The sequence below is a fragment of the Bacillus sp. 11C genome (assembly GCF_055486375.1).
Window position 1 is genome coordinate 430,569 of sequence record NZ_JBUPVZ010000001.1, and the last position, 57,671, is coordinate 488,239.

The window sequence follows — 57,671 nt, forward strand, 5'->3', positions numbered from 1 at the left end:
TTCTTTGATTCTGCTTACGATATCATCTTAGAGAAGAGGTTGAATACGATGAAGGTTTTGCTGAAAAACGAAGGCGGACTGACAAAGGAAGTAAAAGTCGGATTTAGCTGGACGACTTTCTTCTTCGGGTTTTTCCCTGCGTTATTCCGCGGTGATTTAAAATGGGCTGCGATCATGTTTATTATTTCTGTCGTTCTTGGCTCATTTACGTTAGGAATTGGCGGCTGGGTCAGCGGCATTGTTTTCTCATTTATTTATAATAAGCTTTACATAAAAGAACTGATCGAAAAGGGATACCGTCCAGCAAACGAAGAATCCCAAGCGATTTTAGAAAGAAACCAAATCGTTACACCTGCAGCATAAGAATGAAAACCTTACCCCATTAGGTGTAAGGTTTTTTCATGACATTTCCCCTTCGGCACATGAAATGCAGGTGCAGAAACGGCCTGTTTTCCGATAAATATGAAGAGCACCGCCCCTATGATCAGCACTTTTTGCTTTTGATTTTATCGGAGAGAAATCCAAACAGGCTCGCATCAGGGATAGACGCCCAAGGGACAAGAGAAGCATTTGTAGACTATACTTACACATTTTTTCTTTTCCCAATTTGTAAAATAACTTTTTTAACTTTTCACATTTGAAAATCACATGATCATTTCATTATGCTGTTGTAAACCACGTAAATAGATAAGCTGTTGTCCCTTCATATTCAAATACCAGAAACAAATTCCATTCATCAAAGATGACGACATGTCTGCTTTCATTTGTAAATAGCCGTTCATCAATTTGAATCCCGTTATTTTCATAGGCAAGAATTCGCTGTAAAACAGATGCTCTGTCAAATTCTGAAAAGACCCCATACTCTATTACCGGTTCCAGTATTTTGGTGATTACAGCCTCTCTGTTTTTCTCTACCGCTGCTCTTTTCCATTCCCAGCCTTCTTCCGCATACTCTTCCCTCTCCATCAATAAACTAAAGACCTCTTCAACTGATCTCTCCTCTGGTCGTTCAGCTGTTAAGTAAAAAACGAATGATTCTGATTCAGGCTGGCGAAATTCCTGAATACTGATATGTGGTAAAAAAGCCAATTGGCTGCTGCACACTTTCTCAAGCTTTTGTTTTTTCAACACGGTAAAACCTCCTTTTATTCATATCCTTGCGTGAAAAAGGTTTTGGCGCTTACAATGATGTTGAAAGGAATGATTACATTGGCAAATACTCAATTCCCTCTTATCACACAAAACCTTTCCCTCGATCTCGTGAATACTGAAATCATAAGCTATGATAAACGGCACGATCTCATCCAGTCAGAAAAAGATCTGATGGCATGGTTAGAAATAATGGGAGAAACCGCTCCTTTTCTCCATTCTTTTACATTACAGCAAGTCCAAGAACATGATTCTCTCGTGCTACAACGAATTCATCAATTTCGCGCTGAGCTGAGAAAACACTTTGAGCGTATCGCCGAGGGCAGTGAACCCTCTCAAGCTTTCATCTCTTTCCTGCAAGATCAAATTGCCGCCGCTCCCTTTTCTTATCAAATCATAGATGACACACTGGCCCGCATACCGAATGGAACACTCGATCAATCCATTTTATCGCTTATCGCTTACGACGCGTTATGGCTGATTCATACAAAAGAAATCCAACAGCTGAAAAGGTGCGCAAACGAAAAGTGCATTTTGCTCTTTCTTGATAAAACAGGAAGGCGAAAATGGTGCTCCATGAAGATATGCGGCAACAGACAAAAGGTCTCGCGCCATCAGAAAAAAATCAACAATGAGTAAAAAACCGTTCCCAAGTGAACGGTTTTTTATTGCCACCATACACTAACCATTAAAAATTAAATTGACAGGTTAGTTTATAACTATTATTCTATACCTACTGGAGGGATTCATTTGGAAAACAACTTCTTTTTGAAAATGAAAGGAAAAGGGAAAACACCTTTACAGGTAAATAGCAAAGATGCTGTTACAGGGCTTATAGGAGGATTTATCACCATATTGGCACTTGCTTCATTGACCGCTTATACTTCAAGCTTATGGTTAATGGCACCTTTTGGAGCAAGCTGTGTGCTCGTATTCAGCGCTTGGAATGCTCCATTATCACAGCCGAGAAATGTGATTGGCGGCCATTTCATTTCTGCACTTACAGGGATTGTTGTCTTTGAGGTGTTCGGGGCCCATCCATGGACCTTTGCATTAGGCACAGGACTTGCCATTTGCTTGATGATGCTGACTAAAACCACTCATCCTCCTGCCGGCGCAGATCCGATTGTCGTCATTCAAGGGGCGTATGCTTGGAGCTATTTAGTATTTCCCGTACTTATTGGATCTGTCATCATCGTGATCATCGCTCTCGTTATCAATAACTTGCGCAAAAATCGCCAATATCCCGCATTTTGGCTTTAATGTTCAAAACAAATGTTTCAAATCAGATAGGGAAAGGGTACTCCTTTATTAACTTTGTTAAACATATATGAGGTGCTCATTGGTTCAACAACTGAGGGGGAACATTTGTGAAAAAAGACATAAGGAAATATATGATCTACTTTTTCGGCGCTTTAGGGGGGCTGCTTTACGGTTACGATACGGGCGTCATCTCTGGAGCGTTACTGTTTATCAACAACGATATTCCTCTAACAACATTAACAGAGGGATTGGTCGTCAGTATGCTGCTTCTTGGCGCGATTTTCGGATCAGCCTTAAGCGGCACATGCTCAGATCGCTGGGGCAGGAGAAAAGTTGTATTTGTCCTCTCCATCATTTTCATTATTGGTGCGCTCGCTTGCGCATTCTCGCAAACAGTCGGCATGCTGATTGCGTCTCGGGTCATTCTCGGGTTGGCCGTAGGCGGTTCAACGGCACTGGTGCCTGTATATCTTTCGGAAATGGCGCCGACAAAAATCCGCGGAACACTGGGCACGATGAACAACTTAATGGTGGTTACCGGTATTTTATTAGCGTATATCGTCAACTATCTGTTCACGCCATTTGAAGCGTGGCGCTGGATGGTGGGGCTGGCTGCGGTGCCTGCGGTGCTTTTATTAATCGGGATCGCATTTATGCCTGAATCACCAAGATGGCTCGTGAAACGAGGGCGTGAAGATGAAGCGAAAAACATTATGAAAATCACTCATGACCAAGAAGATATTGAACAGGAACTTGCAGATATGAAAGTAGCGGAAGCAGGGAAAAAAGAAACAACACTCGGCTTGCTGAAAGCCAAATGGATTCGCCCTATGCTTCTCATTGGCGTCGGCCTTGCCGTTTTTCAGCAGGCTGTCGGCATTAACACGGTGATCTACTACGCGCCAACCATTTTCACGAAGGCCGGTCTCGGCACATCGGCATCAGTACTCGGCACAATGGGGATCGGCGTCCTCAACGTCATCATGTGCATCACCGCCATGATCTTAATTGACCGTGTCGGCCGCAAAAAGCTCCTGATCTGGGGAAGTGTCGGCATTACACTGAGCCTGGCAGCACTAGCAGCTGTGCTTCTGACACTGGGGCTCTCTACATCAACAGCATGGCTGACCGTCGTTTTTCTCGGTGTCTATATCGTGTTTTACCAAGCAACATGGGGGCCGGTTGTATGGGTTCTGATGCCTGAGCTCTTCCCATCCAAAGTACGCGGAGCCGCAACAGGCTTTACAACATTGGTCCTATCAGCGACCAACCTGATCGTGTCGCTCGTCTTTCCGCTGATGCTCAGCGCGATGGGCATCGCATGGGTCTTTACCATTTTTTCAGGGATCTGTCTGCTATCGCTTTTCTTCGCCCTCTACGTGGTTCCTGAAACCAAAGGGAAAAGCTTGGAAGACATTGAAGCAAGCCTGAAACAACGGTTTAAAAAGAAGAACAGCAGCCAGAGCCAAGTGCTGAATGAGCGTACATTATAAAAAAGGAATCGTCTCACAGGACGATTCCTTTCTCTGTTACACCATAACCTTGCAAATATTGTTCGTAAATTCCACAGGGTCCTGAATCGGCAGGCCTTCGATGAGAAGCGCCTGATTGTACAGGAGATTTGTGTACAGGCTCAGCTTCTCTTTATCTTGTTCAAATGCGTCCTGCAGTGTTTGGAATACCTCATGATTCGGGTTGATTTCCAGCACTTTTTCCGCCTGTACATTTTGGCTGTCCGGCATCGCGTTTAAGATTTTTTCCATCTCAATCGTGACTTCGCCGTCAGCAGCAAGGCAGACCGGATGTGATTTGAGTCGTTTTGAGATTTTGACGTTTTTTACTTTATCTGACAAAATGTTTTTCATTTCCTCAAACAGATCTTTGTACTTGCTTTCCTCTTCCTCTGACTGCTTTTGATCCTCATCCGTGTCTATGCCAAGATCCCCGCTTGATACGGATTTAAATTCTTTTTCCTGATAAGATGTCAGCATTTTAATCGCAAACTCATCGATGTCCTCTGTGAAGTAGAGAATTTCATAGCCTTTGTCCGCTACCATTTCCGTTTGCGGCAGTTTCTCAATGCGATCGTAAGAATCACCTGTCGCGTAATAAATGTATTTCTGCTCCTCAGGCATTCTCGATACGTACTCGTCTAAGCTGACCAGTTTTTTCTCTTTCGAAGAGTAGAATAATAAAAGATCCTTCAATTGATCCTTATTCGCGCCAAAATCATTGTACACGCCAAATTTCAGCTGTCTGCCGAATGAGTTGTAGAACGTCTCGTACTTCTCACGGTCTTTTTTGAGCAGGCTTTGCAGCTCGCTTTTGATTTTTTTGCTGATGTTTTTCGCAATCAGCTTCAGCTGACGGTCATGCTGCAGCATTTCCCTGGAAATGTTCAGTGACAGATCCTCAGAATCGACCATCCCCTTCACGAAGCTGAAGTGGTCCGGAAGCAGGTCCGCGCATTTGTTCATGATCAGAACGCCATTGGAATACAGCTCCAAGCCTTTCTCATATTCCTTGGAATAATAGTCAAACGGCATGTTTTCAGGAATAAATAGAATCGCGTTGTAGCGAACGGCGCCATCCACACTGATATGAACATGTGTGAGCGGTTTATCAAATCCGTAATGCTTTTCAGCATAGAACTTTTCATAGTCCTCATCTGTCAGCTCGCTTTTGTTTTTTCTCCAGATCGGCACCATGCTGTTGACTGTCTGCTCTTCCTGCACCTCTTCGAATTCATTTTCGCTGTCTTCCTTCGGCTTATTAATGGTTGTATCCATTTTGATCGGGTAGCGAATGAAGTCGGAGTACTTTTTGATGATCGCTTTTAAACGATATTCCTCTAAAAACTCGTCATAGCTGTCATCTTCTGTGTTCTCTTTGATTGTCAGAATAATGTCTGTACCGACAGCATCCTTTTCACACGGCTCAATCGTATAGCCATCTGCGCCCGCAGACTCCCATTTATACGCCTCTTCGCTGCCGAGCGCCTTACTGATGACCGTCACGACATCGGCAACCATAAACGCCGCGTAAAATCCGACACCGAATTGGCCGATGATGTCATGGCCGTCTTTCTGCTCGTTTTCCTTTTTAAACGCAAGGGAACCGCTTTTTGCAATTGTTCCGAGATGCTGCTCAAGCTCATCCTTTGTCATCCCGATTCCCGTATCAGAGATCGTTAACGTTCTCGTGCTTTTGTCAGCTGTGACCTTTATGTAGTAACTGTCTTTATCAAACGTAAGCGCATCGTCTGTCAGCGCTTTGTAGTAAATTTTGTCAATCGCATCACTCGAATTGGAGATTAACTCACGCAGAAAAATTTCTTTTTGGGTATAAATGGAGTTAATCATCATATCCAGCAGGCGTTTGGACTCTGCTTTAAATTCTTTTTTAGCCATTCTAGATCGCTCCTTTTTGATTTGTTGTTATGTTATGTAAACACTTTTCAGCATCTATTTATCACATACGGTGACAATTGTCAACTAGATTGATAGATGCATATATATGTAAATTTAACATTAGTTGGGTTCGTTTTCACTATTTTTTCTACATCATCTAATAAAAAAAGAGGGTTAAACATCTCACCCTCTCTTTTTTTCCGCATCATTCCAGCGGCCAAACTCCCGCTTCATCCATATATGCACCGGATAGAAAAACAAACCGAACGGTATCAGAAACAATAGATTATGCCATGAAGCATTCAGAAACGCGCTTGCTGTCACCGGAAACGTAATCTCCTGCAAGATAAAAGAGATGACAGTCAGCACAACAAACGCCGATGGAATCGTGATAAAGCAATAAAACTTGAGTTCCTTCTTATGCTGTATCTTCAAACACACAAACCTCCCAACAATTTCCCAATCCATCTTAACATATGTTGGCAGTTCTTTTCCTGCATGTTTATCACTGCATAGAGCGGGAAGACAAATAGAAAAAGGAGGTCTCGTCATGGGAAGACTTGAAAACAAAACCGCAGTGATCACAGGTGCCGCGACAGGCATTGGACAAGCGACGGCAGAGGTTTTTGCCAATGAAGGCGCGCGTGTGATAATTGGAGACATCAATACAGATCAAATGAAAGAAACAGTTGAAGCAATCAGACAAAACGGAGGACAGGCGGATGCCATACACCTTGATGTGTCGAATGAAAATAGTGTGAAAGCATTTGCTGATCAAATGAAGGAGACGTGCGGAACGATAGATATTCTGTTTAATAACGCCGGCGTTGATCAGGAGGGCGGAAAGGTGCACGAATATCCCGTTGACCTGTTTGACCGCATTATCGCCGTAGACCTGCGCGGCACGTTTCTTTGCAGCAAATACTTGATTCCGCTCATGCTCGAAAACGGAGGCTCCATCATCAACACCTCCTCCATGTCAGGCCGGGCCGCGGACCTCGACCGCTCCGGCTACAACGCCGCAAAAGGCGGAATCACCAACCTGACAAGAGCGATGGCGATAGATTACGCAAGAGACGGCATCCGCGTCAATTCCATCTCACCGGGAACGATCGAAACGCCGCTGATTGACAAATTAGCAGGCACCAAAGAACAGGAACTGGGCGAAAAATTTCGCAAAGCCAACAAATGGGTCACGCCGCTCGGACGCCTCGGCCAGCCGAAGGAAATGGCGACGGTGGCGCTGTTCCTCGCTTCAGACGACAGCTCATACGTCACAGGAGAAGACATCACCGCAGACGGCGGCATCATGGCGTACACATGGCCTGGGAAGATGCTGATTGATGAGAAGTGGAAGGAAGAAACGAAATAAGAGAGGGGATGTCCCTCTCTTTTTTATATGTTTACTTTAATAATCTTAGACACTTCTTATTTAATATAGGTAAATAAAATTGTACAGATAATCAGGAAAAAACATAGTGAGTTTATGTAAGATTAACTACTTTATAATAATTGAGCAACCTGAAAAATCCAAACTAAACTTAACCCTAAATATTTATTAAAGATGAAATCTCGAGAACTTCCCGGAGGGTATTTAAGTCTATAAAAATAGACGAAAGCAGTTATATAAGATCATAAAATCGAAATAAAATGTTGATTTTTGTATATATTTTCTATATAATCTTTTTTGCGACGTCGATATATTTTTTAAAGGGAGGTTTTTAAAAATGTCTGCCATGAAAGATCTAAATACAAACTTTATTGCTTTACATGAAAAAGAACTGATGAATATTGATGGAGGTAAGTACTCGGCTAAAGGTTATGCTAAAACGTTATTAACAGGTACTGCCTTCTCGGCCGGATCAGGTGCTGTAATTGCTGGCCCTGCAGGTGCATTTGTAGGCGCTCATTTTGGAGCAATCGGAAGCTCAGTAAAATATTTGATTACTGGGGATTGATAAAGTATACATATTAACATAATATAGGAGGGTATATCGTTGCAAAACTTAAATTGTTTAGAACTAAATGAACAAGAATTACTACAAATAGACGGTGGGGGCTGGAAAACAGTAGCACGTGATGCAGTAGGTGGTGCTGTAGGAGGTGCTATTACAGGAGCAGGTAAAGGACTTATTCGCGGCATGGTAGGTGCTCCTGTATCCGGAGGTTCTAGTATAGTTGGCGGTATGATTGTTGGGGGGGCCATTGGTGCAGGCTATGGCGTCTACAAATCAATTCGTCATTAATTAAAATGTAGTAAATTATCTCTCTTCTTCGAAGAGGGATAATTTGATTTAAGTAATAATGAGATGGGTGAATACTTTGAAGAAAATGACTAAAAAAGATTTCAAACTAAATTTACTTGGATGGGGATTGCCATTCTTTTTCATTTTTTGTGGTATGAATTATAAAGAATTTTATTTCTACTTTAGAAACTATGATTACCTAGGGGCATGTATGGACTTGTCAGTAATAGCAATTTTGTGTTTTATAGGAACATATTTTTATACACTTCTTGAGGCAAAACTAAATCAACGAAAAAGCAAATGAACTTTTACATACGATAATATAATTTTTCATTAAAAAAATTTTACTTTAGGTTTAATTATTGGAGAAAAAAATGCTATTTAAAAAGTACCATTGTGTAAAACAACTTGATGAAAAAGATTGTGGAGCAGCCTGTTTAGCTACAATTTTAAGACATTATGGATCCAGAATGTCTTTGTCAAAAATTCGTGACATTGCTGGCACAAATCAAGAGGGAACAAGTGCCTTAGGTATAGTTAGAGCTGCAGAAAAATTGGGATTTTCTGCGAAAGGGGTCAGGGGAGACCATACAGTTTTAGATCAACCCTTTGGGCTACCTGCTATTGCTCATGTCATTCTTGATGATAATTTAATGCATTACGTTGTTATTCATAAGATCAAAAAAAACAAAATTATTATAGCGGATCCTGGAAGAGGATTAGTAAGGTATACAAAAGAAGAGTTTTTAAACATATGGACTGGGGTATTACTGTTAATGCTCCCTGCAGAAAATTATAAGGAATATAATGAGCGCAGTACAGTAAAGCAAGATATTTTTCGTTTGATAGCACATCAAAAGTCACTTATACTCCATACAATTTTAACTTCATTAATTATAACAATCCTCGGTATTACGGGGGCTTTTTATTTTCAGTACATAATTGACGATATTTTGCCAAACAATTCAGGAGGAACTTTACACATTGTTTCTATAGGAATGCTGATAATGTTTTTGTTTAAAGTGATTTTAACTGCATTCAGGCAATATCTCATGATTATTTTAGGACAAAAATTGAGTATATCAATTATGTTTGGGTACTTTAAACATGTAGTAAAACTCCCTATGAAATTTTTCAATACCAGAAAAGTAGGGGAAATTATTTCGCGATTCAATGATGCTACGAAAGTAATTGATGCAATTGCAAGTATTTCTATTTCTGTATTTCTTGATACATTCATGCTTTTATTAGCTGGAGTATTTTTATTTTTACAAAATACGACTCTATTCTTTGTTGTTTTAGCAATAGTCCCTGTATATATATTTGTGGTTCTTTCATTTGTAAAGCCATATCATAGGATAAATGATGAAGAAATGGAGAATAATGCACAACTAACTTCAACAATTGTTGATTATCTAGAGGGCATGGAAACAATTAAAGCACATAATGCCGAATATAAAGTAGCTACTGATACAGAAAAAAAATTAGTAAAATATTTACGATCAGCATATAAACATGGGGTTCTTGATAACTTCCAAAATTCTATAAAAGTTTTTATTGATTTAACAAGCGGCATTGTTATCCTTTGGATAGGATCAATTCAAGTGATGAGAGGCAACCTTTCAATCGGACAACTTATTGCTTATAATGCATTACTAGTTTACTTTTTTGATCCTTTGCAAAGTTTACTTAGTTTACAATCTAAACTCCAATCAGCTACTGTTGCTTCAAAAAGACTAGAAGAAGTTCTAGAGATAGAGCCAGAACTAACAAGCACAGAGAATGACAGAACTAAAATAACTAACACTGAATTAATAAAAGGGCCTGTTCAATTCAATAAAGTCAGTTTTCAATACGATTTAAAAAGAAAAATATTAAACGAGGTTACTTTAAATATAAAATCTGGAGAAAAGGTTGCTTTTGTAGGAGAAAGTGGATCAGGAAAATCTACTTTAGCCAAACTTTTAATGAATTTTTATAAGGTAGAAAATGGGGATATTTTAATTAACGAAAATAACCTAAAAGATATAAGTATAACTGCTTTAAGGGAAACAATTAGTTATATACCACAAGAACCTTATTTTTTCAATGGAACAATTATTGAGAATTTATTATTAGGATCTTCAAAGTCTTATACTTTTGAAGAAGTAATAACAATTTGTAAATTAACAATGATTCATGACTTTATCAATGATTTACCTTTCCGCTACGAGACAGTCATTGAAGAAAACGGATCGAATTTGTCTGGAGGCCAAAAACAAAGACTTGCAATTGCACGGGCATTACTAAGAAAACCTTCAATTTTAATAATGGATGAATCGACAAGTAACTTAGACTCGTTATCAGAATTAGAAATTTCTAAAGTTATTAACAACCTCTCTAAAGATATCACTGCTATAATAATTGCTCACAGATTAAGTATAGTAAAAAACTGTGACAAAATTTTTGTTATTGAAAACGGAGAAGTCTTAGAACAAGGCAGTCATGAGGAGTTAATACACTTAAAAGGTAAATATTTTAATCTGTGGGATAATCAAACGTCATCTGAAAAGTTGGTGACTCATTAGTCATGAAATATAACTTTTTTAATTTAGAAGAATTACAAGAAAGCAGAGAACTGTATGAATTTCAACCAAAACCAATTGGTCTTATCTTTGTCTATTTACTCATAGCCTTATTAATAGCAGTTATTATTTTTAGTTTTTACGGAAAAAAAGAAGTGATTCTAAAAACAACTGCCGACATTCAATATACTAAGCCTAACAGCAACGTAACAAACGAAGTAGCCGGTAAAGTAAAAACTGTTGCTTTTAAACAAGTTGACAAGGTAAAAAAGGGAGATACGCTGCTCACCCTAGACAATAGTGAAATCCAAGCGCAGAAAAAGGCCGCTAAAGCTACTATCAAAGATTTAAAAGAACAAGTTGAGTTAAACAAAACTCTTAAAAAGAGTATTGAAAAGGACAAAAACTTATTCAGCGAGGATGATCATTGGGGTTATCAAGATCAATATCTCTCTTATAAAAAACAAATTAATTTGTTAGAGTCATCAGAAGAAAATGCAAAAACTCAACAGAAAAAACTTGAGAAGCAGAAAAAAAACGTTAAAAGTAGTCTAGATAAGACAAAAAACAAGTTTAAATTAAAGATTCAAAGAATTTCTGACCTGCAAGACTCAATTAAAAACAATAAGCCCTTTGCCAAACAGGACGATAAGTATAGTTCTTACTATAATAGTTATCGAACCAATAAACAAAATGTAGAGCAGCAGCTAGATGATTTAGACAAGATGAAAGATGAACTGGATAAAAACACTTTTTCACAGCAGAAAGAAAATCTGAGCGGACAGCTTGATAGTTTAAAACAAGATATGTTAGTCAAACTAAGTGAAGAAAAAGACGAATTAAATCAATCCCTTGATGAGATTAATAGTTCAATTGAAAGTGATGATTTTGACAGTGATTCCACTAACTCAGAGCAAACAAATTATGAGCTTTCTATTGAACAGCTCAAAACAAACTTGCTAAATCAGACATCTCAAAAGCAAATAGATCTTCAGACCACTCTTAAATCAAAAGAGGATGATCTAAAGATGATAGATTTACAATTAGAAAAATATAAAATAACAGCAACAAGTGATGGCTATGTTAATGTATTAACAAATATATCTCCAGGAGACAATTTACAAACAGGCACTGCTATTTTGACTATTATCCCTGATAAAGAGAAGCTTAAAGCTAATATTTACATCCCGAGTCATGAGATCACAAATATTAATGAAAAAGATGAAGTTAGATTCCATATTGAAAATACGAATCAAACCATTAAAGGTGTCATTACAAATATAAGTCCGGACAGTATCAGTGATCAAAAAGGGCAAAAATTTTATATTGCTGAAAGCACCATAGCAAACAACGAAATTGTTAAAGATAACGGAGTAAAAATACACTTAAAAAACGGAATGCAGACTAATGTCTCAATTATCGTTGATTCAAAAAGGTATATTGATTATTTTTTAGATGTATTGCACTTACGTTAATTTCATGTAGAGAAATGTTCATATATGTCTCAAAAGCGGAAGAGAATCTGCTTTGAGGCATTTTATTTTTTATAAGAAAAGTATAGGACGTATAGAATCATGTATCAACACAAACTATTATTTTTACTCTTTTCATTTTCTTCAATCGTTCGCCTGCTCTTCAATACGATTTTAGTCCCAACTGGAAGCTGGAAGTCTTGGACGGTAAATATTACTTTTATTCTTTTGGCTCTTCTATTTCTCAATCTCACTTTAAAAGAAAGAAAATCAAAAGACCAAGTATCTTAATAACACAAAGCCCGGGTCAAGTCTCCGGGCCACTTCAAAGCAAGACAACCTTATACTTCTTCACATCCAAAAACTGCAAAAACTCCCTCGCCAGCACTTCCGGCGCATGCGTCTTCCCTTCATCCAGCCGATACAAAATCAGCCCGATAATCATCGCGGATACATAATAGGCATAAAGCTTTTTCTCCGCATGAATCTCAGTCTGCTGATGCAGATAAAATGATTCCAGCGCTTTAAACATATCAGGTATCACATGAGGAACACCCCATTCCCGATTGAGAAAATGCACAATGGGCATGTTTGATAAAGCAGAAAGCAGACTGGCGAGCGTCTCCTCCGCATCCTCTAAAGAAAGCTCATTCGGACTTGGGGCAATCGTCAGGTGATCTATGATCTCCGCACATGATTGCTGAATCATGGTTTGCAGCAATTCCTCTTTACTGGCATAGTGATCATAAAAGGTTGCGCGGCGGATATTGCTTTTACGGGTAATATCCGAAATCGTAATGGCCGCGTAGTCTTGTTTCTCCGCCAATACGTCCAACAAAGCCTTCTGCAGCGCCTCTCTCGTTCGAACCACACGCCTGTCGATTTGCTTGTCCTCCTGCCGCTCCCCTGACGCAGCCTGTCCAAACAGCCAATAAAACCTCTTTTGAGAAACTAGCTCCCATACCTTTTGGCTGATGGCTTCCGGAGAAGCCGAGGCATCCTCATTCAGCCAATACAGGATAATCGCGTACGTGTACAAAGCCCGGTAATGTCCGTAGATTTCCCGTTCGATCGGCGTCAAGTTCACATGGATTGGAGCCAGCAGGACATCCTGCTGAAACACATCCTTAAAAAAACGATGAACATTTTCTCTGTTCATCATCGTACCAAAAAAGGATCGATGCTCGTGAACAAAGGACAGAGTCGGATGCACCGTTTGCCGTTTTTTGTTCAAATGGAGGGTATCCATATGCCTGAAGGCCTCATAGAGCGCTTTGCCCAGCCCCTCCTTCATGTCTTCAATCACATCCTCAATAATTGAAAACTTGTCTTCATAATAAAGGTAGAGCGTCCCGCGGCTCACTTTGGCATTCTCAGCAATTTCTTTCATAGTGATATGTTGAATATCCCTTTCTTCCAATAAGGCCAGCAGCGCCTGTTTCACTTGAGCTTCAGCAGATTCCGGCACAAAAGACACCCCCAATCATTAGACAGATGTTCGATATATGTACGGTAACGTATAGATGGTTCACCGTTGTCTTTCTTACAGAAAAGGTACCACTTTATAATAGGTCTGAGAAAAGAAGAAAGCAAATGAGGGGGATTTTACAATGGAACAGCAAGTAAAAGACGACATTCAGCGTGTCTTTCAGCTTCAGAAAAAACAGCAAAAAGCACTGCGCGCTTCAACAGCGGAACAGCGCATAGAGAAGCTTCAGCGCTTTTTAGATTCCGTCATTGCCCATGAAGAAGAAATCATCGAAGCGATTCGCAAAGACGTCCGCAAACCATATCACGAGGTCAAAAGAGCGGAAATCGAAGGAACGAAAAAAGCGATCAGAGATAATATGAACAACCTGGAACAATGGATGGCGCCTAAAGAAGTCGGTTCATCTTTAAGCCCTGACGCAAACGGAATTCTTATGTACGAGCCTAAAGGCGTAACGCTCATCCTCGGTCCGTGGAACTATCCGTTTATGCTGACGATGGCGCCGCTTGCCGCTTCTCTCGCAGCCGGAAACAGCGCGATTGTGAAGCTGTCTGATTTTACGATGAACACAAGCAACATTGCCGCAAAAGTGATTCGAGACGCTTTTAACGAAAAAGAAGTCGCGATTTTTGAAGGAGAGGTTGAGGTGGCAACCGAGCTTCTAGATCAGCCGTTTGACCACATTTTCTTCACTGGAAGCACAAATGTCGGAAAAATCGTCATGACAGCAGCGGCCAAACACTTGGCATCTGTCACACTTGAGCTTGGCGGCAAGAGCCCAACGATCATTGACAGTGAATACGATCTCACGGACGCAGCGAAAAAGATCGCCGTTGGGAAATTCGTAAACGCCGGCCAAACCTGCATCGCACCTGATTATCTGTTCATTAAAAAAGACGTTCAGGACAGGTTCGCGGGGATTTTACAAACAATCGTCAACGCAGGATTTATGGAGGATGATTACAACCCAGACCGCAGCAAATTTACGCAGATCGTCAATGACCGCAACTTCAACCGCGTCAAAGACCTGTTCGACGACGCCATCGAAAAAGGGGCGGAAGTCGTATTCGGAGGCGTGTTTGATGCCAGCGACCGCACGATCTCGCCAACCGTTTTGAAAAACGTCACACCCGACATGAAAATCATGCAGGAGGAAATCTTCGCACCGATCCTGCCGATGATGAACTATGAAGACATCGACGAGGTCATCGATTACGTAAATGATCGTGATAAACCGCTTGCGCTTTATGTATTCAGCCACAACCAAGACCTGATTGACAACGTCCTTCAGCATACGACATCAGGTAATGCAGCCATCAATGATGTTGTCGTCCATTTCAGTGACGTCAACCTGCCATTCGGCGGTGTCAACACAAGCGGAATCGGCTCCTATCATGGCGTATATGGATTTAAAGAGTTTTCTCACGAAAAAGGTGTATTGATTCAAGCCTCTAAATAATCTAGTGAAGAGAATCTGCATTATCCTGCCGATTCTCTTTTTTATCACCCTATTAACCTAAGTACAAAAAGGAAAATAGAAGAAATAAATAGTAACAAAATACTGTTTTTGATACGAGACCAAATTCCTCTAGTATATCTCATTGAAACCGCACAGCCTCTCACGTATAATATCCCAGAAAACTTCAAAGGAGAGAATTTTATACATGGAAAAACCAGCTGGATTTTGGATTCGGGCAGTTGCCTCTATTATTGATGATTTGATTATCTATTTTTTTGCTTTTATTATGATTTTCATTAACACCTTCATTGTCCTGCCTCTCATTGATGCAGGAAGCCCTTATATGACAGAAGGAGAATATAAATTTTATGTGCTGGTATTCGGAACAATCCCTGTTATAGCCATCATCTATATCTTCGGCATTCTTTATTATAGCTTGCTGACTTCTTCAAAAATGCAAGCAACACTGGGCAAAAAACTCATGGGCATCATCGTTGTCAATCAGTATGGCGAGCGGCTTTCTTTTTGGCACAGCTTTGGCCGTTTCTTCGCTTACATACCATCAGGCATTTTGTATATCGGTTACATTATGGCGGCTTTCCCCTCTAAACTGGCATTACACGATTATATTTGCGGGACAAAGGTTATCTATAAAAGTAAAAATCTCGATTGATTGCTCCCAACACAGGCTGCCGAGTTACCCTCGCCAGCCTGAATGTCTAATTTGTGACCGCTACGGCATATTCACTCTACTCGTTTAGACAACGATGCAATGTTGTTCGCGGCGATTTTTTTAGATCCTGAATGAAAAGCAGCCACAAACCAAATGATGTTGACAGCAGCCGCGGCGAGACAAACGACAATCACAAAGACCACCTCAGAAAGCAGCTGGTCACTGAACAAACCAAACATCAAGATAAAACCGGCCGAAGAGAAATGAATCAGCAGCCCAAAACCGCAAAGCACCGCCATTACATGCCTCATCGCATCAACTCCAAGCATGTAAATGACAAAAGGAATGAAATACATCACAAGGATCATACCGATAGCTGACCACATGCCGACTGAGTTAAATTGATTGGCCGCCCCTCCCGTTCCAGCCAGCGGCGAAAGTGAAGCAGCGGCAATCACGGCACAAAAAAGAAACGCAGAAATGATTGTTGCGATCGCCACCCTGTTTTTTCTAGACATCAAACCCCTCCCTGAAATGAAAATATTTACATATATCATTATAATGTAATCTAAATGAGAAATTCATTATATTTTAAAGAAAATGACAGAATGCAGAATCGCTTAAATGTAGTAGATTTATATAGTAAAAACACAGTGATAAAAGACTCATTTTTCAGGCATGTCAGGATTTTATCACCATATCATATTGCGCATATTATTTTTTCAAAGTATACTATTCCAGATTCATTCAAAGGAGAGAGAAAAAGACATGGAAAAACCAGCAGGATTTTGGATTCGTTTTTTAGCTTATTTTATTGATGGCATTATTGTATCTGTTCCTAGTTATATTATTCTATTTATTATCAATAGTGTGTTTATAGCTGGATCTGTGGCAACAGACCCTTACATGACAGAAGAGGAGTATCTCGTGAAATACATGACGTTCGCATTTTTGCCTACCATGCTGATCATGCTCGTCATCTGTGTGTTATATTACGGTCTGCTCACAGCTTCTAAAATGCAGGGCACACTCGGCAAAAAAATTCTTGGCCTGAAAGTGGTCAATGAACAAGGCGATCGGGTTTCTATCGGACAGGCAATCGGCCGTTACTTTGCATACATCTTATCTGGAATTATCTTTTATATTGGCTTTATCATGATCGGCTTCGGAGAGAAAAAAGGTCTGCATGACATCATTTGCAAAACACGTGTCGTGTATAAATAATAGAAGAAAGTCTAGACACCAATAGGCGTCTAGACTTTTGTTTTCTTTACCATAGGCTGCCACGCCAGATACGTAGCGCTCCTCCACAGCCACTCAAACGGCCCCATCCGGAATACCCGAAGCCAAAGGTGGCTGAAGACCATCTGAACGGCACAAACAGCAATCGTAATGAGCACGCCGGCAGCAGGATACACTTTCCCGTACAGCCCCAAGCCGTAATGATAGAATATCCACGTACACACGAAAGACTGCATCAGATAATTGGTAAACGCCATCCGTCCAACAGCGGAGAATGATTGCAGCACTGTTTTCACTCTTGTTTTATGATAAAGATAAACAACCGTTGTAACATAAAAAAACATGAGGAAAGGCGCGCCAACCAGCAAAAATACTTGCCGATCCGTTACACGGTACAGCACTTGGGCGCTGATGCCGATGACAAGCCCAGCCATCCACACTCTTTTCAAGCCTTTGCGATGCTTTCCGGGTTCATGCAAATATCGTGACTTCGCCGCCGCAGCCCCCAGCAAAAACATGCTGAAATAAGGAATGGATGCAAAGAAGAAGCTGATCGGGTTATACGTAAGCATGCCATTCGAAGACATGTAAACAAGACGATCATGGACCCGCTGTTCCGCAATCTCCTTCAAACTGCCGCTTCCGTACGCATGGAGCGCTTGCTGTGCCTGCTGAGTTACTGCTTGAGTCCATTCCTGTCCGTTTGCTTGATAAAAGCTTGTCAAAATGAACGGTATGGTAAACAAAAGATACAAAGAGACCGCCCATATCAACAGTGTTTTCGGCTTTGCTTTTCGAAATAAGAGCAGAACAAAACCGAGCATGGCGTATTCCGTTAAAATGTCCCCGTCCCAAATCAAAAAGGCGTGAATGGTTCCAATCAAGAGAAGCGCCGCTAACCTTCTCGCATAGAGCGGAACAAACCGTTTCCCTTTGCTTACTGCCCTCTCCATCATAACAACCATGCCGAATCCAAATAAAAAGGAAAACAATAAAATACATTTTGTTTGAATGAAAAATGTCAGTATTTCTGTTACTACAAAATCAGCTTCAGACCATTTTTCTGTAAAAAAGTTCTCTTTTCCAAGCATAGACAAATACATATCCGGATAACTGAAATGGGCCAGATTGACAAATAAGATGCCGAAAATCGCCATTCCCCTTAGCACATCAAGCACGCCGATCCGTTCATTTGCCAAAGTCGGCTGTAATGAAGCCATATCTATCACGCTCCTTTTTTCTGTACCTTAAGGGTATGAAAAAAAGGAACGCAGAAACATCGATTTAGGTGTCAAACAGGCATGGAAACCTTACAATCTTGTCATTTTTATGGTTTCATGACCTTTAAATCTAATGCTTCGATATTTTGCAAAACGCGGTCAAAGCGCAGCGCCTGAGGCTCACTTGGAAAGATGTGGCCTTCATACGGCTCACCTAACGTCCGGAAAAACGGTTCAAATAAGCCTGGAACCAATACGCCCACCATCTTTGTATAATGGGAATCCAGACGATAGGAATGAACGGTATTCGCAGGAACATGCAGAAAATCTCCAGGGTTCAGCTGAATTTCCTGTCCATTTGCCCACATCGTCATCTGCCCTTCTAGGCAATAAAATGTTTCTGTATGATGTTCATGGTAGTGATCAACGATCGGATCGCCTTTAGGGCCATCCGATGATACGACGATAAACTGGCCGTCTGTATTTTTTTGTGCGGCCACAATGCGGTGAAGCTGATCTCCCGTCAACAAGCGGTCGCCTTCACCAGACTCAAGCACGTATGGAACAGCTCCATCGGGAAGCTCTGTAAGTTCCGCTAACTTTGCCGCACCGGAAGGCTTTTCTTCATCAAGAAATGTAATGTCCGCCACAGTCGCCGCTTCTGCAAATCGCTCGTTTGACACCTCTTCGCTTGCGTACGGCGGATGTTCAGCGTAATCATATGGATTCCCAATAACGGAATACATGTGCGCTACATTTCCCTTCATCGTGTAAGACACCAGTCGCGTTCTGTGGCTCTGCATCCGGTAGCTGTGCGGTGTTCCGGCCGGAATGTTCGCATAATCGCCTGATATTAATAAATAATGTTCTCCATCAAGCGTCAGCTCAAGCTTTCCGTCCAAAACGAGAATCCCTTCATGTGTATCCTTGTGGACGTGAAGCGGAAAGGCATCTCCTTTTCCCCCGGAAAGCAGCACGATCTCAAACAGATCGCCTGTACTCTTCCCATTCGCCATCACCGTGGCGACTTGTCTTCCGAACAAATAGCGCTCACCTTCTCCGCTGCGGAGCAAATAAGGCATTTTTTCTTTAGGCAATGAATGTTCACATAATGTTTTCATATATCGTTTCCTCCAATTTAGACCAGTCTATATATTAAAATATACATCACTAGACCGTTCTATACAATTTTAGGAGAAAGGATAACAAAATGCTACCCTTTTTTTCTCACCAGCACTGGAATTTGTTCGGCAATGAGAAGAAGAGGCGTTTTGACTTTATTCGTTAACGAAAGCATGATGCCGCCCTCGATCATCGAATTGATTAGCATTCCAAGCTGATTCGCTTCTTCTTCTGCAAATCCGTTTTCCATTAGTTTTCTGGCAAAAACCGCTTCCCAGCTTTTAAACACCTTCATGCAAACCGTCCGCAGCGGTTCACTGATTAACGCTGTCTCACTCGCCAGCAAACCGACTGGAAGGCCTTGAATGCTTTCTGTATTGTCAAACTGGCTGGCTGTTTTTTTGATAAATCGCTGAATCGCTTCTATTGGATCAGAGAATTCATCCATGCTTTGCTGTATCAGATGTTCAATCAGTTTTCCTGTATATGTAACCGCTTCAACTGCTAATTCTTCTTTGCCGTTCGGGAAAAAGTGATAAAGCGATCCCTTAGGAGCACCGCTTTCTTTCACAATCTGGTTCAAACCCGTCGCGTGATATCCTTGAAGCTGGAACAGACGTGACGCCGTGTGAAGAATTTTTTCACGTGAATCTCCTCTGCTAGTCATTAAAACATTCCCTCCTAGGTATGGTAGAGCGACTTATATAATATAAAAAAGAACCCTGTGATTGTCAAAAAGGGGTAAGGACCTCCCGGATGGGGTAAATGTAGAAAAACAGCGTCTAGGAGGGATCTCAATGACAAACGATGATTCACTCACGAATATGGAAAAGCTTGAACAACAGAACCCGGGCACGAAAAAGAAGCTCAGATTGAAACAACTCAAGGATCAAGTGATCGTGATTACCGGCGCCTCAAGCGGAATCGGACTTGTCACTGCGCGAATGGCAGCTGAAAAAGGCGCGAAGGTTGTGGCAGGAGCGCGAAATGAAGAGGCTTTGAAGGATCTTACTGAAGAATTAAAGGAAAAAGGGCATGACGCGATATGGGTGAAGGCGGATGTCAGCAAAGAAGAAGACATCAACCGCATCGCAGAAACCGCGATCAGCACATTCGGCCGCTTTGACACAAACTTCTGGGGACCTGTCTACGGAACAAGAGCGGCCGTCAAACACTACACCAGCAGAGGCGTGCCGGGCGCACTCATCAATGTAGGAAGCCTGTTCGGCGACAGGGGAACGGTCATTCAATCCGCATATGCGTCAGCCAAATTTGCGCTTCACGGATGGACGGAAAGCATCCGAATGGAGCTCGAAAAAGAACAGGCACCCGTCTCGGTTACGCTCATCCATCCAGGCAGAATTGACACGCCCTACAACGAGCATGCTCACAGCTACCTCGACAAACAGCCGGCTCATTACCGCTCGATGATCTACCCGCCGGAAGCGGTCGCCGAAGCCATCCTGTTTGCCGCCGAACACCCGAAGCGCGACATGTACATCGGCTCACAGGCAAAAACCATCGCCATGCTGGGCGCTCTTTTCCCCCGGCTGACCGACAAACTGATGGAAAAAATCATGTACCACAGCCAGCATGCCGAAAGACCGTCCAAACCACGTGAAGAAAGCGCGCTTTATCATGCCGACTACGGCATGCATGACAGGGGGACAAATAAAGAATGGCTGCGGTCCAGAAGCTATTACACGAAAGCTACGAAGCGCCCGATTGTATCTGCGGCTGTTGTTGCCGGACTGGTGACTTGGGGAATGGCGAAGAGGAGGAAGTAAACCGATCACTAAAATAAACAGGCAAAACGCCTGTTTATTTTCACTCTCCTATATCTCTTAAATACTGTTCACGCTCTTTTTTATCGGGGTAAGCGGTTTTGATGTATTCTTCTTTTTCTTTCTTGCTGTATTGGCTCCAGTCTGTAAAACGGTCTCCCACTTCTTGAGAATATCCTTTTGAGTCTACTTCATTCGATTTATAATATAAAGAGGCATCAAATGAGAACTTTTCCGGCTCATTATTGATGTAACCAGTAACTTCAATCATTCCCATTGGACTTATTGTAACCTTCTGATCAAACTTAATATCTTTTATAAAGTGGTGTATGTCTTCTTTCTTTAGTTCTTCTTTTATTTTTGGTTTCATTTTTTCGACATATGCTTCAGCTTTTTCTTGGTCACTTTTTTCTTTATTAGTTATGTACTTTTTACCTTTAGAAGTGTCTGACGTTTTTTTGATTTCATAAATGAAACCAACCATTACGATTAACAAGACGCTAACAAAAGCTAATAGTTTAAATGGCGCTTGTTTTTTCATAGATTATTTTATTTCCCCTATGTCTTTTAAATATTGTTCTCGTTCTTCTTTCGATAAACTATTTAAAAAGTCTTCTTTGACCTCTTTATCAAAATCATCCCAGTTTTCAAATCGGTCCGCTAAGTCTTTATCATAACCTATGGAATCTACTTTATCAGTTCCATATCTCAAAGAGACATCGAATGAGAACTTTTCCGGGTTGTTGTTTACGTACCCTGATAGTTCGATCATTCCCATTGGACTGATTGAGACATCCTTATCGAATGTTATATCATTAACAAAATGATGGATATCATCTTTTTTCAATTTTTCCTTTATTTTCGGTTTCATTTTTTCAGCGTATTCTTCTGCCTTTTGTTGTTCATTTTGTTCATTTTTTTCATTTGTGTTCACGCTATGATCCCCTCCAGATTTATCTGATGATTGATTATGATTAAAGTAAACAATTCCTATTAAAAAAACTATAATCATACCAACAAAAAGTGTTTTTTTGGAAAACGACATGGTTTTTCACCCTTTTTTATTTTATTATACTAGATATGTAAAGATTAGGAGTGTTGTGATTGTCTAAATACAGTTCAAAAAAATTAACCGCTGAAGATTTCAACCTTATTTCAAATAATGCTTATAAAATAGAAAAATACCATGTTGGAGAGACTATTGAAGTTAGTAATGGAGAAAGATTATACGTTATCGATTATAAAAAAACAGAAAAGGGCCTTAACGCCCTCACACTTGTTACTAGAGAGGATTATCGTAATTCCCTTGAAGGCAAACACCCTGAAAAAATCCAAAACGCCATCATCGCCTACCGCGGATCAGAACCCATCGGCTCCGGCCAATTACAAGACACAATAAAGCCATATCGTGAAGAGCGGGAACAGCTTATTAAAGAATTAGAGAAAAAGGGAATCAACATTCCTAAAGATGAAGATGGTTCTTTCTATGACTACGCACAAGGGGTTCCTGAATATTCAAATGAGATTTTACAGGATTGGCTCCATATGGATACCAGTTATTTGGTTGGCAAAAAACCATTTGATGACGGGACGGAGAACCAAGCCATTCAGGCAGATCAATATGCAAAAAAAATACATAAAGACTTTAAAAATGCTGACATTCAAGTCACCGGTCACTCTTTAGGCGGTTCTAATGCATGCTATGCAGTCGTAATGAATGACTTTATCAAACGCGGCGTTACTTTCGAAAATCCTAACATATATGAAAACCTGCCTGAGGATGTCAAAGCCCGAGCGTTAAAAGGGGATTTCCGCAGCCGTTTAACAGAATATATTAATTTAAATGATGGATTATCTTTGTTGAATCGGGATGCTGCTGAAATAGGTAATGTGAAAGTGATGTATGACGAGGCTTTGCCGAACGGTGTACAAAATAATCGCCTTCCTGATGCAGTAAAGATGTTGGGCCTTGCATTTAAACGTTACAACAATCAATCTCTTGATGTATCACTATTTGTCGAAGCCTTGATGGGAAGTCACAATCTGGACCGATATCACTTCAATTCAGATGGCTCTGTCCAAACTGTTGATGATGTGTTAAAAAACAATCCTGACTTTGCATTAACGATGCTTAAGCAAATGAAATCAACCAATGTGAAAGCCAATACAGGTGTTTCAATCCTCATTAAGTCGCATGTATTGATGAATACAAGCACGCAGTTAAAACATATCGCTGAATCGGAATGGTCTAGGATTATTCGCCAGATTGAAAGAATTGATGACAAAGTAAAGGATTCTATTGAGGATGTCAGGAACATGCATGCACGAATGGTTGGTTTTGGCGCATATGATGAATTAGCCATTTCTGATGTCGATGATCTGATCAATAAACTTAAAATGAACAAACCGCATCACCTTTTTTACTCAAAAGAAAAATATGATCAGGCAGTAGATGCCGCGCTTCATTTACAGCACTTGCTTCAGATGGTTGCAGATGACCTTGGACATATGGGGCACGCTTACCATGATGCAGATCTGGCCGCAGCAAGCCGGATGGGGATTTCATAAGGGAGAGAAAGAGACATGGATTTTATGAATAAAAAACCTACAGATGCAGACCGTTTTAGGCAAAGAGTGACAAGCCAGCATTCAACCACTTCACTTTTTTCAAATGCCCATCTTGATACTTCTGAAATGACACCAGAACAATTGGCGGCGTACAAAGCGAAGAAAAGACAAGAACAAAAATTGGCACTGATGAATTCAATCAAAAAACAACTAAGCTATGCTTTTCAGGAAGACCGCAAAAACCTGTCTTCAATCCTTGATCACATCACAGATAACGAGCAGGCAGTTAAGACAAAGCGGGACATTCTCGACCATCATATGTCAGGAAAAGCGATTGACAGTGTCACGGATAAAATGAAGGATCATCTATCTTTTGATAACGTTCATTCTCATGTATCGAGTGTAGTCAATTCCATTGGCTTATAGAATAAAAAACCAAAAGCCGGCAAATTGCCTGCTTTTTTGCTTTTCCGCAGATTGGCAAAGGATTGTTTTACATATGATATGATTACCAATGACAAAATGAGGGTAATTTTTTAGTTACACAATTCATAAAAGGAGGTTCTAATGGAACACTTAGATTTGCATCATATTTTCGAACTAGGTTTTTTGTTGGTCATGATTGCAGCCGGTATTACCGCGATTGCCAAGAAGTGCAGACAGCCTTATCCGATCGCACTCGTGATTGTCGGCACGATCATTGGACTTGTACATATTCCGCTCTTCGAACCGCTGAAAGATTTTATCACTGAGGGCGAAGTCTTTAACTTCGTCATCATTACGCTGTTCTTGCCGGCTTTATTAGGAGAAGCGGCGCTGAAGCTGCCCTTTTCCCATTTGCGAGAAAATAAGCGTCCCGTTCTGGCGCTGGCCTTCGGCGGCACGCTCATCTCGTTTCTGATCGTCGGCTTTTCTTCCATGTGGCTGATGCATTTAGCCATTCCGGCGGCGTTTGTGTTTGCCGCGCTGATGAGTGCGACAGACCCAGTCAGTGTGCTGTCCATTTTCAAAAGCGTCGGTGCGCCGAAAAAGCTTTCGATTGTCGTTGAAGGAGAAAGCCTGTTCAATGACGGGCTGGCGGTAGTGCTGTTCAACATTTCCGCCTTTTACTTAGTGACTTATTTAGATCTCGGCATCCAAGGCGCCGGTTTAGGCTTGTGGGAGTTTGTCAAAGTCATTTCCCTCGGCCTCATTATCGGAGGCGCTCTAGGATTTGTCTTTTCCCAGCTCACAAAGTATTTTGATGATTACCCTTTAGAAATTATTTTTAGTATCATTCTGTTTTACAGTTCATTTCTATTGGCAGAAATGGCAGGTGCCTCCGGCGTAATCGCTGTCGTAGTCGCCGCGCTTATTTTCGGCAATTACGGCGCCAAAATCGGCATGAGCCCGACGACCAAGCTGAATATCAATAACTTTTGGGACGTCGCCGCCTTGCTCGCAAACTCCCTTGTCTTTTTAATGGTCGGACTTGAGATCACGAGAATTGACCTGACTGACAAATGGGGGTTGGCGATTATGGCCATTGTCATTGTGCTCATCGCCCGAAGTGCCGCCGTCTATATCAGTCTGGCCTTTATCAAGAAATTCCCGGCTACATGGAAGCATACCATCAATTGGGGCGGGCTGAAGGGCTCTCTGTCCATTGCACTCGTGCTGAGCCTGCCAAGAGACTTCCCGGGGCGTGAAGACATTCTGATTTTCGCCTTCAGTGTCGTTTTGTTCTCTCTTGTTGTTCAGGGGCTCACCATTAAGCCGCTTCTGGAACGGTTAGGCGTGAATCAAAAGGAAGAGGGCAATCAGGAATATGAAGAATTGCTTGCAAAAGGACACCGGCTAGAAACCGCTATTCAAGAAGTCCAGCAAGTCAAACACAATTTGCTGATACACGAAGCTGTCTCCAGTGAACTGACAGACCAGTACAAAGAAGAAGTCAGCCAGCTGCATCAACAAACAAACCAATTATTTGAAACATACCCGGAACTCAAAAACAAACAGCAAACCATCTTGAAAAAACATTCGTTATACGCCCAGTACCAAGCGATCGAGAACTTATCAAAGGAAGATATCATCTCAAACGAAGTGGCTGAGAAAGAGCAAGCGCGGATCATTGATGAAATCGTTTCTTTGGAAAACGATCATTAACACAAAAAAGCAGACTGTCATCAGTCTGCTTTTTCTTTTATGATTTAAAAAAATCAACCAGCGGCTGAAAATCCTTGGATAAATCAACTTCATTCGGTTCTGCTTGAAGCAGGCGGTCAATCATGCGCTCCAGCTCTTTTCTATCATGTTGATCTGTGTATTCAATGAAGTTTAAGCTTTCGAGCCAATCCCGGTACGAATGTTTAGCTTTGCCGTAACTGTTTCCAAAGACAAGGCAAGGTGTTTTGGTGATAATCGAGAAAATCATCGCGTGAAGCCGGTCGGTGATCACCAATTTACTGGAACCGATGCGGTCAAGCATCTCCATAAAATGTTTTTCACGATCGGCGTAATCAATGGTGTCTACCGTGTCCAGCACCGTATCGGTACGTTCCGTATAGGTTGTTTTTCTGCCCACTTTCTCATCTGTGAAATAAAATCTTCGTCGGTCACTTTCTCCTTATCCGCTCTTAAAATAAAGAGAACGCCGTCCCGCTCAAGCTCTTTCGGCACAATATCCAAGGAGAGCACCATATCCGGTGTAAAAATCACATTGGAATTGAAGGTCTCTTTCACAACATCCAGCGTCTGTGTCTCACGAGCGGCAATCGTTAAGTTAGAATTTTGATGGTACGCGTCCTGTGTTTTTTTCTTTTCTTTATTTCCATCCTCTGTGTCTTCAAAATAAACGGATTGCGGCAGAGAAATCGATTTATAGTCCTTAAACGCCAAGAAAACCTTCCTTCTATCTTCCTCAATATCGAGATAAAGGTTTCCTAAATTTCCTCCGCCGGTAAAGCAGACAATATCGTCTTCACGAATAATTTCCTTCACCAGTTCAATGCCCTCATCCGTCGCATAATCCATAATTTCAATATATTCATAATACGGAAAATGATTTTTGATAAATTTCTCTTCCGCATACGCAATCGCTTGGTCTCCAATGTTTGTGTAACTCGGGGAACCAAACAAAAATACTTTTCGTTTATCATTTAACAGGGCATCTGGCTCGACATTTGGCGCAATGCCTTTTACGAGTTTTTTGCCTTTGATTTCTTGTAGTGTCATGTCGTCGTCCTCCTTCTAGGATGAATGCCTTATTGTGTGGTTAACTGTCTCTACCCCAAAAGGAGGATGGCTATGCATCGGCATGTGCGCCGGCTATATGAGAAAGATCGTTTTCGCTAATTTGATGGATGCGGCAATATCCCGAGCCGTTCTTTCCATGTATTCTGCGGCATGTTCAAACGCGTCTTCAAGAGGCACGGCGCCGGGAACGATGCTAAAAAGCGCATCAATTCCATGTTGATAGACGGCATCACTGTCTCGTGATACTGATCCCGCTATGCCAATGACGGGCACATCGTATGATTTAGCCGCTTTGGCCACGCCGATCGGTGTTTTCCCATAAATCGTTTGGCTGTCAATCCGCCCCTCCCCGGTGATCACAAGATCCGCATCCTGAACTTCATCTTCAAAATCAACCGCTTCAAGCACAATATCAATGCCTCTTTTCAAATCAGCATGAAGAAAAGCCAGCAGACTCCACCCGAGACCGCCCGCTGCGCCGGCGCCCTTTATTTCCCTGCAGGCTGTTCCGAGCGCTTTTTCTGCCACATCCGCGAAATGGGTTAGGTTCTGGTCCAGCACTTCCACCATGTCGTCTGTCGCGCCTTTTTGCGGCCCGAAGACAGCCGAAGCTCCTTTTGGCCCGATTAACGGATTGTCCACGTCGCAGGCGACCTCCAGTTTGACATTCTCCAATCTGGAATCAAGCTCGCTTATATCTATTGATGCGAGCTGAGATAACGAGCCTCCTCCGAACCCGATCTCACGGCCTGATTCATCAAGAAGCCTTCCGCCCAATGCTTGAATCATCCCGGCTCCTCCGTCATTCGTTGCGCTTCCGCCGATCCCGATAATCAAATGCTCTGCGCCCGTGTCAAGAGCCGCTGCCATTAATTCTCCCGTCCCCCTTGTTGTCGTGACGAGCGGATTGCGCCTTTCAACAGGCACGAGATGAAGACCTGAAGCGGCAGCCATTTCAATCACTGCTGTTTTCCCATCTCCCATCATGCCAAAAAACGCTCCCACCGGTTCTCCCAGCGGCCCCGTGACAACCTGTTCTTTGATCCATCCGTTTGTGGCATCAACCAGAGACTGAACGGTGCCCTCACCGCCATCCGCCATCGGCAGTTTTCTGTAATCAGCATTCGGAAAAACCGATTTGAAACCTCTTTCTATCGCGTCAGCGGCCTCCAAAGCTGATAAGCTTTCCTTAAAAGAATCAGGTGCAATGATGATTTTCATCCAAATCGCCTCTTTCAAAACATGATTCACTTACACGATCTATCTCCAATGTATCATATCGGGTTTGGAAATACATACCATAAGTTATGGTAAAATTTTAATAAAAATTAGAAATGAAAGTGTTTGCATAAATGAAACATTCACGTTATCATACTTGTATACAAGTATACTCCTTGAGTGAGGAAGGTGAGTGTATGCTAGACTCCAAAGACCTGTTGTATCCCGCAAAATGGCTCTCAAAAGCATCAACTGGTGTTCGTGTCGCATACGAGCTGAGGATGCGGATCATTTCAGGCATGGTTGAAAGCGGTACCATTTTGTCAGAAAATACGATCGCCGCCGAGTTTTCAGTAAGCCGTTCGCCGGTTCGCGAAGCGTTAAAAATACTCGCATCCGAAAAAATCATCCGCTTAGAACGAATGGGAGCGGTCGCAATTGGGTTAACTGAGAAGGAAATCACGGAAATTTATGATGTGCGTTTACTATTAGAAACATTTGTCTTTGAACGGCTTGTCAAAATCGACATTGAGCCCTTAGTCAAGGACCTCAGCAAAATACTTGAAATGATGAAAGTCTCCATCAAATACGAGGACGTAGATGAATTTTCATTTCAAGACGTGCTGTTTCATGAAACGATTATCCGTGCGATCGACCATTCATACATTCAGATGATCTGGAACAATCTAAAACCCGTTATGGAAAGCTTTATTCTTTTATCAATGCGGGCACGATTAAAAGAAAAACACGAGGATTTCACAAGGATTTTAGATAACCATGAGCTTTATATTCAGGCCATTAAAGCAAAAGACAGGGCACTGATGATTCAGTCTCTTCACCAAAATTTTGATGATGTGCAAGAAAAGGTAGAAGACCTGTGGCTCTCACAACAAATGCTGGCAAAAGGAGCTGAACACAATAATGACTAGTTATATGTTAGGAATCGATATCGGCACGACAAGCACAAAAGCTGTGTTGTTCAGTAAAAACGGAGACGTGGTACAGAAAGAAAGCATCGGCTACCCGCTCTATACACCGGACATCTCAACGGCTGAACAAGACCCTGAAGCGATTTTTCAGGCCGTCATCCAAACTACCGCGAGAATCACAAAACAGCATCCAGAAAAACAGATCTCATTCATTTCATTCAGCAGCGCCATGCACAGTGTCATCGCAATTGATGAAAATGACCAGCCGCTGACGCCATGCATCACGTGGGCCGACAACCGGAGCGAAGGCTGGGCGCATAAGATCAAAGATGAATTGAACGGGCATGAGGTGTACAAGCGGACAGGAACACCGATCCATCCGATGTCGCCGTTAAGCAAAATAGCCTGGATCACGAATGAACGAAAAGAAATCGCTTCCAAGGCGAAAAAATATATCGGCATCAAAGAGTACATTTTTAGACAGCTGTTCAATGAGTATGTAATCGATTACTCCATGGCATCAGCGACAGGCATGATGAACCTGAAAAGTTTGGATTGGGATGAAGAAGCACTGCGCATCGCAGGCATCACGCCGGATCACTTATCAAAACTTGTGCCAACGACTGAAATCTTTCAGCATTGCAGCCCGGAATTAGCGATACAGATGGGAATCGATCCGGAAACACCTTTTGTCATCGGCGCCAGCGACGGCGTGCTGTCCAATCTCGGCGTCAACGCCGTTAAAAAGGGCGAAATTGCCGTCACCATCGGGACAAGCGGTGCTATCCGAACAATTATTGACCAGCCGCAAACTGATGAAAAGGGCCGGATTTTCTGCTACGCCTTGACGGACAAGCACTGGGTCATCGGCGGACCGGTAAACAATGGGGGCATCGTGCTTCGCTGGATCAGAGACGAATTTGCCTCTTCCGAAATCGAGACAGCGACACGGCTGGGGATTGATCCATATGACGTGCTGACGAAGATCGCCCAACGCGTCAGACCCGGTTCCGACGGTTTGCTGTTCCACCCGTATCTCGCCGGAGAACGCGCTCCGCTGTGGAATCCAGATGTACGCGGCTCATTTTTCGGCCTGACCATGTCGCATAGGAAAGAGCATATGATACGGGCTGCATTAGAGGGTGTCATTTACAACCTGTACACGGTGTTCCTGGCGTTAACCGAATGCATGGATAGCCCGGTAACCCGCATCCAGGCGACTGGGGGATTTGCAAGGTCGGAGGTTTGGCGCCAAATGATGGCGGATATCTTCGAATCACAGGTTGTCGTTCCGGAAAGCTACGAAAGCTCATGTCTCGGCGCCTGCATTTTAGGCCTGTATGCAACAGGAAAGATTGATTCATTCGACGCCGTGTCCGACATGGTCGGCAGCACGCACAGACACACGCCGATCGAAGATTCAGCCAAAGAATATAGAAAATTAATGCCGATTTTCATTAATCTCTCAAGATCGTTAGAGAATCAATATACACAAATTGCAGATTATCAGAGAGGCTTAATCACACACAACTAGTACATGACACGAAGGGGAGGGCACTACCATGCCATTAATCATCGTTGCAATTGGGATCTTAGCTTTACTGCTTTTGATTATGGGCTTAAAATTAAACACATTTATTTCCTTGCTGATCGTATCGTTCGGCGTGGCATTGGCACTCGGGATGCCGTTCGATAAAGTTGTCAGCTCTATTGAACAAGGAATAGGGGGAACTCTTGGCCACATCGCACTCATCTTCGGGCTCGGTGCGATGCTGGGCAAGCTGATCGCGGATTCTGGAGGCGCACAGCGCATCGCGATGACGCTCGTCAACAAATTCGGCGAGAAAAACATTCAATGGGCCGTTGTCATTGCCTCATTCATTATTGGTATTGCTTTATTTTTTGAAGTAGGATTGGTTCTATTAATTCCGATTGTATTTGCGATTTCAAGAGAATTGAAGATTTCTATTTTATATCTCGGAATTCCGATGGTCGCGGCGCTGTCCGTCACGCACGGTTTCCTGCCGCCGCACCCGGGGCCTACGGCGATTGCCGGTGAGTACGGCGCAAACATTGGGGAAGTGCTGTTGTACGGCTTTATGGTTGCTGTTCCGACAGTGCTCATCGCAGGGCCTTTGTTTACAAAGATCGCGAAAAAAATCGTGCCTGCATCATTCGCGAAAAGCGGCAATATCGCATCACTCGGCACGCAAAAAACGTTCAAGCTTGAGGAGACACCCGGCTTCGGAATCAGCGTCTTTACTGCAATGCTTCCGATTATCATCATGTCGATCGCGACCATTATCGACCTGCTTCAAGAAACAATCGGATTTGCGGATAACGGAGTTTTAGCTTTTATCCGATTGATTGGAAACGCATCGACTGCTATGATTATTTCGTTATTGGTCGCGGTCTACACAATGGGCATCGCACGCAACATTCCGATCAAAACCGTAATGGACTCTTGTTCAGCAGCCATTTCACAAATCGGCATGATGCTATTGATCATCGGGGGAGGCGGCGCCTTCAAACAAGTGCTGATCAACGGCGGTGTCGGCGATTACGTGGCGGACTTATTCAAAGGTACAGCATTATCGCCAATCGTCTTGGCATGGCTCATCGCGGCGATCCTGCGCATTTCTCTAGGATCAGCCACTGTTGCCGCGCTAAGTACAACCGGACTTGTCATTCCGTTGCTGGGACAATCTGATGTCAACCTGGCATTAGTCGTGCTTGCAACAGGCGCCGGAAGTGTCATCGCTTCCCACGTCAATGACGCCGGCTTCTGGATGTTCAAGGAGTACTTCGGATTAAGCATGAAAGAAACATTTGCCACATGGACATTGCTGGAGACGATTATTTCCGTTGCTGGACTTGGATTCATATTATTGTTAAGTTTAGTTGTATGAAATTAAGAAGGAGCTGTAACACATGTTCAATACGATTGGTGTCATAGGCTTAGGCGTAATGGGAAGCAATATCGCCTTAAACATGGCAAACAAAGGTGAAAACGTCGCCGTCTATAATTACACCAGAGACTTAACGGACCAGCTTGTCCAAAAGCTGGATGGACAATCTCTCAGCCCGTACTACGAGCTCAAAGATTTTGTTCAATCGTTAGAGAAACCAAGAAAAATCTTTCTGATGGTCACAGCGGGAAAACCCGTAGATTCCGTCATCCAATCATTAATGCCTTTGCTTGAAGAAGGCGACGTCATCATGGACGGGGGCAACTCCCACTATGAAGATACAGAAAGAAGATATGACGAGCTGAAGGAAAAAGGCATCGGCTATCTGGGAGTCGGCATTTCCGGCGGCGAAGTCGGCGCGCTGACAGGGCCTTCCATCATGCCGGGCGGAGATCGCGACGTCTATGACAAAGCCGCTCCTATCCTGACGAAAATCGCAGCTCAAGTTGGAGAAGATCCGTGCTGTGTCTACATCGGCCCAAAAGGGGCAGGGCACTTTACAAAAATGGTGCACAATGGCATTGAATATGCTGACATGCAGCTGATTGCAGAAGCGTATACGTTTCTAAGAGAAACACTGCGCCTGCCGCTCGATGAAATCGCATCTATTTTTGAAACATGGAACCAAGGTGAGCTGAAAAGCTATTTAATAGAGATTACAGCTGAGATTTTACGCAAAAAAGACGAACAAACAGGACAGCCTCTGATTGATGTCATCCTTGATAAAACCGGCCAAAAAGGCACCGGAAAATGGACGAGCATGCAGGCGATTGATAACGGCATCCCGTCCACCATCATCACAGAGTCCTTGTTCGCCCGCTACTTGTCTTCCTTGAAAGAAGAACGGGTGGCAGCTCAAGACGTGTTAGCAGGTCCGGAAGCTGAAGAAAAACACTTCGATAAAGACACTTGGGTTGAATACGTCAGACAGGCTCTTTACATGGGGAAAGTATGCGCCTACGCACAAGGCTTTGCCCAATACAAAATGTCGTCTGAGCTTTACGGCTGGAACCTGCCGCTCAAAGACATCGCTTTGATATTCCGTGGCGGCTGCATCATCCGCGCAGATTTCCTAAACGTGATCAGCGACGCATTCAGCGAGCGGCCTAACCTATCAAACCTGCTGATCGCGCCTTATTTCTCAGATAAGCTCCAAGGCTATCAAACAGGTCTGCGAAAAGTTGTTTGCGAGGGCATCGGCACTGGCGTCTCGTTCCCATGCTTAACAACCGCGCTCTCTTATTACGACGGCTACCGCACAGGGCGTTCCAATGCGAACCTCTTGCAGGCGCAGCGCGATTATTTCGGCGCCCATACGTACGAACGGACAGATATGGACGGCGTTTTTCATACGAATTGGTCTGAATAACAGCCATCAAAAAACACGGTCAGTTTCAACTGAACCGTGTTTATTTATCTTATTTCTTCTTTCCTCTAAAAAAGAGAAACAGCAATAAAAGAATCACCCAAACAACAGGAGACATAAGTAATGTTTTAAATATCATAAACAGTGATACAATAATAGCGAGAAACAGCCCCCAAGAAAATAATGTAAAAGTTGACATGCTTGTTGCTCCGTTCTATTTTTACTTTCTATATCGGTTTATTGTATGAGAACTGAAGGTATATGTTCAAATCGTATCTTTCTGCCCCTTGCCCATGGTCTCATAAAATGTTCAAATGCCTAGAACGGACTGACACATGCTGATTCACATTAGTCCCAGAAAACCCTGTCTAATTGAGAAACAGCCCATATTTACATTTTCATCTACTTGAAAAGAAATGCCAATACTCTTCCTGTCATACCTTAAACAGGACGAAAAAAAGTAAGTGAATAATGGGTTTTGGCTTGACAAAAAATATATATTAATTAATAATCGATATATAATTAGAATTATTATTGAAAGCGATTCTGCTTTCAAATACATTTAGGAGGAAGATATTATGTCTTTAATTGGAAAAGAAGTACAACCATTCGAAGCGAAAGCATTTAAAAACGGTGAATTCATCGATGTAACAAACGAAGATTTGAAAGGTCAATGGAGCGTATTCTGCTTCTACCCAGCAGATTTCTCTTTCGTATGCCCGACTGAGCTTGAAGATCTTCAAGAGCAATACGCTGCACTTAAAGAATTAGGTGTTGAAGTATACTCTATCTCTACAGATACTCACTTCGTACACAAAGGCTGGCACGACAGCTCTGAAAAAATCGGCAAAATCACTTACGCAATGATCGGTGACCCATCTCAAACGATCTCTCGCAACTTCGATGTTCTTGACGAAGAATCTGGTCTTGCTGACCGCGGAACATTCATCATCGATCCAGATGGCGTCATCCAAACTGTAGAAATCAATGCAGGCGGTATCGGCCGTGACGCAAGCAACCTGATCAGCAAAGTAAAAGCAGCACAATACGTTCGTCAAAACCCAGGTGAAGTTTGCCCGGCTAAATGGGAAGAAGGCGGCGAAACTCTTACACCTAGCCTTGACCTAGTAGGTAAAATCTAAGGAGTGCATTCCATTGGTACTTGATGCAAATATCAAAGCACAATTAAATCAATACATGCAGCTTATTGAGAATGACATTGTTCTCAAAGTGAGCGCAGGTGAAGATGACATTTCTAAGGACATGCTGGCTCTCGTTGATGAGCTGGCTTCCATGTCATCTAAAATCACAGTTGAAAAAGCTGAATTAAACAGAACGCCAAGCTTCAGTGTCAATCGTGTTGGAGAAGATACTGGCGTTACATTCGCCGGTATCCCTCTGGGCCACGAATTTACATCATTGGTTTTGGCGCTGCTCCAAGTAAGCGGCAGACCGCCTAAGGTAGACCAAAAAGTCATTGATCAGGTGAAGAAGATCAGCGGTGAATACCACTTTGAATCTTATATCAGCCTGACATGCCACAACTGTCCTGACGTTGTACAAGCCTTAAACATGATGAGCGTGCTCAACCCGAACATTACGCACACGATGATCGACGGTGCAGCATACAAAGCAGAAGTTGAAAGCAAAAACATCATGGCAGTGCCGACCGTTTACCTGAATGGCGAATCCTTCGGAAGCGGCCGTATGACGCTTGAAGAGATTCTTGCGAAAATGGGCAGCGGCGCAGACGCATCCGAGTTTGCTGACAAAGAGCCGTTTGACGTTCTTGTTGTCGGAGGCGGACCAGCTGGGGCAAGTGCAGCGATCTACACTGCGCGTAAAGGCATCCGCACCGGTGTCGTTGCTGAGCGCTTCGGCGGACAGGTTCTCGACACAATGAGCATCGAAAACTTCATCAGCGTCAAAGCGACGGAAGGACCGAAGCTTGCGGCAAGCCTTGAAGAGCACGTGAAGGAATATGATATTGATGTCATGAACCTTCAGCGCGCAAAACGCCTTGATAAGAAAGACCTGTTCGAACTTGAACTCGAAAACGGCGCTGTCCTGAAAAGCAAAACAGTGATCCTATCAACAGGTGCCCGCTGGCGCAATGTCAACGTACCTGGTGAACAAGAGTTCAAAAACAAAGGTGTCGCATACTGCCCGCACTGTGATGGGCCATTGTTTGAAGGCAAAGACGTAGCGGTCATCGGCGGCGGAAACTCTGGAATCGAGGCTGCAATCGATCTCGCGGGCATCGTCAAACACGTCACTGTGCTTGAGTTTGCGCCGGAACTGAAAGCTGACGAAGTCCTGCAAAAACGTCTCTACAGCCTGCCTAACGTCACTGTCGTGAAAAACGCACAAACGAAAGAAATCACAGGCGATAAAAGCGTAAACGGCATCACATACGTGGATCGTGAAACAGGCGAAGAAAAACACGTTGAACTCCAAGGTGTATTCGTCCAAATCGGTCTTGTGCCAAACACAGATTGGTTAGATGATACGGTTGAACGCAACCGTATCGGCGAAATCATCGTCGACAAGCACGGCGCGACAAGCGTCCCAGGCTTATTTGCTGCCGGCGACTGCACAGACAGCGCGTTTAATCAAATCATTATTTCGATGGGATCAGGTGCAACTGCCGCTCTCGGCGCGTTTGATTACCTTATCCGCAATTAATATAAGAAAGCCGCAATATTGCCAGATTGGCAGCATTGCGGCTTCTTTTTTATTCCAAATATATTGCATGTTTTATACATTTGTAATATAGTTGTAATGTTAGTGAAATATCATTTACCGCTCAGCATATTTGCTGTTTTTAAAGCGAAACGCACTGATTTTCTATTTAAAGTGCCCTGATACTTTTTGACCTTGTTCTTCAGATCTTTAATGGTTTTTTCCTTTTTGGCATTTTCTAATGCCATAAGCGCTTCCCAGCGTTTCGCTGTTTCTGTGGAACTGCAGCCGCTAACTGTAGTTACAGGCGAAAGAAGTTTGGTGTTAGATAGTTTTTCGTCAAAAGGAACGGTATCAGGAATCGCTTTCTCTTTATAAATATGATCCAATTCATTTTGATTCAGGAAGCTGATGAAATGGTCAAAGTTTTGCGCTTGCCGTTTCTCAGGCTTGTGAAAATCAAGTGTTTCAATTAATTCTGACAGTTTTGTTTGCTCCGTTATCTCATTTGCCATGATATGCGTTAACTGATGGTATTCAGCTAATTCCCGCATTCTTGCATCTTTCGGAAGCAAAAGGCTCGGTGTTCCGGCAATTGCCGCCGCGATATTCCCATGCAGCCTTGCGCCAAAGCTCAAATCAGCTTGTTTCAAGAAATCCAGCCAAGTCGGCACATTTAAAAAGAATCGGACTCTATCATTCTGGTAAGCTGGGTCTTCCATGCTGACAGGGTAATTATCCGCAGGCTTCGCTATCGCAGGCGCCCCGGCATACGTCAAAATCATCTCTTTTCGCCATTGCGGGATGAAGTAATGATTCGGGAACTCTTTCATGCTTCTCGTAATGAAGTCCAGCACATGCTTAGGAGACAGCCTTGATGAGTTAACCGTCACCATTGATTCAGGTGTGATAGTGGTGTCTCTAATCTTCAGCTCTCTTCCAAACGCATACATAGAAGGACAGCCAATTACCGTATGGTCAATGCCTTCACGGAATCCTAATCTGGAAAGGTATTTCGCTGTAATCTCACCGCGGACACCGATCATATTTGATCTCTCCAGCACGGCACTCACAAACGCCTTCACATCTTCATCAAAAGGAAAACCTTCATTTAATTTTGGCTCAAACGGAGCCCGCAAACCAACCCCAATCACAACAACCGGAATGGTTAGTTTCTTAATTAATTGGGTATATTTTCGTAAAGAAGGCACAAAATCCTCGCGGAATGCATCTGCCAGCGGAATAATATACATATCATATTTTTTATTGATTTGCTCCGCATCCGCCGCATTAATCCGATAATAATCAGGAGTAATCGTCGTTCCTTCTGTCATCAGCGTACGAAACACACTGTAGGCATATACTAAGTTTCCTACGTTACCGCCAATGGAGTTGCGAACAATCATTTCAGCTGGATCAAATGTATCAAATGGTGATATCCCAGCTCTTATTAAAATGTTTTTCAATGTGATGTTGCCCCTTCCTCACCAAATTTTTTTCAGGAGATTGCTTAGGGAACTCTATCGTAAACATAAAATCTTCAGCCAGACACCCGCTTTCATCCCTTTTTACTCACAAACTCTCTCCCTTTCTTCCGTTCTAATATTCAATTATACAAAAAAGGATCTTACAGGTGAAATCATAACATAACGATCAGCGCTGGTAATCTATTCCCATCAATGGATGTCAGTTCACATCACAACAAAAACCCGGAACGAAGCACTTCAGTAAAAGCGCTCGTACCGGGCCAGCTGCTTATAAATCCTCGCCATTCGTTTGGATCACATTTTTGTACCACTCAAATGAATCCTTCTTATATCGTTTCATGGATCCGTTTCCTTCATTATCACGATCAACATAAATCATGCCGTAGCGTTTTTTCATTTCGCCTGTTGTAAAGGAGACAATATCAATAATGCCCCACGGCGTGTAGCCAATCAAATCTACACCATCGTAAGTAACCGCTTTTTCCAATGCTTCAATATGTGATTTCAAATATTGGATGCGTTCCGGATCATGGATTTTGCCGTCTTCCTGCACCGTATCCACCGCGCCAAAGCCGTTTTCCACGATGAATAACGGGATTTGATACCGGTCATAAAAACGGTTTAACGTATATCTCAGTCCGGTTGGATCAATCGCCCAGCCCCAGTCACTGGATGTGATGTACGGGTTGTCGACACCATTTGGCAGTCCGCCGTTAACGATATCGCCTGTATTATCACTTTCTACATCGCTTTTCACAGTGGTTGACATGTAATAGCTGAAGCCTAAGTAATCAACGGTTCCTTTTCTTAAAATCTCATCATCGCCGTCTTCGAACGTAATGTGATAGCCTTCTCGTTCAAATTCTTTCAACGCGTAGCTTGGATAGTACCCGCGAACCTGCACATCCGGGAAGAAGTAGCGCTGTCTCATTTCTTCTTCAGCCAGCATCACATCTTCAGGATTGGAGGAGAAAGGATAAATCGGCACGTGTGACACCATGGCCCCGATCTGGAAGTCTGGATTGATGTCTTTTCCTTTTGCCACCGCTAATGCGCTCGCCACTAATTCATGGTGCGCCGTTTGGTACATCACTTCCTTGGCGTTTTCGTTTTCGCCGACCGTAACACCTGAATTCGTCCATAGGAACAGCGGGTTATTCACATCCATTTGGTTGTTGATCTCGTTAAAGGTCATCCAGTACTTCACTTTATCTTTGTAACGATTAAAGCACGCCTCTGCGAAATTGACGAAGAAGTCAACGACTTTCCGGTTTTTGAAGCCTCCATATTCCCTCGCCAGGTGCAGCGGCATCTCAAAGTGGGACAGGGTAATGACCGGTTCGATCCCATGCTTCAGCAATTCATCAAACACATCATCATAGAACTGCAAGCCCGCTTCGTTCGGTTCAGCCTCATCGCCTTTCGGGAAAATCCGGCTCCAGCCAATGGACGTCCGCAAGCATTTTAAGCCCATTTCCGCAAACAAAGCGATATCTTCCTTGTATCTGTGATAGAAATCAATAGCTTCATGGTTCGGATAAAACTCGTTCTCTTCAATCGTATCCGTGATTTTTCTTGGCACGCCGTGTGCACCCGCTGTCATCACATCGACTACACTCGGCCCTTTACCGCCTTGATTCCATCCGCCTTCAAATTGATGGGCAGCCAATGCGCCGCCCCATAAAAAATCCTTCGGCATGTGTCCCATGTTTTATTCCTCCTTAGCTTACGACTGTAAATAATTTTTGGTCTAACGCACTTTCTTCAATATCTTCGATGAGAATTTCCTGATACGCATGTGAATTCGTGATGATGACTGGAGTGATCGTTGTTAACCCTTTCTCTTCAATGAAAGCTTTATCAAATTCAACAAGCACTTCGCCTTTTTTGACTGTATCGCCCTCTCCCACCTTCAAGGAAAAAGGAGTGCCGTCCAATGTAACCGTATCCAGTCCGATGTGCACCAGCAACTCGACGCCAGACGCCGAACGCAGGCCAATCGCATGCTTTGTAGGCGCGACCATGACGACGGTTCCGTCAAACGGAGCATAAAGCTTATTTCCGGATGGCTCAATCGCCAACCCTTGTCCCATTGCGCCTGAACTGAATACCTCATCAGGCACCTTAGAAAGCGGGATGACCTTGCCGCTAAACGGTGCATATACTGTTTCTTCATTTGCCTGTGCCGCTTGAGGATTTTCTTTTTCCGGCTGTGCAGCTGTATCCTCACCGTAACCAAAGATCTGAATCAGCACAACAGGGAGAATAATCGCAATCGCCGCACCGATCAAAATGCCCCAAATAGACGTCGGGAATTGTTCATTGATGCCATTCACGATCGTCAGCGGTCCCGGAAGCCCCGCATACGCAAAGTAATACGGATTGAAAAAGCTTGCCACAACGGCCCCAACCGCGCCGGAAATACAGCCAAAGATAAACGGTTTCTTAAATCTCAAGGTCACACCGTAGATCGCCGGCTCTGTAATGCCAAACAAGCCTGTGACCCCAGCTGAAACGCTGACTTTTCTCGTTTCCTTGTTTCTCGCTTTTAAAATGACGCCAAGCACCGCCCCAACCTGCGCAATGACCGCAATCGTTTGATACGCCTGGAATGAATCCCGTCCGTATAAATCATAATTCGCCAATACCATCGGCGTGATGCCCCAATGTACGCCAAAGATGACGATGACCTGCCAGAAGGCGCCGATGATCGCTCCAGCTAAAGCCGGCACGTTTTCCGCCAAGAAGTTGTAACCGTTTGCAATTCCATTTGCGCCTAATGTTGTCACAGGGCCAATCAGAAGTATCGTTAACGGCACCATAATGACCATGCATAGAAACGGAACAAACAACGGTCTGACCACTTCGTTCATTCTCTTATTCAAGAAGCGTTCAACATAAGACAAAATCCACACTAAAAATAATGGCGGCAGCACGGAAGACGTGTATGTCGTTTCCGATAAAGCAATCCCTAAGAAAGAAATACTCTTTCCGTCTGCGATTTGAACGGCTATCTCCGCCCATGTCGGACTGACTAACGCGGCACAGCACGCCACAGCGATATACATGTTGGTCTTAAAATGCTTTGATGCCGTAATTGCGATAAAAATAGGTAAAAACGTAAACGGCGCCCAAGATATGAAACTAAAAACCTGATAAGCTCCTGTTTTCTCAAAACCATCAAACAATAAATTAATGATAATTAATGCGCCTTGCAGAATACCAGCAGCGGCCAGAATGTATACAAACGGCGCAAACACCGCTGACATCGTCGCAATAATCCGGTTCAGAACGGTCCCTTTATTCTCGCTTTGTTCCTCAGACAGATCAATATTGACCAGCTTTGAAAATTCTTCGAAGACTTCTCCCACGTGCTGTCCAATGACAATCTGAAATTGGCCGCTGTTCTCTACCACCGTAATGACGCCGGGCATCGATTTCACGATATCCTTCGCTTTAGGGTTAGACCGCTTCAGCACCAACCGAAGCCTCGTCGCGCAGCGAGAAGCTCCAATGACATTCTCTTCCCCGCCTACGGCCTCCAAAATGTCTTTTGCTAGTCTGCTATAATCTCTCACTTTCCCCGACATTTTCACCCACCCCTTTGTTTTGGTTACGCTTTCATTATAATTGTGCCGGTATAATTTATCAATACCCAAACAAAATATTTATCCACTAACTATATTTGTAAACGGTTTATGCTATAATTTTCTTCAAGTGATACTAAACGAATAAATGAGGAATGCGTATGTTAAAGTACCAGCAAATCGCAGCAGAAATTGAAAAGTATATAGAAGAACACGAGCTGAAACAGGGAGACAAACTGCCAGTGCTAGAAACCCTTATGGCCACATTTGAGGTCAGCAAAAGCACGATTACAAAATCCTTGGATCTATTAGAACAAAAAGGCGCGATCTTTCAGCTCAGAGGAAGCGGCATCTTCGTCAGAAAGCATAAACGCAAAGGCTACATCAGCCTCCTGTCGAATCAAGGATTTAAAAAAGACCTTGAGGATTTCAATATCACCTCAAAAGTCATTGAACTAGACGTGAGAAAGCCGACACAAGAAGCGGCGGAAAACCTCAACATCGGACTTGATGAGGACGTCTACTTTGTTAAAAGGGTCCGTTACATCAACGACCAAACCTTATGCTTCGAAGAGTCCTATTACAGCAAATCCATCGTGACATATTTAAACAACGAAATCGTTTCTCATTCAATTTTCCATTACATCCGCGAAGGACTAGGATTAAAAATTGGTTTTTCTGACTTGTTTCTGCACGTGGGACAGCTTAATGAGGAAGAAGCGGAATATTTAGGGCTGAAGGCTGGACTGCCGAAGCTGTACATAGAAAGTATTTTTCACCTGACGAATGGCGTTCCGTTTGATTTCTCGAAGATTTCTTATAATTATGAGCAGTCGCAGTTTGTAGTGCAGGCGAATAGTTTTTTGTTGTAGGGCTGCTTTGATATGGAAGAGGTGGTCGACATGTACAAAATCATCATTCCTGCCATAATAGCCATCTTCGTACTTTGGATACTATTACAGATTTCACTAGAGATGAGCATCTTTAAGAATCCAATGAATTACTTTATCGTATTCATTATCTTTTTCCTCTTTATGAAGGTGATGAAAGAAAAACAACAATAGATTGGGTGATACAAGCAGGAAGACCCCCCTTAACAAAATCAACAGGCCACATGGATTTATCTCAGAGTTTAACGACAATATAGATGCACACAAAAAGCTACTTCACTGAGAGAAGTAGCTTCCTTTATCATATGCCCATTTTGATCCATCTTGTTTTAGAAAAGCGAAGTATAATCGCATTTATGATCATGATTGAAACTAAATATAAAATAATATATAAAATGTCATTATTCCCAAGTGTCATGTTATCAGATTGTAATACTCTTTCTATTCGGGGATACATCGTGTTACCTGCCTCAAATGGAGCAATAAAACCAAACACTTTATTGCTTACAGCTACTAAAATAACAGAAGTCATCCAATAAACGATACTTACACCTATGCTAATTAATATATTTGGACATAGCATGCTTATCGTTCCAATAATGAAAATATACTGTAATATAACTGCGGAAAATAAAAACAGTAATAATGTAAAATGTGAAAAATCACCGTACATCAACGATATAATTAGCAGGCCTAACGCGATAAACACAAAACATTCCAAAAACAAAACAGCTATCTTTTTATAAAAGAAGGTATAGATGTTTTCCCCTATTAATTTGTAAAAGAGAATATTTTTGTTTGAATACTCTCTATTAATAAAAAAAGCTATAACAAATGAAAATAACATCAAACCAAACTGGGTCGCAACGGTATAGGAGCTGAAGAAAAACATCTCAGGTGTAACATGGCTGACTTTATCGATTCCTACCAGTAAAAAATATCCCAGTAAAAATAAAAACACGAACATAGATCCTAAAATAATGAAAACTTTGTTGCTTATACTCTTTTTAAACTCTAATTTCATCTTAAGCCCCCACTGTTTTATTACTCATTTATATACACTTCAATTAATTGATCCACTGAATGATACTGTTGGATTTCTTGGTGATTAAATATAAAATAATCCCCTTCTATCGCCTTTAAATCAGACAAATCATGTGTAATATTAATGATAATCTTCTCTGGGTTCTCCTGAATATACTTGTTTATGAAGCCATGAATCTCTATAACCGTTTTTTTGTCTAATGAATTCGTTATTTCATCTAGAACAATAATATTTTTATCCTCTAATAAGAAACTAAGCAGTTTTAATTTTTGCTTTTGGCCATCACTCAAATTCTTAATAAGAACTTTACCGTCGATATTATCAAGATTAAGTAAATGTGCAATCTTATTTATCTTTTCGGAATCAAACTTTTCGCTCAAAAAGTGTAATAAAAAGTCCTTAGAAACATCATGAGGTATATTCGACGAGCTAGATATTAAAGATACATTTTGACGAATATCTCTGCCAATTCGTTTGCTATTATTCAACAAAAAGTCTTTAGCAAGCTGTGATTTGCCGACCCCATTTTTTCCGACAACATGATTGATTTTCCCACTCGAAAAATGTAAGTCAGTGTCCTGAAGTAACGTTTTGCCTTTCACTTTTAAAGTATAATTCGCTATGTTCATATGCATACTCCTAGGAAATATTTACATAAAGAAAGAGACACTTCTATTTTGTTAATTGGTTACTACTGTTTTCGCTTTTGAGGTACCTCTTTCGTCTCCGATTCGGCACTTGAAGAAATGTTTTTTCGATGATTGATTTGGAGATCTTTTACTCTAGTTTACAATATATAATATCCAATGTACAACGGAATTTACCGCAAGGCCAACTCCTATAATTTGAATAGTAAGGACTAACCAATGGTTTGTTTTAAAGCGACTATATTCGTCTAAGCTGAGAAAAGCCAAAAGAATTTTGTAGCCATCAGAATTCAATATTGGAACTAAGTTCCACAGTAAAGTAGATGAGAATAGCATAAATGCCATCGTTAAAGGTTCACTGGAAATTGTAAAATGATTTATTAATTCTAGAATATTAATGATAAAATAATTGATAAACAACCCGAATAAATGAACGATTATCTTTTCATTTCTGGATAACATGTAGGTTTCATTCAATTGGACATAAAAAGCAGGGAACACATAAAAATTCAGTTTAAATCCAAATTTATCAAATTTTTTTCCAAAAAATTTTAAAGAATAAACATGTCCCAGTTCATGAAGCACTATATTCATTATAAAGTAAATAGCTATAATTATCCACATTCCCCATCCAAATATTACAGGAGTTAACTCATTTTGCAATTTTATCAAATGAATATAATTCAATATGAACATTATAGCCGTAGAGGATAAGAACAGATAAAAGAACTTTGACGACACTTTCTCTTTATAAGCCTTAAAATATGATAATTGTTCATCTGTAAGAGAATCTAAATTCTTCTTATAATAATCTCCACTTATTTTATCTTTTATAAAAACGTTATTTTGCACAATCACTTCATATTTCTCATCTTCATACTTTAAAATTTTCATAATAATATTTTTCCATGTGAGGATAAAAGTAGTTTATTTTTTCCGCGGAGTTAAATAGAGAACCACAAACACCACAAATTGAAGAAAATTCATAAGGGATATCAAAATCTTCTATTTTATTGTTTTCTTTTAAAATATCCAAGAACCATTTGAACCCTTCTTTCCTAAGAATAAATAACAGCAAATTGGAACTTAATTTTTCCACTGTTCTTTCGAAATTCTGATTATATTCTTCTCTTAAGGTTATTTTTGTTTCAAAAATAGCGGGGGAACAACACGGATAAATCTCTCCGTCATGATGATATACAATCTCATATCCGGGACAATATAAGGAATCCTCATCATCAAGATTGTAAAACTTATGTATATTTTCTTGTCTAATCCTAGTTCTGGCAGCACCAACCGATATCATTGGAAATTTTGTAATCTTTACACCTAAGATTGAATCACCCAACTCTTCCAAAATACGGTTAGACATCTTGTCTTTAGTAACTGCCATATTAAGAGAAATATCGATATCAGGGTATTTCCTGCTATGTTCTAATATGTTTTTAATACTGGACGATTTGACAAAAGGAGCATGGTACTCATCATAACTTATAGTTAAAGCTACGACATTTAACAAATTCATATCATAAAAGTATTCTTGAACCCTTTTCCTGCTGACACCCCAAAACCCATTAGAAATCAACGTTATTTGTTTTTCATATGGTTTAATGATTTCCATTAGTTCTTTTAAAAAAGTATAATCTAAAAAAATCTCCCCACCTGTAAAAGAAATTACTTGAATGGTTTTATTTTTTGCAAATTCAGTAACTAAGTCTCTTATATAATCCTTTTCCATCTTAATTGTAGAAGTTGGCGAACTAGAAAAACAACAATGATCACAAGACGCATTACACTTAGAATCTAAATTGATTGATACTGTTTTATCATACATGATTAACCCCCCCAAAAATGGTAAAGGAGAGTTAAACTCTCCTTTAGATCCCCTAATTAATGACCACTTCCAAGAATCCAGCGATTTTCTTTTGATTTCACAAAGTACCAAAGGTCATTCACTTTTGCTAACTTCTGTGATTCGTCTAGTAGACCCTTAAACTCTAAGTTTTTTACAGGCTCATTGTTTGTGTTATCCTTTTTCATAATATCCCCTCCTTCTCTACTAATATAACCCAATTATTCCATATAGTCCAATATGAGTCAACATATCGGACTAAAAATTCAGAACATTTTTTCTAATTCCAGGATATATCACTCACTCGCCTTCGATATTGATTCACTGCTACCTTTATCATATAGATTAAAAGTCATAGTTCACTTCCGAATCAAAACACACTAATAGACTACAATAGGTAAACAGATCTTCAAAAATACAGAAACAAAAGCAACAATTGCTCCCACTCTCTCTTCCTTTCTCATCTCCCTTCGTTTTCATTGTCTCTAAAAGGCGTTATGCGTTACTATCATATAAAGGTCTAATGATGAAAAATAATGTCATACTTTTAAATTCACCTGATCATGCACATGCTCATAAATAGGGGTTTATTCTAAAAAGGGGATGGACAATTTTGGAAAGCAAATACTTAGATTTACTCGCGCAAAAATACGATTGTGAAGAAAAAGTGGTAACGGAAATCATTAATTTGAAAGCGATACTGAATCTGCCAAAAGGAACTGAGCATTTTGTCAGTGATTTGCACGGGGAATATCAAGCATTCCAGCACGTGCTGCGTAATGGTTCAGGACGAGTAAAAGAGAAGATCCGCGATATTTTCAGCGGTGTCATTTACGATAGAGAAATTGATGAATTAGCAGCATTGGTCTATTATCCGGAAGACAAACTGAAGTTAATCAAACACGACTTTGATGCGAAAGCAGCATTAAACGAGTGGTATAAAGAAACGATCAACCGAATGATTAAGCTCGTTTCTTATTGCTCTTCGAAGTATACCCGCTCCAAATTACGCAAAGCACTGCCTGCCCAGTTTGCTTATATTGCCGAGGAGCTGTTATACAAAACAGAAGAAGCTTCCAACAAGGAGCAATATTACTCCGAAATCATAGATCAGATCATTGAGCTTGGCCAAGCCGATAAGCTGATCACCGGTCTTGCTTACAGTACCCAGCGATTGGTGGTCGACCATCTTCATGTTGTCGGCGATATTTACGACCGCGGCCCGGAGCCCGATCGGATTATGGAAGAACTGATCAACTATCATTCTGTCGATATTCAGTGGGGCAATCACGATGTCCTTTGGATAGGCGCTTATGCCGGTTCCAAAGTATGCCTGGCCAATATCATCCGTATCTGTGCCCGCTATGACAACTTGGATATTATTGAAGACGTGTACGGCATCAATCTCAGACCGCTGCTGAACCTTGCCGAAAAATATTACGATGATAATCCAGCTTTCCGTCCAAAAGCTGATGAAAACAGGCCAGAAGCTGAGATTAAGCAAATCACAAAAATTCATCAAGCGATTGCGATGATCCAATTCAAGCTTGAGAGTCCGATTATTAAGAGACGGCCGAACTTTAATATGGAAGAACGCTTGTTACTAGAGAAAATTGATTATGATAAAAATGAAATCACACTGCACGGAAAAACATATCCGCTGGAAAACACCTGCTTTGCAACGATTAACCCGGAACAGCCAGATGAGCTATTAGAGGAAGAAGCAGAAGTGCTGGACAAACTGTTATTCTCTGTCCAGCATTCCGAAAAGCTGGGCCGCCATATGAAATTCATGATGAAAAAAGGCAGCCTTTATTTAAAATATAACGGCAACCTGTTAATTCACGGCTGTATTCCTGTGGATGATAATGGCAATATGGAAACAATGATGATTGAGGATAAAGCCTATGCGGGCCGTGAGCTGCTCGATGTATTTGAACGGTTTTTACGAGAATCTTTTGCTCACCCGGAAGAAACCGATGATCTGGCGACAGATATGGTCTGGTATTTATGGACAGGCGAGTATTCCTCTCTCTTCGGAAAACGCGCCATGACAACATTTGAACGGTACTTCATTAAAGAGAAGGAAACGCATAAAGAGAAGAAAAACCCGTATTATTATTTACGTGAAGACGAGGAAACCTGCCGAAACATCCTGGCAGAATTCGGCCTCAATCCAGATCATGGCCATATCATCAACGGCCACACACCAGTAAAAGAAATCGAAGGAGAAGACCCAATCAAAGCAAACGGAAAAATGATCGTCATCGACGGCGGCTTCTCCAAAGCCTACCAATCCACAACAGGCATCGCCGGCTACACGCTCCTATACAACTCCTACGGCATGCAGCTCGTCGCCCATAAACACTTCAACTCCAAGGCAGAAGTCCTAAGCACCGGAACCGACGTGTTAACGGTGAAACGATTAGTGGACAAAGAGCTTGAGCGAAAGAAAGTGAAGGAAACGAATGTGGGTGAGGAATTGTTGCAGGAGGTTGCGATTTTGGAGAGTTTGCGGGAGTATCGGTATATGAAGTGAGGGATGTGGGGCTCAGAGATTATTCTCTGGGCTCTTTTTTTGGTTTTCCATTATCTCATTTAGCACTGTAAATTACAATTTTCTGCAACGTTTTAATTCATAAATACGTAAATAAAATGCCAATACAAATATAGAGTGTGCTATTTTGTATGAACAAAAAATTAAAAATGAAATGATTTGCTATCAAACAAACCCCCAAGAAGATTACCATGAAGTTTACTTATTAACATGAAAAAGAAGGGCATGGGAGCCGGAAATGATTTAAAGGGCAGAGGGCATTTCTTTTTTAAGAACACATGAACTAAATAATCACTATCAGTTAAATTTCTATTGATCTCCTCTAACTTTAGTAAATTGAATTGCATTGTGCGCATCCAATTGATACAAAGAATTATAAATAAAAGGAGAGAGCCTGACAGTAAAAACCAAGCTCTTTCTAAAATTAATATTAAAATACCGAGAGTTATTATAGAACGTTCTCTCTTAGCATGTATCCAGCTACTGATCCTTTCTCCACTAAAAAGTTTAATATTACGAGAACTTCTTGTTTTAGTTTCGTTTCTCTTTTTATTCTTTCCCGATTCTTATAAATATAACTTTTTACCAAGTTTTCTAAATGATAAGTAGTATTCTCTTCTAATTTCGCTGCCCATATATTATTGTTTTCAATTAAGAGTTTGGAAATCCAAGTGATCCCATTATTCAGATACTTTTGCCCAACTCCATTTAGTAATTTTGCTATTGAATATAAAACAGATGGAGATTCCCCCATTTTTCTCGCAACCTTACTTAAAAATCTTTTATTATTATCTTTAAACGCATGCCATTCAGATACATCTTCATTCCATGGTATCGAAGCAAAGAGATAACTTTTAATGATTTTTTGATTATAATAACTTTCACCTTTTGACAACTCAGCGACTTTGTCATAAAACAAGTCCCATACTAGCCAAAAGTTATCATAAGTTCTTAGTATATCTTCTGCCAAGATGAATTCTTCAAATAAATCTGCCATAGGTTCATTGTTATTAAAGCTTTCAATAAACGGTTGTAGAAACAAAAAAACATCATCCCTATGTGATGTTAAAACAATCCTAGAGAATTTCCTTAAGAAATCATGGCTCACTTCGTAATCAACTATATCTTCTCTATCATTCGATAATAATTTTTCTGCAAAAGCAGTTATAATATGTTGAGTAATTATTTTATGAGACTCATCATAATTATTTAATGGAATTAATTGAAAAGCTGTTCTTAAGATACATAAGTTTATACTTTTTATATATTTTATTTCATCTAAAGTAATTGAATTTGTTATGACCCTTTCTATATCTTTTTCATACTCTCTTATGAATGTCTCGATTAACTCATTCTCATATAGCTTATATTTATTTTGCTTAGGGTGTTCTTGTCTCATACTCTCTCGCATTTCATCATATTTTGGCTTTAAGTATAGGAACCCAAGGAGTAGAGATTGTGCATCATCATAACTAATGTCCCACAAATTATTTAAGATTGTCTCAGCTGAGTAATCGGAAAATTTTTTATACATTCCTATTGAATGGGAATCGAACAAAGTTAATAACAGAATGCCTTTTATATATTCTTTTTCTTCAGGAAACTTCTCTAATATAAGGGGCAATACTGATATCGCCGCTTCAACACCATCCCATATCTGATACATATAATTCGGTCTGAAAGATGAAGATGCAAATGTTAAAATTACATCTTTACAAAATTCCATTTCAGATTTTGAAAGTTCCTCAAAATAATCCCGTACTAAAACAGTGCAAACATGAGCAGGAATCGCCTTATTAGAAAGTTGAAATTCAACATCACTCTTTTTTAATTTTTCAAGAATTTGCTTAACTTCCTTCAACGCCTGTTTTGGATTCTCTTCATATTTAGTATACTCTTTGTACTTCTCATCATTTTTGACTTTATAATCAGCCCACAGTTTTAATGAAAGGTATTTCATTGCTTCAGAACTCTCTTGGAGAGCTACTTCACTATACTCCTTTAAGCCAGGATCGACTTCTGGATTAAGATTTATCTGCAATCCTTCATCGACTTCTTCAAAAGTAGGATTCATTTTTCTCCTGTCCATTCGAGCAAGAAAAAGTCTCCATGTTTTAAAGTCTTCCCCAGAATCGTCTGTACTTTCCCTATAATACTGATCAAAAATAGCCCATATAGCCTTTTGCCTTTTTTCTGCTTCCTCATCAGTTACAGCTTCACCCTTAAATAATTGATACCTTAGAGCTAGATTCTCAAGTGTTTTTTTTCTATGGCTGTCATTACACGATTTAATTCTTTCATCTTTATAAATTTTATTTTTAGGTATCAATCCAGCTCCAATCAAGTACTGACTTTTTGCATAGTGTTCAAGTATCATTCTCCTGCTGTCATAAAAAAAGAATTCTTTTGTTTGAAATAAAACCTTAGCAACATTAAAAGTTTTTTCGGGGTAGGCTAAAACTACACTTACCACTATTGCTGTCAATGAAGAAGAATTTGAGTTTTTGATTAAGTATAAAAGGTTACTTTCAAGTATTTTAGAGTCAGTATTTTTTGCTGTTTCAAGAAGGAACTTTTCTAACGCCATATGAATGGATTGAAAAACATTAGGTGAAACTTGAGTTCCCCTATATGTGTTCCAAAGTCTGTTACTTATATATTGTTTTACTACATGGGAGTCGGTAACAACTTCTACTTCTTTAACTTCAGATTTATCTAAATCTGATTTTACATAGCATTCAACTGTTTTATTTATAAACCTTAGCAAGAAATCAACGGTTTCTTTAAGTGAATATTTAAGCAACCAATAAATAGGTGTTTGAAATGCACTTGGAGGGTAATAATCCCTCTGATTCTCATCAATACAGAAATCACCTTCGACGCCAACACTATAATGAAACGGATGATGTTTTTCCTGTGGATTGAACCAGTATAAATCTGCTAGACTTAATACATAATTAGGCAGTGACTTAAGAATCTCCTGATTTTCGCCCACTTTCGATAAAATAGCATTTACTAAGTTATAATAAGGATCTCTATAATTCCTCCACTCATTTTTAATTACTTTATCAAAAATGGTAGTAAGTTCCTCCTTTATTTCGGCAGCTCCATATAAAATTGTTTGAATAAGTTTCTCCTCAATACCTTCTCCTCTTGAAAGGTAAATGTCTTCCTTAACGATTACTTGGTAATATTCTAAGGCAATTAAAGCTGATAACTTTGTCGTTTCGCCGCTTTTAAATTTATTATTCCATTCATTTATTATCGGCAATATAAAGTTAAGTTTTTCTACCTCAATTTTGTCTTTATTTTTGTAAATTAGTTTAATTATACTTTCCCATCCTTTTCCTTTTGGTTTGGTGAATATATACTGCATATAAGAGATAGAGTATTTATCTAACCCTACTCCTTTTAAATAATCTTCATCTACTTCTTTACATGCTATTCTTAATAAAAATGTTGCTCTATTTAATAGTTTTTGGTTATTCTCAAGTAACTTTTCCTCAAATAAATTAATAAAGTGATCCGAGTAAGACGACAGTAATACTGATACCAAAACTTCATCCTTCCAGAAATAGGGAATGTTTTCATCCTCAATGACTTCTTCTATAAAATTCTCAATGGAATCATCCTCGGTTAAGAGCTTATCAGACACCCATTTTCTGAAACTTCGCCGAATAGGCAGAGATTCCCCAATTTTCTTCAAGAATTCATGGTGATTTTCTTGCCTAATAAATTCAGATTCAATAATTTTTTCCAAAGCCCACTCTTCGTAAATATCATGGGTAATAAAGTATCCTGCTGTTTCATATCCCAAGATACCATCGTGCACTAAGGAATTAATTGTCGATTCATTACAATTAGGAGAAACAAAAAATTGACCTTCACTTGCTCTTTGAAATGCAATCTTCATAAAACATTGCTCTCTGGTTGGCTTTGATTTTTTTATTAACTTATTCCATAGTTTCTCTTTAAAGTTTTGATAATTAATAACTTCGTCATTATTATAAAACTTTAAATATTCGTTTAAATAAAATGGGTTTCTGAGTAACTCCAACAGCCTCGTATCGGTTGGTAAGTTAAAATTATTAACTTGAGAGCAGCCTATCAGTTCTTCCTCGCTCAGAGTTTCAATATAAAATTTGATGGGTTTAACTTGATATTGGTCAATAAATTGCATGTCCAAATCAGACAAGTAATTACTTCTCGCTGTAAATATAAATTTCCATTCATTTTTTATTAAAACAGAGACAAATTCTTTGAATGGGTCTGTGTTTTCTAAATCTAACAACTTTTCCGCCGAGTCAATTACGACTAACTTTTTCTCTTCCTCTTTGTGAGCTTCAATAAAACCCTGCAAACTATATCCGCCAAACAAATTATTTACATCATTTATTTCGAACTCACTTGCCTTAAAAATATAAAAAGGGGTATTTGTATTTTGATCTTCATATAGCCTTTTAATAACCGCTGTTTTTCCAATTCCACCTGCACCAGTTAACATCAATACTTGTTCTTTTTCGATTTCACTTATTATCCTTTCAAGAAGGGCGTTTCTATTTATTTCTATCTTTCTCCCATGGAAGTTTATGGATGTTTGTATATCCTTTAAGATAGACTCGGCATGGGTTTGTTTTTCCGATAAGAGTTGAACAATACTCTTTTCAAAACTAAAGAAATGTTGAATGATTAAACCATTTTTTATGGTAACAAAGGGTGACTCAAAGAAACTTGCAGTCCTCCATTCAATTTGGATATCAATCTCCTTAGCCTTACTTTCAATATCAACTTTTGCTTGGGGATCGTTTTGTTCAGGATTTTCAGGATTATGACTTTGCCCCCATTCTTGATTTGTATAAAAAATAATTTTTGTTAAATCTGAATAATCTCTTTTGCTTTTAATTAAGGTTTTAATTAGTTCGCCTTTATGATCCGACAAAGTTGTTTCATAAAATTTGGCTTGCCATCCTATAACTTCTTCATCTACATCAACTGGATTTGTCTCAATCCCAGATTGATTCTTATACCTAAAAATACCAAATTCTTTTCCGAACTCTTCGCAAAATAAAAGGTAACATAACCATTCAAAGTTATTCTGTGGGTTCTCACTAAATTTCGCTTTAAAAATATTCCAATCTGGTTTAATCATAAATACGCTCCTTTCTTGTGTTATGAAACCTTCTCAACCTTTTATACAAATTAAACATTACACTTCATAAAAAAATCACTTATTTAAAGACTAATCCTATTCTGAAAAGATTTATGTAATCAAAGGCTCCTAATCATTTGATACTTTTATGGGTGATTACATTTTACTTATTAGGAACGAATGTCAACCTAATTTCTCAGCTAAAATTATGGAAATATAATTCCTAATTTAGAAATATTCTTTTTAACTTTTTTGCTAAAAAACCTCATTCACTTATGATACGGCTCCCCACGATTAATCCGAAAAGCCCGATAAATCTGCTCCACTAAGATGAGACGCATCAACTGATGAGGAAACGTCATTTTTGAGAATGACAGCTTGTCATCCGCTCGCTTCATCACTGCGTCGCTTAATCCGAGTGATCCGCCGATGACGAAGGTGACTTTGCTTTTTCCATAAGTAGCCAGCTTATCAATTGTATCGGCTAATTCTTCGGATGTTTTCATTTTTCCTTCGATGGCGAGGGCGATGACGTGGGCGTCGGGGCTGATTTTGGATAGGATGCGGTCGCCTTCTTTGTCTTTTATGATTTTCATATCCTGGTCGCTTAGGTTTTCCGGCGCTTTTTCATCCGGGAGTTCGATGATGTCGATTTTTGCGTAGGCCGAAAGTCGTTTGGTGTATTCTTCAATGCCTTGCTTGAGGTATTTTTCTTTTAGTTTTCCGATTGTCACAATATTGATATTCACAGGTCATCCCCACTTTAAAAACAAGTTATTCATATATGTTGTCCACAATTGTGGATATCTTTTCTGTATTTTGTGTAAGATCATTCGTTCCCCACTATATATACTGCGGGGTCTCCACATAATTCACAGGCTGTGGATAAACTGTTAGTATGTTCGATTTTTCTGATTTCGGGCGGCAGCTCGTGGTCGTCTATGTACATATCCAGCACAGTTTCGACGTGTTCTTCACAGGAATAATACGTTTGTTTCATGTTCAAATCCTCCGATGGTTTCTTGCATTTTTGCAAATATTCTCTTCCCAATATAACCTATTTATTCACATGTTAGTAGTGCTTCGGGCTGAGTTTTATCCACAAATCGACAAACAAGCTGTTGATGACTCTATTTCGCCCGTATGTTAGTTTGGATGTAACCGATGTTTGGGGAGGTCTGCATGTGCGCTTCAGATTGGTTTTGCTTTTTGTAATCATGCTGTTGCTTGCTGGGTGTCAGTCGTCTTATTGGGTGTTAGAAAAGGATCGGATCGGTGAAGGCAGTTCCGAGCTAGAATTATACGCAAATTACCTTCAAACACATGATGACGTAAAAGGGTATCAAGTTTTCACCATTTTAGAAGGCAAAAAAATGGTTGTTGTGTCTCTCGGAAGCAGAGAGAAGGATAAGAAGCTTGAGGTGTCAGGTGTCAAATTCTCGCCTAAAGAAACGATTGTAACTGTGAAACGAAAACCTGCGCCCAAGGCAAATGAGAAAAACCCTTGTATTTTGATAGGACTGGACAAAATCAAAGGGGATTTAATTCTACAAGACGAATCAGGAGAACGCTTTGAAGAAACCGATTACCAGCAATAATAAAACCGGCGTTCCGAGAACGTCCGGCTTTTTCTTCTTACTTCAGCATTCCATGCGGGTCGATGACGAATTTTTTGGCTGCGCCTTTGTCGAAGTCGCTGTAACCGTTTGGCGCGTCGTTCAGAGAAATGACTGTGGCGTTGACAGCTTTTGCGATTTGCGCTCTGCCGCTCAGGATCGCTTTCATCAAATTGCGGTTGTATGTCATGGCAGGCGTTTGTCCGGTGACGAAGGTATGGGCTTTGGCCCAGCCGAGTCCGAAGCGGATTTTTAGTGAGCCTGTTTTGGCGTCCGCATCCTTTGCACCGGGATCTTCGGTCACGTATAAGCCCGGAATGCCGAGGCTTCCTCCGACCTGGGTGACGTCCATGATCGAGTTCAGCACGGCAGCTGGCGCTTCTCCCTGGCTGCCGTGTCCGGACGCTTCAAAGCCGACACAGTCCACTGCTGCATCAACAGTTGGTTCACCTAGTATTTGTTCAATTTGCTCGCCGAGACGGTCGTGTTTTTGCACGTTGACCGTTTCACAGCCGAAGCTTCTCGCCTGTGCCAGTCTATCTTCGTTCAGATCGCCAACGATCACGGTAGAGGCGCCAAGGAGCTGAGCGGAGTGCGCAGCTGCCAAGCCGACAGGCCCCGCGCCCGCAATATAAACGGTTGAACCTGTTTGTACGCCCGCTGTGTATGCCCCGTGGAAGCCGGTCGGGAAAATGTCAGACAGCATCGTCAAATCGAGAATCTTTTCTAACGCCTGTTCCTTATCCGGGAATACCAAAAGCTGAAAATCGGCGTACGGCACCATGACGTATTCCGACTGACCGCCGACCCAGCCTCCCATATCGACATAGCCGTAAGCCGATCCCGGCCGATCCGGATTGACATTCAGGCACACATGCGTTTTTTGCGTTCTGCACATCACACAACGCCCGCAGGCAATATTAAAAGGAACGGATACGATATCACCCTTCTTGATAAATTCGACATCCCGCCCCGTTTCAATGACCTCTCCGGTGATTTCATGCCCGAGCACCAAGCCTTCCGGCGCCGTCGTGCGGCCTCGCACCATGTGCTGGTCGCTTCCGCAGATGTTTGTGGTAAGCACCTTCAGAATCACCCCGTGCTCACATTTCCGATTCACATTTGCCTTCGGAACGCCGGGCCCCTCCTTCAAGATTAAATCCGGATAACCGATATCCTCCACCGCTACAGTTCCTTCGCCTTTGTATACAACCGCTTTGTTTCCAGTCAACGCCATTCCTCCCATTCATGGTTTTGGACTATGCGTCCTTGAACATGACTTCGGTTCGGCATGACTCTTTCCCTTTTTCACGACTGTTTTTTCTGCATCTTAACGACAATAAAAATGCCAAGCCAGCACCCGACAATGGTTCCGACGATGTCCAACCAGTCCGCTTTTCCTCCGTTCAGCAGGAACACAGTAACCGCTGAAGTCAGGCCAATAATCGTTGCTTGCAGAATGACACGTTTGGTGCCCATTTGATCCCTCCTTTTCATTCTTTTCTATACCATACCTAAAATCACTGCAATATTGGATTCAACAAAAAAAGAGACTTCACCCAGTCTCTTCATAAACAGTGATCAGTTGAAGAATCATTTCCTGAGAAATAATGTGACAATACTGGTTGCTAACGCAATTGCAGTATAGAGCACAACCCAAAACATGAAAGAACTGTTACCAGAGGCTAACGTAAACAACAAGATCAAACTCCCGATAAGGACGATGAGCGGACCAATCCAAACTTTCTTCCATAGGAGATAACCCGCTGCACCGATTACGCCTGACATCATCGGAAAAACAAAAACGACGAGCAGTATAACGGCTCCCAAATCGGAACCCCCTTCACCTTAAAAATCCTTCATCACCTCAAAATCATACAGCTTCAAATGACTCTTCGGCGTCACGACATCTTTTACCTTCCCGATCTCTTTTTCCTTCACTTTCTTTCTCGTTTTCAGACTGTACTGTTCAATGTATGCAGGCTGATTGTAGGTGTATGTGAAGAAATAAAGACTGCTGCCTTTTCGGGTGATTTCTTTGAAATCGGCTTTCACTTTTTCGGGTGAAAGGGTGAAGGCGATGCTTGTTTTTCCTGTCCTGGCATCGATTTTGTATACTTTACCGAAGCCGTCAATGAAATACAGGTACCCGTTATAAGTGAAAAAGCTTTTTTTGAAACTGAAGGGCATGGAGCTGTATATCGTTTGTTCGTCGTTTTTGTATTCGGCGATGTCGTGCAGTTCCACTTTGCCGCTTTTCTTGTTGATTTTGACCATTTGATATAGATTGCTCGCCTTTTGGCCGCGAATCATGACATAAACAGCTTGATCGTCCACAGCAAGCTGGGATTCGATTGAGGCTCCTTCCCGATACTGCCATTCCGTTATCGTGTGATAGGTGAGCTTCTGTTGATCGGCTTGAATCTGGAGGAGCTGATAACCTTTTTCGTCAGCTGTCGGGACAAGTGCATAAATGGCGCCGTCATGAAAACCGGAGGCGCGGATGTAATAGGGGATGACATCTTTTTTCCACTCTCCGTCCACCTGGCGGTACAGCTCTGAGCGGTACCCGTCTCCCTTTTTATCGTAGCCGGAGTTGTAGAGGGTGTAAAAACCGTCCGTCTGTTGTAAAAAGCCCGCGCTGTCACCGGTGTGTTGATAGGCTCTTTTATGGGAGCGCAGGCCGTTTTTGATTGTGAAAATCGTGTTTTTGTCCTCCAGCATCACACTGTCGCCGTGAACCTTGGCTGAGCCCAGCTCAAGGCCCTTCATCTTAAAAGAA

Annotated in this window: 52 protein-coding genes and 1 pseudogene (1 of these 53 only partly in view); 26 read left to right on the forward strand and 27 right to left on the reverse strand. The window is 41.3% G+C overall.

Features of this window, described 5'->3' with window-relative positions; translation table 11 throughout:
- Positions 1–48: 48 nt before the first annotated feature.
- On the forward strand, positions 49–363 hold the full coding sequence (locus ACY3LV_RS02170) for a DUF2628 domain-containing protein (RefSeq protein ID WP_121641573.1): 315 nt from the start codon (positions 49–51) through the stop codon (positions 361–363).
- A 297-nt stretch (positions 364–660) separates the two neighbouring features.
- On the opposite strand, the gene ACY3LV_RS02175 is transcribed toward ACY3LV_RS02170, so the two are convergent.
- Positions 661–1,131, reverse strand: coding sequence for a hypothetical protein (locus ACY3LV_RS02175; RefSeq protein WP_464863315.1), 471 nt, complete (start codon positions 1,129–1,131; stop codon positions 661–663).
- A gap of 69 nt (positions 1,132–1,200) precedes the next feature.
- Between ACY3LV_RS02175 and ACY3LV_RS02180 the strand changes: the two genes are divergently transcribed.
- From ACY3LV_RS02180 to ACY3LV_RS02190, 3 genes are all read left to right on the forward strand, one after another.
- Entirely contained in the window at positions 1,201–1,788 is a 588-nt protein-coding gene (locus tag ACY3LV_RS02180; protein WP_464863316.1) for a CGNR zinc finger domain-containing protein, read from the forward strand.
- A gap of 135 nt (positions 1,789–1,923) precedes the next feature.
- Positions 1,924–2,412: an HPP family protein gene (locus ACY3LV_RS02185; protein ID WP_242519884.1), complete on the forward strand. Its 489-nt coding sequence runs from the start codon at positions 1,924–1,926 to the stop codon at positions 2,410–2,412.
- Between the two features lie 107 nt (positions 2,413–2,519).
- Positions 2,520–3,905, forward strand: a complete 1,386-nt coding sequence (locus ACY3LV_RS02190; protein ID WP_464863317.1) for a sugar porter family MFS transporter — start codon at positions 2,520–2,522, stop codon at positions 3,903–3,905.
- A gap of 36 nt (positions 3,906–3,941) precedes the next feature.
- On the opposite strand, the gene htpG is transcribed toward ACY3LV_RS02190, so the two are convergent.
- Positions 3,942–5,822, reverse strand: coding sequence for a molecular chaperone HtpG (gene htpG / locus ACY3LV_RS02195; RefSeq protein ID WP_464863318.1), 1,881 nt, complete (start codon positions 5,820–5,822; stop codon positions 3,942–3,944).
- A gap of 183 nt (positions 5,823–6,005) precedes the next feature.
- Positions 6,006–6,257: a hypothetical protein gene (locus ACY3LV_RS02200; RefSeq protein WP_333562160.1), complete on the reverse strand. Its 252-nt coding sequence runs from the start codon at positions 6,255–6,257 to the stop codon at positions 6,006–6,008.
- 115 nt (positions 6,258–6,372) lie between these two features.
- Here ACY3LV_RS02200 and ACY3LV_RS02205 point away from each other — a divergent pair, with 115 nt between their 5' ends.
- The 5 genes from ACY3LV_RS02205 to ACY3LV_RS02225 all read left to right on the forward strand — a co-directional run bounded on the left by ACY3LV_RS02205 (position 6,373) and on the right by ACY3LV_RS02225 (position 12,107).
- Positions 6,373–7,194, forward strand: coding sequence for an SDR family oxidoreductase (locus tag ACY3LV_RS02205; protein ID WP_333562161.1), 822 nt, complete (start codon positions 6,373–6,375; stop codon positions 7,192–7,194).
- A gap of 355 nt (positions 7,195–7,549) precedes the next feature.
- The gene (locus tag ACY3LV_RS02210; protein ID WP_333562162.1) at positions 7,550–7,780 is read left to right on the forward strand and encodes a Blp family class II bacteriocin; all 231 of its coding nucleotides are present in this window, start codon (positions 7,550–7,552) and stop codon (positions 7,778–7,780) included.
- A 39-nt stretch (positions 7,781–7,819) separates the two neighbouring features.
- Entirely contained in the window at positions 7,820–8,068 is a 249-nt protein-coding gene (locus tag ACY3LV_RS02215; RefSeq protein ID WP_268393451.1) for a class IIb bacteriocin, lactobin A/cerein 7B family, read from the forward strand.
- 374 nt (positions 8,069–8,442) lie between these two features.
- Positions 8,443–10,635 (forward strand): peptide cleavage/export ABC transporter, encoded by a 2,193-nt coding sequence (locus ACY3LV_RS02220; protein ID WP_333562163.1) that lies wholly within the window; start codon positions 8,443–8,445, stop codon positions 10,633–10,635.
- Between the two features lie 2 nt (positions 10,636–10,637).
- On the forward strand, positions 10,638–12,107 hold the full coding sequence (locus ACY3LV_RS02225; protein ID WP_333562164.1) for an HlyD family efflux transporter periplasmic adaptor subunit: 1,470 nt from the start codon (positions 10,638–10,640) through the stop codon (positions 12,105–12,107).
- Positions 12,108–12,429: 322 nt separating this feature from the next.
- Here ACY3LV_RS02225 and ACY3LV_RS02230 read toward each other — a convergent pair whose 3' ends face one another.
- Positions 12,430–13,572 (reverse strand): TetR/AcrR family transcriptional regulator, encoded by a 1,143-nt coding sequence (locus tag ACY3LV_RS02230; RefSeq protein ID WP_464863319.1) that lies wholly within the window; start codon positions 13,570–13,572, stop codon positions 12,430–12,432.
- Positions 13,573–13,714: 142 nt separating this feature from the next.
- Between ACY3LV_RS02230 and ACY3LV_RS02235 the strand changes: the two genes are divergently transcribed.
- Both ACY3LV_RS02235 and ACY3LV_RS02240 read left to right on the forward strand, forming a co-directional pair.
- A complete protein-coding gene (locus tag ACY3LV_RS02235; RefSeq protein ID WP_333562166.1) occupies positions 13,715–15,052 on the forward strand; it encodes an aldehyde dehydrogenase family protein in 1,338 nt (445 codons plus the stop codon).
- A gap of 205 nt (positions 15,053–15,257) precedes the next feature.
- Positions 15,258–15,725 carry an RDD family protein gene (locus ACY3LV_RS02240; RefSeq protein WP_148963237.1) on the forward strand — a complete coding sequence of 156 codons (468 nt, stop codon included), beginning with the start codon at positions 15,258–15,260 and terminating at the stop codon, positions 15,723–15,725.
- Between the two features lie 71 nt (positions 15,726–15,796).
- Here ACY3LV_RS02240 and ACY3LV_RS02245 read toward each other — a convergent pair whose 3' ends face one another.
- Positions 15,797–16,243 carry a DUF5391 family protein gene (locus ACY3LV_RS02245; RefSeq protein ID WP_464863320.1) on the reverse strand — a complete coding sequence of 149 codons (447 nt, stop codon included), beginning with the start codon at positions 16,241–16,243 and terminating at the stop codon, positions 15,797–15,799.
- Positions 16,244–16,493: 250 nt separating this feature from the next.
- Between ACY3LV_RS02245 and ACY3LV_RS02250 the strand changes: the two genes are divergently transcribed.
- Entirely contained in the window at positions 16,494–16,949 is a 456-nt protein-coding gene (locus tag ACY3LV_RS02250) for an RDD family protein (RefSeq protein WP_148963236.1), read from the forward strand.
- A 29-nt stretch (positions 16,950–16,978) separates the two neighbouring features.
- Here ACY3LV_RS02250 and ACY3LV_RS02255 read toward each other — a convergent pair whose 3' ends face one another.
- The 3 genes from ACY3LV_RS02255 to yxaF form a co-directional block, all read right to left on the reverse strand.
- Positions 16,979–18,187, reverse strand: a complete 1,209-nt coding sequence (locus ACY3LV_RS02255; protein WP_464863321.1) for a DUF418 domain-containing protein — start codon at positions 18,185–18,187, stop codon at positions 16,979–16,981.
- A 107-nt stretch (positions 18,188–18,294) separates the two neighbouring features.
- Positions 18,295–19,308, reverse strand: coding sequence for a quercetin 2,3-dioxygenase (qdoI, locus tag ACY3LV_RS02260; RefSeq protein ID WP_464863322.1), 1,014 nt, complete (start codon positions 19,306–19,308; stop codon positions 18,295–18,297).
- Positions 19,309–19,400: 92 nt separating this feature from the next.
- Positions 19,401–19,976 (reverse strand): transcriptional regulator YxaF, encoded by a 576-nt coding sequence (gene yxaF, locus ACY3LV_RS02265; protein WP_289348873.1) that lies wholly within the window; start codon positions 19,974–19,976, stop codon positions 19,401–19,403.
- Positions 19,977–20,106: 130 nt separating this feature from the next.
- Here yxaF and ACY3LV_RS02270 point away from each other — a divergent pair, with 130 nt between their 5' ends.
- Entirely contained in the window at positions 20,107–21,096 is a 990-nt protein-coding gene (locus ACY3LV_RS02270) for an SDR family oxidoreductase (RefSeq protein WP_464863323.1), read from the forward strand.
- A 40-nt stretch (positions 21,097–21,136) separates the two neighbouring features.
- On the opposite strand, the gene ACY3LV_RS02275 is transcribed toward ACY3LV_RS02270, so the two are convergent.
- Both ACY3LV_RS02275 and ACY3LV_RS02280 read right to left on the reverse strand, forming a co-directional pair.
- Positions 21,137–21,634 (reverse strand): DUF1433 domain-containing protein, encoded by a 498-nt coding sequence (locus ACY3LV_RS02275; RefSeq protein ID WP_464863324.1) that lies wholly within the window; start codon positions 21,632–21,634, stop codon positions 21,137–21,139.
- 3 nt (positions 21,635–21,637) lie between these two features.
- Positions 21,638–22,138 carry a DUF1433 domain-containing protein gene (locus tag ACY3LV_RS02280; protein WP_148963231.1) on the reverse strand — a complete coding sequence of 167 codons (501 nt, stop codon included), beginning with the start codon at positions 22,136–22,138 and terminating at the stop codon, positions 21,638–21,640.
- A 59-nt stretch (positions 22,139–22,197) separates the two neighbouring features.
- Here ACY3LV_RS02280 and ACY3LV_RS02285 point away from each other — a divergent pair, with 59 nt between their 5' ends.
- From ACY3LV_RS02285 to ACY3LV_RS02295, 3 genes are all read left to right on the forward strand, one after another.
- Positions 22,198–23,661, forward strand: a complete 1,464-nt coding sequence (locus ACY3LV_RS02285) for a lipase (RefSeq protein ID WP_333562171.1) — start codon at positions 22,198–22,200, stop codon at positions 23,659–23,661.
- Positions 23,662–23,676: 15 nt separating this feature from the next.
- Positions 23,677–24,087, forward strand: a complete 411-nt coding sequence (locus ACY3LV_RS02290; protein WP_464863325.1) for a hypothetical protein — start codon at positions 23,677–23,679, stop codon at positions 24,085–24,087.
- 141 nt (positions 24,088–24,228) lie between these two features.
- On the forward strand, positions 24,229–25,806 hold the full coding sequence (locus ACY3LV_RS02295) for a Na+/H+ antiporter (RefSeq protein ID WP_464863326.1): 1,578 nt from the start codon (positions 24,229–24,231) through the stop codon (positions 25,804–25,806).
- A gap of 37 nt (positions 25,807–25,843) precedes the next feature.
- Here the strand turns inward: ACY3LV_RS02295 and ACY3LV_RS02300 are convergent.
- Positions 25,844–26,874, reverse strand: a pseudogene (locus tag ACY3LV_RS02300) (polysaccharide pyruvyl transferase family protein).
- A gap of 93 nt (positions 26,875–26,967) precedes the next feature.
- The gene (locus ACY3LV_RS02305; RefSeq protein ID WP_464863327.1) at positions 26,968–28,116 is read right to left on the reverse strand and encodes a glycerate kinase; all 1,149 of its coding nucleotides are present in this window, start codon (positions 28,114–28,116) and stop codon (positions 26,968–26,970) included.
- Positions 28,117–28,310: 194 nt separating this feature from the next.
- Here ACY3LV_RS02305 and gntR point away from each other — a divergent pair, with 194 nt between their 5' ends.
- From gntR to ahpF, 6 genes are all read left to right on the forward strand, one after another.
- Positions 28,311–29,042 carry a gluconate operon transcriptional repressor GntR gene (gene gntR, locus ACY3LV_RS02310; protein WP_148963226.1) on the forward strand — a complete coding sequence of 244 codons (732 nt, stop codon included), beginning with the start codon at positions 28,311–28,313 and terminating at the stop codon, positions 29,040–29,042.
- Positions 29,035–30,576 (forward strand): gluconokinase, encoded by a 1,542-nt coding sequence (gene gntK, locus ACY3LV_RS02315; RefSeq protein WP_464863328.1) that lies wholly within the window; start codon positions 29,035–29,037, stop codon positions 30,574–30,576. The genes gntR and gntK overlap by 8 nt, the downstream gene beginning before the upstream one ends.
- Before the next feature lie 28 nt (positions 30,577–30,604).
- The gene (gene gntP, locus ACY3LV_RS02320; protein WP_087991821.1) at positions 30,605–31,951 is read left to right on the forward strand and encodes a gluconate permease GntP; all 1,347 of its coding nucleotides are present in this window, start codon (positions 30,605–30,607) and stop codon (positions 31,949–31,951) included.
- 22 nt (positions 31,952–31,973) lie between these two features.
- On the forward strand, positions 31,974–33,380 hold the full coding sequence (gnd, locus tag ACY3LV_RS02325; RefSeq protein ID WP_464863329.1) for a decarboxylating NADP(+)-dependent phosphogluconate dehydrogenase: 1,407 nt from the start codon (positions 31,974–31,976) through the stop codon (positions 33,378–33,380).
- Between the two features lie 575 nt (positions 33,381–33,955).
- Positions 33,956–34,519: an alkyl hydroperoxide reductase subunit C gene (gene ahpC / locus ACY3LV_RS02330; RefSeq protein WP_464863330.1), complete on the forward strand. Its 564-nt coding sequence runs from the start codon at positions 33,956–33,958 to the stop codon at positions 34,517–34,519.
- 13 nt (positions 34,520–34,532) lie between these two features.
- Positions 34,533–36,062, forward strand: coding sequence for an alkyl hydroperoxide reductase subunit F (ahpF, locus tag ACY3LV_RS02335; protein WP_464863331.1), 1,530 nt, complete (start codon positions 34,533–34,535; stop codon positions 36,060–36,062).
- A 110-nt stretch (positions 36,063–36,172) separates the two neighbouring features.
- Here the strand turns inward: ahpF and ACY3LV_RS02340 are convergent, their stop codons facing one another.
- The 3 genes from ACY3LV_RS02340 to ACY3LV_RS02350 form a co-directional block, all read right to left on the reverse strand.
- Entirely contained in the window at positions 36,173–37,525 is a 1,353-nt protein-coding gene (locus ACY3LV_RS02340; protein ID WP_464863332.1) for a polysaccharide pyruvyl transferase family protein, read from the reverse strand.
- 289 nt (positions 37,526–37,814) lie between these two features.
- Positions 37,815–39,254: a 6-phospho-beta-glucosidase BglA gene (gene bglA, locus ACY3LV_RS02345; RefSeq protein WP_464863333.1), complete on the reverse strand. Its 1,440-nt coding sequence runs from the start codon at positions 39,252–39,254 to the stop codon at positions 37,815–37,817.
- A gap of 13 nt (positions 39,255–39,267) precedes the next feature.
- A complete protein-coding gene (locus tag ACY3LV_RS02350; RefSeq protein WP_464863334.1) occupies positions 39,268–41,136 on the reverse strand; it encodes a beta-glucoside-specific PTS transporter subunit IIABC in 1,869 nt (622 codons plus the stop codon).
- Between the two features lie 158 nt (positions 41,137–41,294).
- On the opposite strand from ACY3LV_RS02350, the gene ACY3LV_RS02355 reads away from it, so the two are divergent.
- Entirely contained in the window at positions 41,295–42,005 is a 711-nt protein-coding gene (locus ACY3LV_RS02355; RefSeq protein ID WP_148963215.1) for a GntR family transcriptional regulator, read from the forward strand.
- Positions 42,006–42,035: 30 nt separating this feature from the next.
- Positions 42,036–42,197 carry a hypothetical protein gene (locus ACY3LV_RS02360; RefSeq protein ID WP_333562202.1) on the forward strand — a complete coding sequence of 54 codons (162 nt, stop codon included), beginning with the start codon at positions 42,036–42,038 and terminating at the stop codon, positions 42,195–42,197.
- 127 nt (positions 42,198–42,324) lie between these two features.
- Here ACY3LV_RS02360 and ACY3LV_RS02365 read toward each other — a convergent pair whose 3' ends face one another.
- From ACY3LV_RS02365 to ACY3LV_RS02385, 5 genes are all read right to left on the reverse strand, one after another.
- Positions 42,325–43,047 carry a peptide ABC transporter permease gene (locus ACY3LV_RS02365; RefSeq protein ID WP_464863335.1) on the reverse strand — a complete coding sequence of 241 codons (723 nt, stop codon included), beginning with the start codon at positions 43,045–43,047 and terminating at the stop codon, positions 42,325–42,327.
- A gap of 20 nt (positions 43,048–43,067) precedes the next feature.
- Complete coding sequence (locus ACY3LV_RS02370) at positions 43,068–43,697, reverse strand: ATP-binding cassette domain-containing protein (RefSeq protein ID WP_148963211.1); 630 nt, start codon at positions 43,695–43,697, stop codon at positions 43,068–43,070.
- Positions 43,698–43,850: 153 nt separating this feature from the next.
- Entirely contained in the window at positions 43,851–44,609 is a 759-nt protein-coding gene (locus ACY3LV_RS02375) for a peptidase (protein WP_464863336.1), read from the reverse strand.
- The gene (locus ACY3LV_RS02380; protein WP_148963209.1) at positions 44,590–45,549 is read right to left on the reverse strand and encodes a YydG family radical SAM peptide epimerase; all 960 of its coding nucleotides are present in this window, start codon (positions 45,547–45,549) and stop codon (positions 44,590–44,592) included. The genes ACY3LV_RS02375 and ACY3LV_RS02380 overlap by 20 nt, the downstream gene beginning before the upstream one ends.
- A 56-nt stretch (positions 45,550–45,605) precedes the next feature.
- Entirely contained in the window at positions 45,606–45,755 is a 150-nt protein-coding gene (locus tag ACY3LV_RS02385) for an epipeptide YydF family RiPP (protein ID WP_464863337.1), read from the reverse strand.
- A 425-nt stretch (positions 45,756–46,180) separates the two neighbouring features.
- On the opposite strand from ACY3LV_RS02385, the gene fbp reads away from it, so the two are divergent.
- Entirely contained in the window at positions 46,181–48,106 is a 1,926-nt protein-coding gene (gene fbp, locus ACY3LV_RS02390) for a fructose-1,6-bisphosphatase (RefSeq protein ID WP_464863338.1), read from the forward strand.
- A 466-nt stretch (positions 48,107–48,572) separates the two neighbouring features.
- Here fbp and avs4 read toward each other — a convergent pair whose 3' ends face one another.
- The 3 genes from avs4 to ACY3LV_RS02405 all read right to left on the reverse strand — a co-directional run bounded on the left by avs4 (position 48,573) and on the right by ACY3LV_RS02405 (position 54,273).
- Positions 48,573–53,273: an AVAST type 4 anti-phage nuclease Avs4 gene (avs4, locus tag ACY3LV_RS02395; protein ID WP_464863339.1), complete on the reverse strand. Its 4,701-nt coding sequence runs from the start codon at positions 53,271–53,273 to the stop codon at positions 48,573–48,575.
- 269 nt (positions 53,274–53,542) lie between these two features.
- Positions 53,543–54,022: a 23S rRNA (pseudouridine(1915)-N(3))-methyltransferase RlmH gene (gene rlmH / locus ACY3LV_RS02400; RefSeq protein ID WP_003326142.1), complete on the reverse strand. Its 480-nt coding sequence runs from the start codon at positions 54,020–54,022 to the stop codon at positions 53,543–53,545.
- 80 nt (positions 54,023–54,102) lie between these two features.
- On the reverse strand, positions 54,103–54,273 hold the full coding sequence (locus ACY3LV_RS02405) for a CxxH/CxxC protein (RefSeq protein ID WP_333562184.1): 171 nt from the start codon (positions 54,271–54,273) through the stop codon (positions 54,103–54,105).
- A gap of 184 nt (positions 54,274–54,457) precedes the next feature.
- Here ACY3LV_RS02405 and ACY3LV_RS02410 point away from each other — a divergent pair, with 184 nt between their 5' ends.
- The gene (locus ACY3LV_RS02410; RefSeq protein ID WP_464863340.1) at positions 54,458–54,871 is read left to right on the forward strand and encodes a hypothetical protein; all 414 of its coding nucleotides are present in this window, start codon (positions 54,458–54,460) and stop codon (positions 54,869–54,871) included.
- A 37-nt stretch (positions 54,872–54,908) separates the two neighbouring features.
- Here the strand turns inward: ACY3LV_RS02410 and fdhA are convergent, their stop codons facing one another.
- From fdhA to ACY3LV_RS02430, 4 genes are all read right to left on the reverse strand, one after another.
- Positions 54,909–56,135 (reverse strand): formaldehyde dehydrogenase, glutathione-independent, encoded by a 1,227-nt coding sequence (gene fdhA, locus ACY3LV_RS02415; protein ID WP_333562186.1) that lies wholly within the window; start codon positions 56,133–56,135, stop codon positions 54,909–54,911.
- Between the two features lie 62 nt (positions 56,136–56,197).
- Positions 56,198–56,368: a hypothetical protein gene (locus ACY3LV_RS02420; RefSeq protein ID WP_333562187.1), complete on the reverse strand. Its 171-nt coding sequence runs from the start codon at positions 56,366–56,368 to the stop codon at positions 56,198–56,200.
- A gap of 114 nt (positions 56,369–56,482) precedes the next feature.
- A complete protein-coding gene (locus ACY3LV_RS02425) occupies positions 56,483–56,719 on the reverse strand; it encodes a DUF2651 family protein (protein WP_333562188.1) in 237 nt (78 codons plus the stop codon).
- Between the two features lie 18 nt (positions 56,720–56,737).
- Positions 56,738–57,671, reverse strand: partial view of a hypothetical protein gene (locus ACY3LV_RS02430; protein ID WP_333562189.1) — the 3' portion only. The gene runs 230 nt beyond the window's last position; 934 of the gene's 1,164 nt are visible here — the last part of the coding sequence; its start codon lies off the right edge, out of view; its stop codon occupies positions 56,738–56,740.

Coding starts and splice junctions, on each gene's coding strand:
- avs4 (WP_464863339.1), bottom strand. CDS start 53,273: ATGATTAAACCAGATTGGAATATTTTTAAAGCGAAATTTAGTGAGAAC.
- ACY3LV_RS02255 (WP_464863321.1), bottom strand. CDS start 18,187: ATGGCTTCATTACAGCCGACTTTGGCAAATGAACGGATCGGCGTGCTT.
- ACY3LV_RS02380 (WP_148963209.1), bottom strand. CDS start 45,549: ATGTATGATAAAACAGTATCAATCAATTTAGATTCTAAGTGTAATGCG.
- qdoI (WP_464863322.1), bottom strand. CDS start 19,308: ATGAAAACATTATGTGAACATTCATTGCCTAAAGAAAAAATGCCTTAT.
- ACY3LV_RS02365 (WP_464863335.1), bottom strand. CDS start 43,047: ATGAAATTAGAGTTTAAAAAGAGTATAAGCAACAAAGTTTTCATTATT.
- ACY3LV_RS02250 (WP_148963236.1), top strand. CDS start 16,494: ATGGAAAAACCAGCAGGATTTTGGATTCGTTTTTTAGCTTATTTTATT.
- ACY3LV_RS02270 (WP_464863323.1), top strand. CDS start 20,107: ATGACAAACGATGATTCACTCACGAATATGGAAAAGCTTGAACAACAG.
- ACY3LV_RS02350 (WP_464863334.1), bottom strand. CDS start 41,136: ATGTCGGGGAAAGTGAGAGATTATAGCAGACTAGCAAAAGACATTTTG.
- ACY3LV_RS02405 (WP_333562184.1), bottom strand. CDS start 54,273: ATGAAACAAACGTATTATTCCTGTGAAGAACACGTCGAAACTGTGCTG.
- ACY3LV_RS02205 (WP_333562161.1), top strand. CDS start 6,373: ATGGGAAGACTTGAAAACAAAACCGCAGTGATCACAGGTGCCGCGACA.
- ACY3LV_RS02375 (WP_464863336.1), bottom strand. CDS start 44,609: ATGAAAATTTTAAAGTATGAAGATGAGAAATATGAAGTGATTGTGCAA.
- htpG (WP_464863318.1), bottom strand. CDS start 5,822: ATGGCTAAAAAAGAATTTAAAGCAGAGTCCAAACGCCTGCTGGATATG.
- ACY3LV_RS02370 (WP_148963211.1), bottom strand. CDS start 43,697: ATGAACATAGCGAATTATACTTTAAAAGTGAAAGGCAAAACGTTACTT.
- ACY3LV_RS02240 (WP_148963237.1), top strand. CDS start 15,258: ATGGAAAAACCAGCTGGATTTTGGATTCGGGCAGTTGCCTCTATTATT.
- ACY3LV_RS02290 (WP_464863325.1), top strand. CDS start 23,677: ATGGATTTTATGAATAAAAAACCTACAGATGCAGACCGTTTTAGGCAA.
- ACY3LV_RS02225 (WP_333562164.1), top strand. CDS start 10,638: ATGAAATATAACTTTTTTAATTTAGAAGAATTACAAGAAAGCAGAGAA.
- yxaF (WP_289348873.1), bottom strand. CDS start 19,976: ATGACTAGCAGAGGAGATTCACGTGAAAAAATTCTTCACACGGCGTCA.
- ACY3LV_RS02235 (WP_333562166.1), top strand. CDS start 13,715: ATGGAACAGCAAGTAAAAGACGACATTCAGCGTGTCTTTCAGCTTCAG.
- gntK (WP_464863328.1), top strand. CDS start 29,035: ATGACTAGTTATATGTTAGGAATCGATATCGGCACGACAAGCACAAAA.
- ACY3LV_RS02170 (WP_121641573.1), top strand. CDS start 49: ATGAAGGTTTTGCTGAAAAACGAAGGCGGACTGACAAAGGAAGTAAAA.
- ACY3LV_RS02305 (WP_464863327.1), bottom strand. CDS start 28,116: ATGAAAATCATCATTGCACCTGATTCTTTTAAGGAAAGCTTATCAGCT.
- ACY3LV_RS02295 (WP_464863326.1), top strand. CDS start 24,229: ATGGAACACTTAGATTTGCATCATATTTTCGAACTAGGTTTTTTGTTG.
- fdhA (WP_333562186.1), bottom strand. CDS start 56,135: ATGGGAGGAATGGCGTTGACTGGAAACAAAGCGGTTGTATACAAAGGC.
- gntP (WP_087991821.1), top strand. CDS start 30,605: ATGCCATTAATCATCGTTGCAATTGGGATCTTAGCTTTACTGCTTTTG.
- ACY3LV_RS02355 (WP_148963215.1), top strand. CDS start 41,295: ATGTTAAAGTACCAGCAAATCGCAGCAGAAATTGAAAAGTATATAGAA.
- ACY3LV_RS02360 (WP_333562202.1), top strand. CDS start 42,036: ATGTACAAAATCATCATTCCTGCCATAATAGCCATCTTCGTACTTTGG.
- ACY3LV_RS02210 (WP_333562162.1), top strand. CDS start 7,550: ATGTCTGCCATGAAAGATCTAAATACAAACTTTATTGCTTTACATGAA.
- ahpC (WP_464863330.1), top strand. CDS start 33,956: ATGTCTTTAATTGGAAAAGAAGTACAACCATTCGAAGCGAAAGCATTT.
- ACY3LV_RS02280 (WP_148963231.1), bottom strand. CDS start 22,138: ATGTCGTTTTCCAAAAAAACACTTTTTGTTGGTATGATTATAGTTTTT.
- bglA (WP_464863333.1), bottom strand. CDS start 39,254: ATGGGACACATGCCGAAGGATTTTTTATGGGGCGGCGCATTGGCTGCC.
- gntR (WP_148963226.1), top strand. CDS start 28,311: ATGCTAGACTCCAAAGACCTGTTGTATCCCGCAAAATGGCTCTCAAAA.
- ACY3LV_RS02220 (WP_333562163.1), top strand. CDS start 8,443: ATGCTATTTAAAAAGTACCATTGTGTAAAACAACTTGATGAAAAAGAT.
- ACY3LV_RS02180 (WP_464863316.1), top strand. CDS start 1,201: ATGATTACATTGGCAAATACTCAATTCCCTCTTATCACACAAAACCTT.
- ACY3LV_RS02275 (WP_464863324.1), bottom strand. CDS start 21,634: ATGAAAAAACAAGCGCCATTTAAACTATTAGCTTTTGTTAGCGTCTTG.
- ACY3LV_RS02245 (WP_464863320.1), bottom strand. CDS start 16,243: ATGTCTAGAAAAAACAGGGTGGCGATCGCAACAATCATTTCTGCGTTT.
- gnd (WP_464863329.1), top strand. CDS start 31,974: ATGTTCAATACGATTGGTGTCATAGGCTTAGGCGTAATGGGAAGCAAT.
- ACY3LV_RS02385 (WP_464863337.1), bottom strand. CDS start 45,755: ATGAAAAAGGATAACACAAACAATGAGCCTGTAAAAAACTTAGAGTTT.
- ACY3LV_RS02185 (WP_242519884.1), top strand. CDS start 1,924: ATGAAAGGAAAAGGGAAAACACCTTTACAGGTAAATAGCAAAGATGCT.
- ACY3LV_RS02420 (WP_333562187.1), bottom strand. CDS start 56,368: ATGGGCACCAAACGTGTCATTCTGCAAGCAACGATTATTGGCCTGACT.